Source organism: Saccharopolyspora karakumensis (assembly GCF_004349225.1).
GTDB lineage: Bacteria > Actinomycetota > Actinomycetes > Mycobacteriales > Pseudonocardiaceae > Saccharopolyspora > Saccharopolyspora endophytica.
Genome location: NZ_SMLA01000011.1, coordinates 1 through 57,671, shown reverse-complemented (window position 1 = coordinate 57,671; position 57,671 = coordinate 1). Strand labels below are relative to the sequence as shown.

Here is a 57,671-nt window from a genome sequence, read left to right as displayed (position 1 = left end):
CGAGGTCGGGCGTGTCGCCCGCTCCTCGGCCCTCACAGCGCCCGTTCCGGTCGAAACCGAGGTAGACCCCAGAGGGTTTTCGGAAGAGTTCCACACATCCTCGGCGCTGCCGCGGCCCTCCACTCGGGCGGCCACGTCATGCACGGGCATGCGGATCGACCCGATTGGCGTCGGGTCCGATAAACAAAGATACCCGCCCCGTTCTCAGAGGGTCAAAACGGGGGTCCCCTTGACCTGCTCGATCACCCGGCGCGGGCTCCGCGCCACAGATGAGGTGCGAGCTCTCATCGACTTCTCACAGGATTCTACCCCGTGTGACAAGCCCCTCCCGCCGACCGAGAACGGGGTGTCCGCGCGGACACCCCGTTCTCGGTCGGCGGCTCAGGCTTCGGTCAGCCAGCCCTCTTCGGTCAGGACTTTCAGGGAGTTGGGCAGGACGTAGGCGGTCCCGCCGCCGACCTGACCGTGCTCCGGCTTGGCCACGCCGGTGATGGCGTCGAACGCCTTCACCACCCGGTAACGGCGGTACTGCCCCGGCCGGCGGCCCGGCGGCATGCTGCGCTGCGGGATCGTGGTGCCCGCGACGAACGCGGTGTTGCCGACCGGTTCGCCGAAGCGGTCGAGCTCGTCACCGGGCTGCAGCTGGACCACGAACTTCTGGTCGTAGGACGACAGCGGCGGCTCGTCGGCCATCTCCGGCCACGGGCACTCGAAGTCCAGCAGCGCCTCGTCCGGCTCCCGGAGGTAGCGGTCGCGCTCGACGGTCATCGCGCCGATCAGGAAGAACCCCGCAGTCCACGGGTCCGGGAAGCGGTGCTTGGGATTCGGCCGATCGTCGTGGGCCTCCACCGCCCACCAGCCGTCCGGCTCGGGCCGCATGCTCCAGCCACCGCCGACCGGCTCGTCGAAGCTGTAGAACCGGCTGCTCACACCCTGCGCCGCCAGGTGCGCGCCGACCGCCACGAACGCGTCCTCCGGCCGGTGGGCCAGCATCGAAGCCGGGTCGGTGGCCAGGATCAGCGACTTGGCCTCGGCCGACTTGACGTCGGCGACCGTCGTCGGCGCCTGGTAGCGGGCGCGGCGGATGTGATCGAGGAACTCCGGCGGCGGGGCGATGTCGTGCTCTTCGAGGTAGTAGGCCATCGCCTGCGGCCACACCCACACGCCGTCGGTGTGGAACTGCTTGGGCACCTCGGAGCCGCGCGCCGGGTCGAGCTCGTCGGCATCGGTGGACATCGCGGAGAGCACGATCTCGCCGCCGTTGAGGTAGCTGAACACCTCGCGCTTCTCGATCCACGGCACCGCCGGGCGGAACACCTGCGGCCTGCCCTGCGCGTCGCGGCCGTCGAACACCGGCAGCATCCGCAGCGGGCCGGTCGCCCCGTCCGGGTAGGTGACGGCGTCGACGAAGTGGTCCCAGGCCGGGGCCAGCAGCCACTGCTCGGGGTTGCGGCGCGGGTAGAACCGCAGTTCGTCGAGGTGAGCGCGGCCGTCCTCGGGCGGGTTCTGCCACTGCGGCTCGGCGTGGGAGGTGTGCAGCTCACCTCCGGAGAACACCGCGGAGGTCCAGGCGCCGGTGTCCGGGCGGTAGCCGACGTCGCGGATCCGGCGCAGCAGCTCGAAGACCCCATCGCTCGCTTCGGTCTCGAAGCGGGTCCCCAGCGCGGTGCAGCGGACCTCGGCGGCCCCCACCGCCGCTCGCAGCGCCTGCAGCAGTTCCGCCAGCTGCGCGGTGCGGTCCGGGAACGCGCCGAACGCGGCCGGCGCCGGGAACGGCGGGTGCACCGGGAACGGGTCACCCTGCCTGACGTTGATCAACTGTCCCCCTCAACGGTTTCGGTGCTCGCCACGCCGTCGAGGCGGCGGCGAGGTGCCGGCTTCGGCGACGGGAAACCCCCGGCGTCGGCACCGACGGTCGCCGGTTCGGCCGACCACTGCGGCCGCACCGGGTAGCGCTCGTTCCAGTCCTGGTCGGACGGCGGGTCGATGGCGGCGCGGCCGGGCTGGAAGCCGCCGCGGCCGAACTCGGCGACGCAGTCCAGCGCCATCTGCTCGATGACGTCGCGCAGCTCCAGCTCGGCCAGCCAGTCCAGCGGCAGCGCGCCCACGCCCTGCAGCGCGCCGACGATGTTGCCGCAGATCGCGCCGGTGGAGTCGCTGTCGCCGTCGTGGTGCACGGCGATCTTCAGCGCCAGCTCCACGTCCTCACCGGCCACCAGCGCCGCGCACACCGCGATCGCCACGGCCTGCTCGCCGACCCAGCCACCTCCGAGGACCTCGGCGATGCGCTCCGGCGTCGGCACGCCCTCGGCGGCCAGGTCCACGGCTGCCTTGATCGCGGCGGTGGTCTCCTCGTGGTCGTCCCAGGTCTCCAGCACCTGCAGGGCCAGCCACACGCCGTCGTCGAGGCTGCGGCCCAGCAGCGCCTGCTGCACGATCACCGCCAGCGCGCCCGCGGAGTGGTAACCGGCCGGGTGGCCGTGGGTGAGCGTGGCGGTGCGCGCCGCGAGCTCGAACACCTCGGCAGGATCGGTCGAGGTCAGCGCGACCGGTGCCGCCCGCATCGGGCCACCGCAGCCCTTGGAGTCGTTGACCTTCTCGGTCAGCGAACCGGCCCGGTGCCCGTCGCCGAACGCCGTCAGCGCCCGGAAGATGGTCTTGCCCGGGGCTCGGGTGTGGAACAGGCCCGCGACCTCGACCAGCCAGCCGTCCGGCACCGGGTGGTCGGCGAAGAACTCGCCGGCCGCCGCGTCCCACTCGACGCCCTGGGTGTGCAGCCAGCGCTGGTAGGCCAGCTGCACCTCGGGCAGCGGATCCGCGGCGCCGAGGGTGCGCGCGGCGACGCTGCCCCGGATCAGGCCCTCCGCGGTGAACAGCGTCATCTGCGTGTCATCGGTGATCGCCCCGTGCACGCCGTACGCCTCGCGCAGGCCGCTGGGACCGGTCGCGCCGAAGCGCTCGGTGATCTGCGCGGCGGTGATGAACTCCAGGTCCGCTCCCAGCGCGTCGCCGAGAGCGCCTCCGAGGAAGCAGCCGAGGACCCGCTCGGTCAGCGACGGCGCGGCGTCGCCCGGCCCCTCGCTCTTGCCGTGAACGCGTCGGCCGACCGAGATCGGGAGGGCATCGACCACCTGCGGTTCCGGCTCGGCGGGGACGTCCTCACCGGCGTCGGACGCGGTGTCTTCGGGATCGGCCGCGGCGTCGTCCTCCGCGTCTGCGGCGGTGTCCTCAGTGGTGGGAGCGAGGTCCGCCTCTGGTTCGTCGACGGGGGTGCGAGCGACGTCCTCCTCTCGCTCCTCGACGAGGGGTGCCGACTCGACTTGCTCCGGCTCGTCGGTGGAGGCGAACTCGTCCCGCTCGGCTTCGTCCGGCTCGGTCTCGTCCCGCTCGGGTTCGTCCCGCTCGGGTTCCTGTTCGGGTTCGCCCAGCTCATTTTCGCGCTGTTCGACTTCCTGCCGTTCTTCCGTCGCCTCGTTCTCAACTTCCTCGGCGACCTCGGCCTCGTCCTCCGACGCGGTGTCGTCGACCTCGGAGTCTTCGGCCTCGGTGGTCTCGGACTCGGCGAACTCGCCCCAGATGCCCTCCGGCTCGACCTCGGCCTCGGTGACCTCCGGCTCGCTGGCCTCGGCTTCGGCGTCCTCCGGCTCCGCGGTGACTTCGTCCGCCGCCTCCGCGACGACTTCGACTTCCGCGTCGGCCTGTTCGGGTTCCGGCTGGATCGACGAGAGCTTCGCGAGAGCCGGGACCACGTCGGGGCTGACGTCGGGGTCCGGCCTCATGTCGATCGGCGACGGTTCCGGCTCGGGGTCGGCGAAGCGGAGTTCGGGATCGGAGTCGCGGGTGAAGCGGGCGTCGGGTTCGGGCTCGTTGTCGTCGCGCGTGGGGACGGCGATCAGGTCGAAGGGCGAACCGATGCCGCTCACGTCCACCACGGTGGAGCCTGCGGGCTCACCGGAGTCCGACACGACCTCGACGACCTGCGTCGTTTCGGTCTCCGACTCGGGTTTCGGCTCGGGTTCGAGGTCGACCAAGGGCGTTTCGGGGATCGGCGCGGGTTCGGCGATCTCCGGTTCGGGCTCGTCGGCTTCGCCCGGGTCGAGGTCGATGGGCGCGCGGGGACGCGGTTCGAGGTCGACGGGGGTCCGATCGGGTTCCTGCACGGGCTGGGAGCCGATGGCCGCGAAGACCGCGGTGGTCTCGGTCTCCCGCTCGGGTTCAGGCGCGGGCGCGGAAGCCGGGAACGTCGGAGCGCCGATCTGGCCGGTGCTCCGCGCCTCGAACCGCGGAACCTCCTCCCGCGCAGGCGGTTCTGGCTCGACGATCGGTTCGGGCGCGATCGGGTGCTGCGGCGCGACGGGCCGCTGAGCGACCGGCGGCTGCGGCGAGGCGGGCTGGGCGGCGGGCGGCGGGGTGTCGGCCGTGATCGCCGGCATCACCATGGTCTGCTCGGCGGAGCCCTCGACGGTCTTCGCCGGACCGGCGGGGATCTGGCGGGGTCCGGTCTGCTGTGTTCCGCGCGTGTAGCGCTGCGCCCACTGCGGCGGTGGCGGCGGCGCGAACGCCTCGGTCGCATCGCCGCACAGGGTCTCGATGACCTGCCGGAGTTCGAGTTCGTCCAGCCACTGCGCGGGAATCGCGGCGGGGCCGTGCAGCGCACCGGCGAGCTGTCCGGCGAGCGCACCGGTGACGGCGCTGTCGGCGGAGTTGTTCACCGCGACCTGCACGGCGTCGGCGAAGGTGCGGGTGCTGCCGACCGCGGCGAGCGCGATGCCGAGCTCACCGGGCTTGTCGACGACGTCGAACTCGATGTCGATGTCCAGCGGGCCGGGGGTTCCGCCGCGTTGACCGGTGAACATGGCCGCGTGCACGGTCCGCCGCACGTCGGCGGGCACCCCGGCCACCCGGTAGGCGGCGTTGAGCCTGCGCTGGTCGGAGCTGGTCACGGCGTCCCACAGCGGGATGCCGCGGATGAGCTGCGCCAGCACGTCGGCGTGCACACCGGCTGCGGCGACGGAGTTGGCGCCGGAGGTGTAGAGGTTCGCGATGCCCGCGCCCGCGGCGTACACGCCTTCGGGCACGTTGGACCACACCATCGCCGGGGCCGCCAGCACCGGGTAGTCGGCGGAACCGTCGACGTCGACCGGCGGGTGCAGGCGACCGTCGGGTCCCAGCGGCGACCGCGCCGCCATGCGTCCGAGCAGTCCGAGGGCGTTGCCGGCCGGGTTGCGGGTGGAGTACAGCTCGCGGCGTTCCAGCAGCCAGCTGGTGGGCGCGGGTTCGGTCGCCGCGAACGCCGACATCGCGTACTCCCACGGCACGCCTTGGGTGTGCAGCCAGCGCAAGTGGTTCGCGAAGACGAACTCGGTGGGTAAGCCGGTGCAGCCCTCGGCCTTGGCGCGCAGCAGGCCTTCGAGGGTGAACACGGTGAGCTGCGTCAGATCGGTGACGGCACCGCGCCTCCCGTAGACGGGGAGGTAGTCGACGACGCCGCGCGGACCGAACCACTGCTGTATCTCGGCGGTCGAGGTGTGCCGGACGCCGGCGCCGAGGGCATCGCCCACGGCGCCGCCGAGCAGCGCACCTCGGAAACGATCGGCCCAGCTCAGCTGTCGTTGCGGGTCGGTCATCGCCTTCTCCTCGTTGCTCACCAGGCGGGGTAGCGCTGCGCCCACCCCGGGTCCGCCGGTGGTCCCGGGCTGAACTCCGCCAGCGCGTCCTCGGCCACGGTTTCGACCAGTCCGCGCAGTTCGAGGGTCCCCAACCAGTCCGCTGGAACGGCCCGGGCCCCGTAGAGCGCCCCGCCAATGTTGCCGCACACCATCCCGGTGGAGTCCGAGTCCCCCGAGTGGTTCACCGAAAGAAGCAGTGCAGCGCGCAGGTCGTCGGTGGCCAGCACCGCGTAGAGCCCGATCGCCAGAGCCACCTCGCCGACCCAGCCACCACCCAGCTCCTGAGCGATCTCCTCCGGCGAAACGACTCCCCGCTCGGCCAGCGCGACCGCCTTGCCGAGAACCCGCAGCTGCTCCTCGTGCTCCCGCCACCGCGTCAGCAGTTCCCGAGCCAACCGCACGGCCTCGCGCAGCGGAACCTCCCGGATCAGTGATGCACGATCACCGCCAACACCCCGGCGGACAAGAACCCGCTGGGATGGCTGTGCGTCAGCGCCGCGGTCCCGACGGCCGCGTAGAACACCTCCGCAGGATCGTTCGACCACACCGCCACCGGCGCAGCCCGCATGACCCCACCGCACCCCTTGGAGTCGTTGATCCGACGCCGCGGAGCAGCAGAAACCCCGGTCTGCGCGAAGTTGGCCAACGCCGACATGCACGTGCTGCCCGGAGCCCGACTCGCGAACAGCTCCCAGTTGGTGATCAACCACCCGTCAGGCCGCTGCAGGTGCTGCGCGTGAGGCCCACCGGCAGTGCGCCACTCCGGCCCCTGCGCGTGGAACCACCGCTGGTACGCGTGCTGCACCTCGGGAACCGGATCGTTGCCGGTCGGCTTCATCCGCCGAGCCACATGCGCCCGAATCAACCCTTCGAGCGTGAACAGCATCATCTGCGTGTCATCCGAGACCTGCGCAACCCCATCCCACCTGATCCCACACCGCGCGGCCGCGTCCTTGATCGTCCTGTCGTATCGCACTTTCCGGCAGAACTCGTCACTGCGGCGCCCGAAGACCCGCCGCACGCGCTGCACATCGCAGTACCGCATGGCGGCCTGGCCCTCGCGCCAAATGCGGTCGTCCCCCGCTTCCAGCCGACCACGGGGCTCCACCCGCGCTTGCTCGTCGAGCGTCAGCGCTTCAGCGATGTTGCCCTGGGCCCCGCCAGACCGGTGCGTGACTTCCTCCGGAGCCTCGCTCGACATCGGGTGAATCCGCTCGTCCCTCATCGGGCGTCCCCCGCTCGCGCTAAACGAACACCCCGCAACCACCGCGTGGCGTCGACGTGCACGGGCGTCACCAGGCGGGATAGCGCTGGGTCCAGGACGGATCGGTCGGGGGTCCAGGGCTGAATTCCGCGAGCGCGTCCCTGGTGATTGTTTCGATCACCTCGCGCAGCTCCAGGTGCTGCAGCCACTCCTGCGGAATTCCCCTCGTCCCGTACACCGCACCACCGATGTTGCCGCAGACGATCCCCGTCGAATCCGAGTCACCGGAGTGGTTCACCGAGAGCAACAGCGCATCACGCAGGTTGTCCGCGGCCAGCACGGCGTAAAGGCCGATGGCGAGCGCTTCTTCGCCCACCCAGCCCTCGCCGAGCTCGGCCTTCAACTCCTCCGGCGACACACGACCACGCTCGGCCAACGCCACCGCGCGATCGAGAACCCGCAACTGCTCCTCGTGCTCCGGCCACCGCGTCAGCAACTCCCGAGCCAACCGCACGGCCTCGCGCAGTGGAACCTCGCGGATCAGCTGATGCACGATCACCGCCAGCACCCCGGCCGACAAGAACCCGCTCGGGTGGCTGTGCGTCAGCGCTGCGGTCCGCACCGCCACGAGGAACACTTCGCTGGGATCGTTGGACCACGCCGCCACCGGCGCAGCCCGCATGACCCCACCACAGCCCTTGGAGTTGTTGATCCGGTGCTGCGGTGTCGCGAAAACACCGGTCTGCGCGAAGTTCGCCAACGCCGCCATGCAGGTGCTGCCCGGAGCCCTATTCGCGAACAGCGCCCAGTTCGTGATCAACCACCCGTCAGGCCGCTGCAGCTGACGCGCGTACGGCCCACCGGCCACCTCCCACGCCTGGTTCTGGGTGTGGAACCAGCGCTGATACGCGTGCTGCACCTCAGGAATCGGGTCGTTGTCCCGCGGTTCCACCCGCCGAGCCACATGCGCCCGGACCAACCCCTCCAGCGTGAACAACATCATCTGCGTGTCATCGGAGATCTGCACGACCCCATCCCGGAGCACGGGTTCGGTGAGCCCGTTTTCGCCGTGGTGGTGACGAATCATCCCGATGTCGCTGAACTCGATCGCATACCCCAGCGCATCCCCCATCGCCCCACCGAGCATCGACCCGAGGAACCGCTCGTGGGCGTCGATGGGTTTCTCAGGCACGGCAGCAGGCTGCGGGTTCTCCCCAGCGGCGCGGCGCTTCTCGAGCTCCTGCTTGAGCACCGAACCTTCGATGAACGCCTGGTGCCTCGTGGCGATGTCGAGCACGAGGCCGGCTTCGTCCAGGAACGGCTCGATCGAGGCCAGGTTGGCCTTGTGGGCCCCCTTCGCGAAATCCGGGACGTACTTGACCGCCGAGGCACCAAACAGGACCTTCCTGCCACCGAGCGGGAAGATCGGGGCGACCCCGTCCTCCTCGACCACCAATGCGAAGTCACTGTCCGCGAGGACGGTCACGAGAGCGCCTGTCGAGACATATCCGGCGGTGTGCAGGTGCAGGACCTTCTCCAACATGCTCACCGGCTCCGGGAACCCCAGTGTCAGCGGAGACGGCTTGTACTTCGAGCTCGGCCGGTACTGACCAGTCACCGCGCCGGATTCGTCCACCCAGTACTCGCCGACGAAGGCGTACTCGGGGACCTTGTCGCGCGGCTGCCCCTGGTACATGCGGTCTGGCACACCGATCCAGGTTCCCGGCTGCTGCTGCCCCACGGCTCGCACATCGTCGGTGATCTCGGGTGCCGAGTGCAGAATCGCCCGCGACCCGATCAGCATCACGTCCTGGGCGTCAGGAGAGGTCGCGACGTGCACGTTCACCTCGGGCAACATCGGCAGCAGCTGGTACCCGTTCACGACGGTCGTGCCCGGAGCGAAGTCAGGCACGGCCTCCTTGTTCGTGCACACCCAGACCTGCTGCTTCTCTTGGCCTTCGACGCTGACCATGACCGGGGCCAACGAGTCCTCAGACGTGACCAGGAGCAACTTGGCGACCAGGAACTCCCGGTACACCTGGTCGATTGCCTCGGGGTCGCTCGCGTACCGCTCGATGGCCTGCTCAAGCGCGGTCGTCGACCCTTGCTGACTCATCCCGCTTCTCCGTCCTCGGCTGCATCCTCCGCGTCGCGCCTGCGCTTGGCGGGGAAAGGCTTGAAGTTGTCATCCAGCCCGATAGGGAAATTGTCCCCCGGCTTAGGAGTCGACCGACGCCCACTGCGATGCAACTTGCGCATCCACTCCCGATTCGCATCGGTCTTGGCCCTCACCTCTGGCGACAACTCGGAGACGTCGTCGTACTTTCGCAAGAGCTCCTCATGGCTCAGCGGTGTGACGCCCCGGTCCCGAAGGTGGACGACCCACCTCCCCAGCTCGTCGCTGAACTCCTTGCTCAGAACCTCGAAGCGACTCCGCGGCGACCAAATGGTTTCATCCGACACCGCCTTCACCTCCCCAGGTCCGTCAAATGGATGGTCCACTTCTCGGTCGCACTGTCGTACTCACGCCTGTCCACCCTGAAGCGATTCCCAGGGGGCCACGCCACCTCACTCATGCCCGAGTACGGCCTTAGGAACTCAAGGTCTTTACCTTCACGAGCTTCGATCACAAATTCGACATTTCCCGGGAACGGGTCCGCCTTCGAAGAACTAGTGAAAGCATTTTCCGTGACCTCTTCCCCCTCCAAGTACCGATCCAGGAAGTTGTCCATGTCCCAGGCATCGATCTGGATACCGCGATGGACTGTCGCCGGGGTCCAGTCAGGGAGTTTGTTCATTCCCGAGACAGCGTTCCGGATCAGGGTCTCGTACTTGCGCACCTCTTCGACATCGGCACCGCGAAGCGCCTCATTCCAGTACTGGTGCTCAATACCGGTGTAGACGTACATCGCCGAGATCTCTTCGTCGGTGATGTGATCGATATCCGGCCTGCGCGTACGGATCTCCTGAAGTTCGGCATCGCTGAGCACCTTGCCGAGTTGCCGGAGCGCCGAGTGGTCATCGGCTGTTGCACGGAAGTCCTTGTCACCGAAGAAGTCGAACTCGTCGAGCGGATTGCGGTCGCCGAGTTCAGGCGCATCAGTCTTCGGAGCATCCGGGACCAACGCTCCCTGTGCGAAACCGTTGTCACGCAGGAAGTCTTCGAAGGAGCGGACCGAAGGGGTCACATCTGGCGGAGGTGGGAAGCTCGGCGAACCTCCGCCTTGGACATGTGGAGAACCTGCTGAAGGCACCGGTTGAGAGGCACCGTGCGGAGAGTTCGGCTGGCCAGTGCCCCCGGCGGAGGATTGGTTCTGGCCGGGCGCAGCTGGGCGGTGGAAATCCTCGTTCGCGCCCGCCGAGCTCGAACGGGTCGAGTCCTGTGAACGCGGAGCCTCAGGTGTCGTCGAACCGCGCGGAACGTTGGACCACGGCGCCTGCTGCTGCGGCGCGCCCTTCGGCGCGAAGTCGTCTTCGACCTTGTTCGGGGTGTGCGGTGCCTCGTGGCGGACGGGACCCGGGTCGAAATCGTCCAGGACTGGCTTCGACGTCGAGGGGGTCGCGTGCGAACTGGACGCAATGGGCGCGGGCTTCGAACTTCCCGCTGGCCCGAAGTCGGATTTCCAGGAAGAACCCGCCGGAGCACCCGCCGTGGACGGCGTGGCGGGCTGCGCCGGGGTGAAGTCGTCGAGCACAGGTTTCGACGGTGTCGCCGCAGCCGGCCCGTTCGGAGCGGCTGGGCCAGCGCCGTCCAGCTGACGCGATGCGCCCCCGCCCGGGGGCGCGGCAGGTTGGTGGCCCGCCGGGGGCCCGGCTTGCTGCAGCCTCGGGTTCGGAGCGGCTGGTTGCTGCGATGCCGACGGGCGCTGGGGAGTCGCGTTGTTCCGCGGCGTTTGCGGGTGACCGGACGCGCCCGGCGTGGGCGGGTTCGAATTCGGCGCAGCAGAGTTCGGCGCATGCCCGTGGGGCTGTTGAGGCTGTGCCCCCGGCCCATGCCCTCCCTGAACAGGAGTCGGGGTGTTCCGGGCCCCATGCCACGGCTGTGCCGGATTGCTGGACGGGAAGGCGTTCGGTCGCCCGCCCTGCGGTGGGAAGCCCTGCTGCTGCGGTGAACTCGGCCGAGGCTGCGCGTGCGCGGGCTGCTGCGGAGGTACGTACCCACCCTGAGGATGCTGAGGTGGGTGGTAGGCACCTTGTTGCGGAGGTTGCGGGTGCGGTGAGTACCCACCCTGCTGCGAGACGTGCTGCGGCTGTTGCGGGTAGCCACCGCTGCTCTGCTGCGGGTGATTTTGCGGAGCGCTGTGCTGCGGATACCCCTGCGTCGAATTCGGCTGCGGGTAGCCCTGGTACGGCTGGTTCGAGTAGTGCGGGGGCGCACTCGGTTGCGGGTGTGGCTGTGCCGGTCCGGCCTGTGGATAGCCCTGATGCGGGTGGGTCTGCGGCTGGTAGCCCTGCTGGGGGTACCCCTGCTGCGGGTAGCCCTGGTGCTGCGGTTGCTGGTAGCCCTGCGGGTGGTAGCCGTGGTTCTGCGGTGGCGGGCCGAACTGTCCCTGTGGGGGTGCGTTGCTGTAGTTGTGGCCTGTGACCGGGTCGATGGAGAAGTCTTCGTCCTTGCGACGGCCGAAGATGCCTCGGATTTGGGCGCGTTCGGCTTGGACGCCGTGGCGGACCCATTCCGGTTGGTGGCCTGGGGGGTAGGGGCTGCTGTGGACGGCTTTGGTGCCGTCGGGGCGGAAGGCCGTCCACTCGCCCGGGGAGTCGAGGCGGGGTTTCGGGGAGCCTGACTCGTCCTCGTCGAACTTGGCGCTGGATTCGCTGGCGTAGATGTTGCCGTGGTTGTCGACCCACGCGTTGGTGTTCGGGGCCAGGACCTCGACGCCCAGCTCTTCGGAGAGCTGCTGGGCGAAGTTCTTGGAGCCGTCGGGCACGTCGGCGCCGGTCTCGCAGGAGACCAGGCGGATCGGCGTGCCTTCCTTGTAGCCCGAGGAGCCCCTGATGATCTCCGCGAGTTCCTTCGCGTCGAGATCGATGTGCTTGAACTTCACGCCGTTCGGACCGCCGTGCATCTCGACCGTGAACCGGTTCGGGTCGACCGAGCACCTGGGCCGCTTGTGCGCCCATTCGGCCCGGCCGAAGTAGTCCTTCACCGGGGGCTTGGTGAACGACAGGCCTGCGCCGGTGGCTTCGATGTCGCGCCGGAACGGTCCGAGCTTGTCCCGGAGCTCGGGCGAGATGTTGAGGCGAGGGGTGTGGTCGACCATGTGGTGCCCGGCCTGCCACTGGTCCTTCGGCGGGGTCTCGGCCGCCATCGACTCCGCCGTCGAAACCCTCGGCTCATCGGGTTTTGGCTGCTCAGCAGGGCTGTTCGGCGTTTCCGGGGCGCGCTGGGCCGGGATCGGCGTGCGGGGCGAATCCGCGGTGCGCAGGTGAGGCGATCGGGGCGGGGCGCTCTGCGGTCGCTGCACCGGGGTTCCCCGCCGGACCGGAGCGGCGGGCGCGCCGGACCGGACGGGCCGCATCGGCGCGGGCGCGTGCGGGGCCTGGCGGGGCGGCATCGGGCCCCTGGGCGCGTGCGCGGGAGCGTCCGGGCGCGGGCCCGCGGGGTGGCTCGGCGAGCGCGGGGTCCGGGGCGCGTTGCCGGGGAGGTCGCGGACGGCACCCGGATGTCCCGAGGTGCCCGTCCAGCCACCCGGGCCCTGGCGTCCACCGCGCGGTGACGGCGTGGCGCCGCCGGGGGCCGACGGGCTCGCCGGGGCGCCCGGGCCACCGGCCGGGGCGTTGCCCGACGGCTGGTCCGGTCGCGGAGCCGCGGGGGCCGACTGCGGCGCGGCCGCGTCCGGCCTCGCCGGGGCGTCGACGGCGGCCGCCGAGGTGCTGGCGGGGGCTCGCGGAACGTCGGAGGTGTGCGCACCGGACGTCGAACCACCCGAGCCGGCGTTGCTCGATCCCGTGTCGGCTCGGGGCGATCCACCCGCGTCCGCGTGCGGCTGGGAGCTCGTCCCCGAATCGGGGCGAGCCTGCGGTCCGCCGGAGTCCGCGTGCGGCTGAGAACTCGGGCTGGAATCGGCCTGCGATTGCGAGCCCGAACCGGAGTCGGATCGCGTCGAACCGCCCGAGTTCGGGGCATCCTGCGTCCCGGTACCGGAGTCGGTGCGGTTCGATCCCGCCGGGCCCGAACCGTCTTGCGACTGAGAACCGGTGTCGGACCGAGCCGAACCTCCGGAGTTCGAGACGTCCTGCGTCCCCGAACCGGCATCGGTGCGCGTCGATCCACCCGAATCGGCGTTCGATCGCGAATCCGGGGACACGTCGCCGCGGCCGCCGGCGGACTCGCCGGAACCTGCACCGTCCGGAGTGGACTCAGAACGCGGAGAGCCGGTCTCCCCGGTGGATTCCGATCGTGCCGAAGACGGCGAATCGCCCTGCCCCGGGGCACCGCTCGACGACCGAGGGCCGGACTCCCCAGCACCGGAACCCGTAGACGACTCGCCGTCCCCCGAGCCCGGCGCATCCCGGCCGCCGAACTTGGCGTTGTGCTTGCCGACGACGTCGGTGCCGAAGGTGTCGTCGACCTTCTTCCACGTCTTCTCCGCCAACCGCTCGGCGACGTCGAGCTTCTCGGCGACCTTCCCGATCGCCCCGGCACCGGCCTTGCCCTTGTCGCCTAGGGTTTCCATGATGTCGCCGAAGACCTCGGCGAGCTTGGCGAGCTTCGGGGAGACGTTGCTGATCGTCCTGGTCAACTTGCCGACGATGTCGGCGATCTTGGTGACCGTCTTGGAGATGAACGCGATCGCCTGCGGGATCACCCAGGCCAGCGAGGCGATCGGCGGCAGCAGGGCTTCCAGCGCGTAGGTGATCAGCCGCGAGATGCAGTCGGCGACCAGGTCGCGGACGAACTCGCGGACGAACGAGACGACCTCGCCCATGATCGTCACGACCGAGCTGATGGTCCCGGCGAGCTTCGCCGCTCCGGCGAGGGCTTCGCCCTTCTCGGCGGCGGTCCTGCGGTAGGCGTCGCCGGCGGCACCGGTCCAGCTCGCGGTGTCGGCCTTGACGGCGTCCTCGTACTGACTCGCGGCCTCCTCGACGGCCTTGGACACGTTCTCCCAGGTCTTGCCGTAGGCGGCGACGCCGTCGGGGTCTCCGCCGAACCAGTCGAGGGCTTCCTTGAGCGGATGGACGTGCTCGATCAGCCAGGACAGCCCGTAGGAGAGCAGGGTGCCGATGGGGTCGACGGCGAGGCTGATGCCCTCCATCGCGAGACCGCCGTAGGCGAGTCCGGACTCGACCCAGCTCGAACCTTCGTTGAGGCTGGAGACGTCGTTGACGGATTCGGCGATGCCGATGCCGCTCGTCCACCCCGCGTCACCGCTGCCCTGGGTGATGAAGCCGTCGTTGCTCTCCGGCTGCTTCTCGACGAGCGGGTTCGTCACGGCTGCACTCCGCGGATCAGCGCGCTGTTGGAGTCGTCGACCTGCTGGTAGTCCTCGGCGGTGGCGCGCACGTCGTCGGCGATCTTCCGCATCGACGCCACGGCCTCGCGCAGCGCGTCGACGCCGTTCTGCTCGACCGGGTCGATCATCCACGCGAAGGGGCGGCACAGGATGCCGTAGGCGTCGTTGGTCAGCGAAACCTGCTGCGAGGCGTCGACGGCCGTGCTCAGCTGATCCACCACACCGTCCACTTTGGATGCGTGGGTGCGCAGGTTCTCGATGGCGACGTTCATCTCGTCAGGCATGTGCAGTCCCCAGGTCAGCGCAGGAAGGAGCCGTTGCCGGAGTCGTCGTCGAAGTCGTCGGGCCTGCGGCGGCCGGGCGACTGCCGGCGTTGCGGCGGCTGGTAGTCGTCCTCGTCGGCCGGGCGGATCTCGTTCGGCCGGGTGCCGCGCGGCGGCTCCTCCTCGGGCGGGGGCTCCGGGAAGTGCTTGCGGGCCTGGTCGAGCACGTGCTGGGCGGCCGAGTCGGCGAGCCCGACGGTGCCCTCGACGGCCTCCTGCATCTGGTCGGGGATCTTGGCCTGCGCCTGCTGCACCAGTCGCATGATCTCCGCGCCGAGCCTGGGCATCGGCCGGTTGTTGGCGTTGTCGGCGAGCTGCAGGTCCTGCAGCATCCCGGTGGACGCCACGGTCACCCGAATCGCGCCATCGCGGGAGGATTCGGTCACCGAGATCTGCTCGACCTGCTGCTGCAGGCGGTTGAACTTCTCGGCCTTCTGCGCCGCCCGGTCCTGCCACTCGCGAACCATCCGCTCGGCGGCACCGATGTCCCTGCCGAAATCCTCCGCCACGACACTCCCCGTCGATCAACTCTCCAGCGGCTGAGCACGTTATCAACCGATCGTGCACCGGCAGGGCCGATCGGATTTTTCCCACCGAGGCGATAATCACGACCGCCCACCAGGCACCGCTGCGCGGACCGAGCGGCGCTCCAGGTACTAAGGTCTGGACCGTGACGGTGGGATGGTTCGCTGGGCTGGTTCACCCGGACAGCAGGCAGCTGACCGAGGCCCTCAGGTCCGCCGTCCGGGACGGGTCGCTGGCGGCCGGCAGCCGGGTGCCCTCGACGCGGTCGCTCGCCCAGGAGCTCGGGATCGCGCGCGGCACCGTCACCCGCGCCTACGACCAGCTCGTCGCCGAGGGGTTCCTGGTGGCGCGGCAGGGCGCTCCCACGGTCGTCGCCGAACTGCTCGCGACCCCCGCGCAGCCCGACGCGCCCGAACCCGCGCCACCGGACGTGGCGCGCTGGGACTTCCGCTCGGGTCGGCCGAACCTGAGCTCCTTCCCGCGCCGGGACTGGCTGGCGGCCAGCCGCCGCGCGCTGCGCGACGTGCCCACCGACGACCTCGACTACGGCGATCCGCAGGGGCATCCGCGGCTGCGCGAGGCGCTCGCCGGCTACCTCGCGCGCGAGCGGGCGGTGGCCACCACACCGGCCAACATCATCGTCTGCAACGGCTACACGCAGGCGTTGTCGCTGCTCAGCAATGCCCTTGCCGATCAGGGCGAGTCCTCCGTCGACTTCGAGGACCCGTCGGCACCGCACCTGTGGGACATCCCCGCCGGGTTCGGGATGGCGGTGCACGGCATCCCGGTCGACGACGAGGGCCTCGACGTGTCGCTGCTGCGCAGCCGAGCGGTGGTGGTCACCCCGGCCCACCAGTTCCCGCTCGGCGTCAGCATGAGCTCCGCGCGTCGGGCGGAGCTGGCCCGACGCGCCAAGGACGAGGACCTGCTGGTCATCGACGACGACTACGACGGCGAGTTCCGCTTCGACCGGCAGCCGATGGGCTCGCTGCAGGGGATGGCGCCGGACAACGTCGTCTACGCCGGGACGGCGAGCAAGACCCTGGCGCCCGCGCTGCGTTTGGCCTGGTTGGCACTGCCGTCGCGGCTGGTGGGGCCGGTTCGGGAGCTCAAGCGGCACAGCGGATTGCACGCTCCGCTGTTCGAACAGCTGGCCATGGCGGAGTTGATCTTGTCGGGGGCCTACGATCAGCACGTCCGCCGATCGCGCGCCACCTACCGGCAGCGCCGCGAGCAGCTCGGTGAAGCGCTGCGCGGGATGCGTGCGAACCACCGGCCTCACCCGGCCGGGATCTCGGCGGGACTGCACGTGACCTTGCAGCTGGATCCGGAAGGACCCACGGAACTCGAAGTCCTCGACAGGGCGCGGCGGCGGTCGGTGGAGCTCCAGGTGCTGGGGCCGCACTGGCTCAGCCCCGGATCGCACCCACCCGGCGTGATCGTCGGGTACGCGGCGCCCTCCGACCGCGCGTTCCGTCCCGCACTGCAAGCCCTGGTCACCGTCCTCGAACGGTGACCCGATCAGGCGACACTGCGCGTCGTCGGCGTGTCCACTGCAACAGCTGGGGAACACCTGTTCTATTCTGGTGTCCCCTCCCGCGATAAACAGGAGCACAGAGTTGACCGAAGAGCAGACCACTCCGGCCGAGACCACCGGCGCGGACAGCACGGCGCCCTCCGCTGTCGCGACCGAGGCCCCCTCGTCCGAAACCCCGGCTCCGGCGGCCACCGAGACCTCCGAGGCTCCGGCTGAGGCGCCCAAGAAGCGCCAGACCCGCAAGAGCACCGCGAAGAAGACCCGCACCGTCGAGCTCACCCTCACCGTCACCGGCACCGCCGACGGCGAGTGGCAGGCCGACCTGCTGCACCAGGGCAAGCGCGTCGTGCAGGCCCTACCGGTCGCGGCCGCCGCGGTGTCCAAGGCCGCCGCCGAGCTCAACCCGGAGATCTCCGAGACAATCGAGGGCGTCATCAACGAAGCCCGCCAGCAGCACGAGGCCAAGCTCGCCGAGCTCGAAGCCGAGGTCGAGCGAGTCCGCAAGGCCCTCGCCGAGCTCGAAGGCTGACCCGAGGACTCCCGGGGCGCCGTGGTCCCCTCCCAGGCATGGCCCCCTGGACATGAAAAAGCCCCTGCCCAGCAGGGGCTTTTTCATGCTCGAAAGTCAACGAAATGATCAACAGCGGTTCCGCATGACCATGGATCTGCACTAACTTCCGTCGCATGAGTCCAGCCCCCGCTGAACAGACGCTCCCCATGCCCAAGATCGAGGCGGAAGCCCTCGCCGACCACTACGACGCGCAGTCCTCGCCCGCGGACACCACCGCGGACGAACCCCAGCGCTAGTAATAGCGCGCAACAACAGCCACGACGAACATAGGTTGAAGCGAAGAAAGCGCCCCCTGCCCGGAGGAGTCGGGCAGGGGGCGCCTGGTTACTTCGGACTTCAGCGGTAGTCGCGGCCGAAGTCGTAGTCGTCCAGCGGGACGGCCGCACCGGTGCCGGCGCCGAACACATCCGGGGTGTAGTAGCTGTCGTCGTAGGACGGGATCGCGTAAGCCGCGGCCCGTGCCTCCTCGGTCGGCTGCACCTGGATGTTGCGGTACCGGTTGATGCCCGTACCGGCCGGGATCAACTTACCGATGATCACGTTCTCCTTCAGGCCGACCAGCTTGTCACTCGCGCCCTCGATAGCGGCGTTGGTGAGGATGCGGGTCGTCTCCTGGAAGGACGCCGCCGACAGCCACGACTCGGTGGCCAGCGACGCCTTGGTGATGCCCATCAGCACCGGACGGCCGGAAGCCGGGTCCCCGCCTTCGGCGACGACGCGGCGGTTCTCCGCCTCGAACTGCGAGCGCTCGACCGGCGAACCGGGCAGGAACTCGGTGGCACCCGAGTCGATGATGATGACCCGGCGCAGCATCTGGCGGACGATGACCTCGACGTGCTTGTCGTGGATGCCCACACCCTGCGACCGGTACACCTCCTGCACCTCGTTCACCAGGTGCAGCTGGGCCTCGCGCGGGCCCATCACGCGCAGCACCTCGTGCGGGTCGACCGCACCTTCGAGCAGCTGCTGACCGACCTCGACGTGGTCGCCGTCGGAGATCTGCCGCTCGGTGCCGTCCACCGAGATCGCCGCGAGCCGCTGACGCTTGGACAGCTTGTCGTAGACGATCTCCTCGCCGCCGTCGTCCGGAATGATCGTGATCTTCCAGTAGCGGTCGTTGTCCTCCAGCCGGATGCGGCCGGAGGTGTCGGCGATCGGGGCCTTGCCCTTCGGGACGCGGGCCTCGAACAGCTCCTGCACACGCGGCAGACCGGTGGTGATGTCGTCACCGGCGACACCGCCCTGGTGGAAGGTGCGCATCGTCAGCTGCGTGCCGGGCTCACCGATGGACTGGGCGGCGACGATGCCGACGGCCTCGCCGACGTCGACCAGCTTGCCGGTGGCCATCGAACGGCCGTAGCAGACCGAGCAGACGCCGACCGCGGACTCACAGGTCAGGACGCTGCGGACCTTGACCTTCGTGATCTTCGCCGCGACCAGCTTCTCGATCGCCGGGTCGCCCAGGTCGGACCCGCGAGCCAGCACGATGTTGCCGTCGGCGTCGGTGACGTCCTCGGCGGTCGTGCGGGCGTAGACGCTGGTCTCGACGTGCTGGTCGCGCAGCAGCTTGCCGTCCGGCAACAGCTCCGCGATCGGCATCTTGACGCCGCGCTCGGTGCTGCAGTCGGTCTCGCGGACGATGACGTCCTGCGAGACGTCGACCAGACGACGGGTCAGGTAACCCGAGTCGGCCGTACGCAGCGCCGTGTCGGCCAGACCCTTACGAGCACCGTGGTTGGAGATGAAGTACTCCAGCACGGACAGGCCCTCGCGGAAGTTCGCCTTGATCGGGCGCGGGATGTACTCACCCTTGGGGTTCGACACCAGACCACGCATACCGGCCAGCTGAACGACCTGGGTCATGTTACCGGCCGCCCCGGACTTCACGATCGTGCTGATCGAGTTGTCCTCGGGGAAGTTGGTCTCCATGGCCTCGGCGACCTCGTCCTTGGCCGCGGTCCAGACCTTGACCAGCTCCGCGTTGCGCTCCTGGTAGGAGAGCGCACCGCGGCGGTACCGCTTCTCGACCTGGTCGGCCTTGGCCTCGTAGCCGTCGAGGATCTCGGTCTTGTTCGGCGGCACGACCACGTCGGTGATCGACACGGTCACACCGGAACGGGTGGCCCAGTGGAAACCGGCGTCCTTCAGCTTGTCCAGCGTCTGGGCGACGGTGACCATCGGGTACCGCTCGGCGAGGTCGTTGACGATCGCGGCCTGCTTCTTCTTCGGCAGCAGGTCGTCGACGAACGGGTAGTCCTCGGGCAGCAGCTCGTTGAACCAGACCCGGCCCAGCGTGGTCTCGGCGATCCACGGCTGACCCGGCTCCCAGCCCTCCGGCATCTGCTGCGCGTTCGGGACCAGGTCCCGCAGGCGGATCTTGACCTTGGCCTGCAGGTCCAGCACGCCGCGGTCGAAGGACATGATCGCCTCGCCGACCGACGAGAACGCCAGACCTTCGCCCTTGGCCCCCTCGACCAGGCGGGTCAGGTGGTACAGGCCCGTGACCATGTCCAGACGCGGCATCGCCAGCGGCCGACCGGAGGCCGGCGACAGGATGTTGTTGCTGGACAGCATCAGGACTCGGGCCTCGGCCTGCGCCTCGGCCGACAGCGGCAGGTGGACCGCCATCTGGTCACCGTCGAAGTCCGCGTTGAACGCCTCGCAGACCAGCGGGTGCAGCTGGATGGCCTTGCCCTCCACCAGCTGCGGCTCGAACGCCTGGATGCCCAGGCGGTGCAGCGTGGGAGCACGGTTGAGCAGCACGGGGTGCTCGGCGATGACCTCCTCCAGCACGTCCCACACCTGCGGGCGCTGGCGCTCCACCATCCGCTTGGCGGACTTGATGTTCTGCGCGTGGTTGAGGTCGACCAGCCGCTTCATGACGAAGGGCTTGAACAGCTCGACGGCCATTTCCTTCGGCAGACCGCACTGGTGCAGCTTCAGCTGCGGGCCGACGACGATGACCGAACGGCCCGAGTAGTCGACTCGCTTGCCCAGCAGGTTCTGGCGGAAACGACCCTGCTTGCCCTTGAGCAGGTCGGACAGCGACTTCAGCGGCCGGTTGCCCGGGCCGGTGACCGGACGCCCGCGACGGCCGTTGTCGAACAGCGCGTCCACGGACTCCTGCAGCATCCGCTTCTCGTTGTTGACGATGATCTCGGGCGCGCCGAGGTCGATCAGTCGCTTGAGGCGGTTGTTGCGGTTGATCACGCGGCGGTACAGGTCGTTGAGGTCGGAGGTCGCGAAGCGACCACCGTCGAGCTGCACCATCGGACGCAAGTCCGGCGGGATGACCGGCACGCAGTTGAGCACCATGCCGCTCGGGTCGTTGCCGGTGGCCTGGAAGGCCGCCACGACCTTGAGCCGCTTGAGGGCGCGCAGCTTCTTCTGGCCCTTGCCGCTGCGGATGGTCTCGCGCAGCGACTCGGCCTCGGCGCCGATGTCGAAGTTCGACAGCAGGGTCTGGATCGCCTCCGCGCCCATGCCACCGGTGAAGTACTCGCCGTACCGGTCGTAGAGCTCGCGGTAGAGGACCTCGTCGGCGATGAGCTGACGGGGCTCCAGCTTGGTGAAGGTGTCCCAGATCTCGTCGAGCTTGTCGAGCTCGCGCTGCGCGCGGTCGCGCAGCTGCTTCATCTCGCGCTCGGCGCCTTCCTTGACCTTGCGGCGCTGGTCGCTCTTGGCGCCCTCGGCCTCGAGCGCGGCCAGGTCGGTCTCGAGCTTCTGGGCCCGGGCCTCCAGGTCGGCGTCGCGCTGGTCAGCGGTCCGCTTGCGCTCGACGCTGATCTCGCTCTCGAGCGTCGACAGGTCGTTGTGCCGCAGCTCGGTGTTCACACCGGTGATCACGTAGGCCGCGAAGTAGATGATCTTCTCGAGATCCTTCGGGGCCAGGTCGAGCAGGTAGCCCAGCCGCGACGGAACGCCCTTGAAGTACCAGATGTGCGTAACCGCGGCGGCCAGCTCGATGTGGCCCATCCGCTCACGACGCACCTTGGCGCGGGTGACCTCGACGCCGCAGCGCTCGCAGATGATGCCCTTGAAGCGGACCCGCTTGTACTTACCGCAGTAGCACTCCCAGTCCCGGGTCGGACCGAAGATCTTCTCGCAGAAGAGCCCGTCCTTCTCCGGCTTCAGGGTTCGGTAGTTGATGGTCTCGGGCTTCTTGACCTCGCCGTACGACCACTGGCGGATGTCGTCGGCCGTGGCGAGGCCGATGCGGAGTTCATCGAAGAAGTTGACGTCAAGCACGTCGGGTCTTCTCCCTTGGTCGAATGGTGCCTCTCCCGGTGCCACCGGGTGAAGCAAGTGCCAGGTTGGGTCGGTTCGCCGGCCCGCGGGACTAGGCCCGCGGGCCGGCGGCGAGGGTCAGTGCGCGATGTCGTCGACCGACGGGTTCTCGTTGCGGGACAGGTTGATGCCGAGGTTGGCAGCGGCACGCTCCAGGTCCTCGTCCTCGGTGTCGCGCATCTCGATCGCGGCACCGTCGCTGGAGAGCACCTCGACGTTCAGGCACAGCGACTGAAGCTCCTTCAGCAGCACCTTGAACGACTCCGGAATACCCGGCTCGGGGATGTTCTCGCCCTTGACGATCGCTTCGTAGACCTTGACGCGGCCCACCACGTCATCGGACTTGATCGTCAGCAGTTCCTGCAGCGTGTACGCGGCACCGTAGGCCTGCATGGCCCAGCACTCCATCTCACCGAAGCGCTGACCACCGAACTGCGCCTTACCACCCAGCGGCTGCTGGGTGATCATCGAGTACGGGCCGGTGGAACGGGCGTGGATCTTGTCGTCCACCAGGTGCGACAGCTTGAGGATGTACATGTAGCCGACCGCGGTCGGGTACGGGTACGGCTCACCGCTGCGGCCGTCGAACAGCTGCGCCTTGCCGTCTCCGCCGACCATCCGGTCGCCGTCGCGGTTCGGCTTGGTCGAGCCGAGCAGACCGGTGATCTCCTCCTCCCGCACACCGTCGAAGACGGGGCTGGCGGTGTTGGTACCGGGCTCGACGTCGAGCAGCTCCTCCGGCAGGCGCTTGGCCCACTCGGCGTCGGGGTCGATCGTCCAACCGCGCGAGGCGATCCAGCCGAGGTGCGTCTCCAGCACCTGGCCGATGTTCATCCGTCGCGGAACACCGTGGGTGTTCAGGATGATGTCGACCGGGGTGCCGTCGGACAGGAACGGCATGTCCTCGGCGGGCAGGATCTTGCCGATGACGCCCTTGTTGCCGTGGCGGCCGGCGAGCTTGTCGCCGTCCTGGATCTTGCGCTTCTGGGCGACGTAGACCCGCACCAGCTGGTTGACGCCCGGGGGCAGCTCGTCGTCGTCCTCGCGGTTGAACACGCGGACGCCGATGACCTTGCCGGTCTCGCCGTGCGGCACCTTCAGGGAGGTGTCGCGGACCTCGCGGGCCTTCTCGCCGAAGATGGCGCGCAGCAGCCGCTCCTCCGGGGTCAGCTCGGTCTCGCCCTTCGGGGTGACCTTGCCGACCAGGATGTCGCCGCCCTGGACCTCGGCACCGATGCGGATGATGCCGCGCTCGTCGAGGTCGGCCAGCACGTCGTCGGAGACGTTCGGGATGTCCCGGGTGATCTCCTCGGCACCGAGCTTGGTGTCGCGAGCGTCGACCTCGTGCTCCTCGATGTGGATCGAGGTGAGCACGTCGTCCTGCACCAGGCGCTGGCTCAGGATGATCGCGTCCTCGTAGTTGTGCCCCTCCCACGGCATGATCGCCACGAGCAGGTTCTTGCCCAGGGCCATCTCGCCGTTCTCGGTGCACGGTCCGTCCGCGATGACCTGCCCGGCCTCGATCCGGTCGCCCTCGTTGACGATCGGCTTCTGGTTGATGCAGGTGCCGTGGTTGGACCGGGAGAACTTCTCCATCCGGTACGAGCGGCGGGTGCCGTCGTCGGCCATGATCGTGACGAAGTCGGCGGTCAGCTCCTCGACCACACCGGCCTTGTCGGCGGTGATCACGTCACCGGCGTCGACCGCGGCGCGCAGCTCCATGCCGGTGCCGACCAGCGGGGACTCGCTGCGCAGCAGCGGCACCGCCTGACGCTGCATGTTCGCACCCATCAGGGCGCGGTTGGCGTCGTCGTGCTCCAGGAACGGAATCATCGCGGTCGCGGCGGAGACCATCTGCCGCGGCGAGACGTCCATGTAGTCGATCTCGGTGGGGGCGAGCAGCTCGACCTCACCGCCCTTGCGTCGACCCAGGACGCGATCGTCGACGAAGTTGCCGTCGTCGTCGATCACCGCGTTGGCCTGCGCCTTGACGTAGCGGTCCTCTTCGTCGGCCGTCAGGTAGTCGATCTGGTCGGTGACCCGGCCGTCGACGACCTTGCGGTACGGCGTCTCGATGAAGCCGAACGGGTTGACCCGCGCGAACGTGGCCAGCGAGCCGATCAGACCGATGTTCGGGCCTTCCGGCGTCTCGATCGGACACATGCGGCCGTAGTGCGAGGGGTGCACGTCTCGGACTTCCATGCCCGCGCGCTCACGGGACAGACCGCCCGGACCGAGCGCGGAGAGACGACGCTTGTGCGTCAGGCCCGCGATCGGGTTGGTCTGGTCCATGAACTGCGAGAGCTGGGAGGTGCCGAAGAACTCCCGGATCGCCGCCGTGATCGGGCGGATGTTGATCAGGGTCTGCGGCGTGATCGCCTCGACGTCCTGGGTGGTCATCCGCTCGCGGACGACCCGCTCCATGCGCGACAGGCCGACGCGGACCTGGTTCTGGATCAGTTCGCCGACGGTGCGCAGGCGGCGGTTGCCGAAGTGGTCGATGTCGTCGACCTCGACCGGGATGTTGTCGCCGGCGTCCTCACCGCGAGCGGGCATCTCGACCTCGCCTGCGTGCAGGCGGACCAGGTACTCGATCGTGGTGACGATGTCCTCTTCGGTCAGCACGCCGGTCTCGTAGGACTGCGAGAGACCGATTTTCTTGTTGACCTTGTAGCGGCCGACGCGAGCCAGGTCGTAGCGCTTCTCCTTGAAGAACAGGTTCTCCAGGAGCGTCTGCGCGCTCTCCTTGGTCGGCGGCTCGCCCGGGCGCAGCTTGCGGTAGATGTCCAGCAGCGCCTCGTCGGTGCCGCCGGTGTGGTCCTTCTCCAGGGTCGCCATCAGCGTCTCGGAGAAGCCGAAGCGCTCGCGGATGGCCTCGGTGGACCAGCCCAGCGCCTTGAGCAGCACGGTGACCGGCTGACGGCGCTTGCGGTCGATGCGGACACCGACGGTGTCGCGCTTGTCGACGTCGAACTCGAGCCACGCACCGCGGCTCGGGATGATCTTGACGCTGAAGACGTCCTTGTCAGTGGTCTTGTCGACCGACTGGTCGAAGTAGACACCGGGGGAACGCACGAGCTGGGAGACCACGACCCGCTCGGTTCCGTTGATGATGAAGGTGCCCTTGTCGGTCATCATCGGGAAGTCACCCATGAACACCGTCTGGCTCTTGATCTCGCCAGTCGAGTGGTTGGTGAATTCAGCGGTGACGAACAGGGGCGCCGCGTAGGTCATGTCCTTGTCCGTGCACTCCCCGACGGAGGCCTTGACCTCGTCGAAGCGCGGATCGGAGAAAGACAGCGACATCGATCCGGAGAAGTCCTCGATCGGGGAGATCTCGCTGAGGACCTCCTCAAGACCACCAACCGGATTGTCCTCGCCGGCGTCGACCCGGCGCTGGAACCAGGCCTCGTTACCGACAAGCCATTCGAAGGACTGGATCTGCAGGTCTAGCAGGTTCGGCACGTTCAGCGGTTCGCGGATGTTCGCGAACGAGACCCGCTTGGGTGCCCCAGGGATCCCCGACGTGTAGTTGGAAGCTGCAGAGACCTTGGTCGCGCGGGAGACTGCCAAGATGCGTCCTTCCGGGACTCTGAACTGGCTACAGCCATGCTCACGGCGAAAAGCGCGCGTCAGGCAAGCGCGCAGATCACTAGCACAGCTGTCAAGGGTGCAATGGCGCCGACCATCCTACGGTCCAGTGCGGGCAGACCTATAGGAGGGCAGCGCAAAGTAGCAGTCTAGCCGGAAGGACGCCAGCTGTCGAGGGGGCCCACCGATGGCGGCCCAGCCCCGCGTTGAGGACCAGAGTGAACCCGCGCGCGCTTTCAGTCAAGAGATCACCGATCGATCACTCTCGTGGCGGAAAACACGATCACCTCGCGTGACCGCTGAGGGACCCTTTTAACCTGGTCAGGCCCTTTTGATCAGCACATGAGGCAGTTCCTTCACGCCCTCGGCGAACCCCCTCCGATCGGCTCTTGACAACCCTTCAGAAACCCCTTCCGGACCACAGAGGAGGGACCCGGAACACACCTCCGGCCCGCCCTCGGTCGCCGCGAGACCGCCCGGGACCACCTCGACGCGGGCGACCTCCACCTGAAAGTGGTCATTCTCGGTCCGCGCGCCCCTTCCGCGACGCACGCCACACAATTCCCACGGGCACCACGAGCCCCATTTCGCACGGGCCCCGAGTGGATTCACCTCCAGAACTCGTGCGCGAATTTCAGAGGGCCCGCTTGTGCGATCTTGAAAGGATTGGCCCAGACCATTTCGCGGGACCACCCGAGACCACTCGCGGGATCGGAAATCTGGAAACGCCCGTTCATGAATAACTACGGTGAGTGGCGGCATGCGGCGTGACCTGGACAGCCGCCACCCGAACGTCGTAACGCTCCGAGGCTCCACATCAACTCCGGGCGACCGTCAGCGTGCCTTGACCACATCGAGACCCCAAGATGCCGCAAACCTTCCCCTATGGGGCTGATGCCGTCGCGCAGAGCTAGTAGTTTCACCAACCGAAGCTCAGCAATTGCATCCAACGGGGGGACGCGTCACCTCTGTGGCGATCCCACCTAGTAACACATGGGCTACTCGACAAATACCTCCGCCGGTAACGTGAGATGACCACCGGCTTCCCCGACCGGTGCCCGGCAGGCCACAGGAGAAACGACCGATGACAGACGATGCAAGCCGCGCGAGCGAGCGGTTCCGCGGGCTGCAGCGTTGGACCGGAGGCAAGGACCAGAGCGGCCCTCAACCCCCTCAATCCAGTTGGTTCGCGCCGGAGGACGACGGCGACGCCACCGCGGACAGCCCCGACGCACGACCCGGCGGCCCGCACACCGGCACCAACCCCGGCGCCGGCACCAACCCCGGTTTCGGGACCAATCCCGGCTTCGGCGGCGGACCCGGTGGCGGCGGCCCGGCCACCGGAGGGCACAGCGCGGTCGGCGCCAGGCCCGGGGGCACCGAGCGTCGCAGCGCCGAGCAGCGCTACGCGGACGCGATCGCGGCGATGAACCAGATCGTCACCACGCTCGACTTCAGCAACCTGCAGTGGGTCACCGAGGTCTTCCGCACCACCGCGGGCGTGCTGCGCGAGGACGACCCCGCCCGAGCCGGCGTGCTCAACAACCTCGGCAGCGCCGTCCAGCTGACCTACGTGCGCAGCCGCGAGCTCGCCGACCTCGAAGACGCCATCGGCTACTACCGCGCGGCGACGAACTCCGCGCACTCCGGCGACCGGGACCGCATCCTCTACTACTGCAACCTCGCGCTGGCCCTGACCGACCTCGCGGGCAAGACCGGTCAGGCCCAGTTCGCGGCCGACAGCGCGCAGGTCGCGCGCGAAGCCGTCGAGAAGACGCCCAAGCGCGACCAGCGGCGCCCCATGGTGCTGCTGCGGCTGGCCAACGCGTTGAAGCTGCACGCCCAGCTCGCGGACTCGGCGGAATCCGACGAGGAATCCATCTCGGTGTTCCGGGAAGCCGCGCGGATCTCCCCGGCCAGCGACGCCACCACCTCCGAGCTGCTGATCAACCTCGGGGCCGCGCTGATGCGCCGCTACCAGCGCAACGGCGACCAGGACGACCTCGACGAGGCGATCAAGCACCTGTCAGCCGGATCGGGAGCACTGCCCGACGGCACAGCCCGCCGCGGCGGGCTGTGCCGGTACGCCGAGGCACTGCGGCTGCGGTTCCAGCGCAACGGCGATCTCACCGACCTCAACTCCGCGATCAACGAGCTGATCGGTGTCCTCGGCGTGCTCGAAGCCGGGAACCCGCAGCTCGGCCTGGCCGTCTGGCAGCTGTCCGCCGCCACCGCCGAGCACGTCGACGCCACCGGCGAGGCCGGCCAGCTGCGCCGCGTGCTGCGCCCGATCACACCGGCGGTGCGGGCGCTGGCCACCGAGGACACCCACCGGGCGCTGGCGCTGGGCGGCTACGCGATCCTGCTGCGCAGGCACTTCATGCACGGGGGCGAGGCCAAGGCGCTGGACACCGCGGTCACCGCGGGCGAAGCGTCGGTCGAGGCCGCCGCTCCCTCCCAGCGCGCCCGGATGATCACCGCGCTCAACACGAGCCTGCTGGTGCGCTACGAGCACGTCGAGAACCGCGACGACCTGGACCGCGCGGGCGAACTGGCCCGCGAGGCGGCGAAGTCCTCGGACTCCCGGACCCAGCACATCGCGTGGGTGCAGCTGGGCGCGGTGCTGGCGCACCGGTTCCAGCGGGCCGGGCGCGCGCAGGACGTCGAGACCGCGATCGAGCTGTTCGACCAGGCGCTCATCGGCATGCCGGACACCACTCCCGGGCGGGCGGCGGTGTCCATCCAGCTCGGCCGGGCGCTGCAGGCGCTGCACCAGCGCACCGGTCGCCGCCGGTACCACCGCTGGGCGCGCAAGGTGCTCACCGAGGCCGCCACCCAGATCAACGCGCCCGCCGAGCAGCGGCTTCGGGCAGCCGCGCTCGCCGGACGCATCAGCGCTCAGGAGCAGCGCTGGTCGGAGGCGCTGGAGTCGTTCACCACCGCCGTCGAGCTGCTGCCGCTGATGACGCGCGGCAAGCGGGTCGTGGCGTCACCGAGCGCGCAGCAGCGCTGGGCCTCGATCGTGGCCGATGCGGCGGCCAGCGCCATCGAGGCCGGCGAGCCGGACAAGGCCGTGGAGCTCGTCGAGCACGGCAGGTCGGCGATCCTGGCGGACTTCCTGCCCAGCGGCGGCGAGCTCGGCACGCTGCACCGCGAGCACCCGGGCCTCGCCGACGAGATCGTGCGGCTGCGGCGGTTGCTGGACCGCCCGGCCGAGGACCCCGACCTGGGCGACGCCGACGACCGGATGCGGCTGGCCGAGGCCTGGACGGCGCTGATCGACGAGGTCCGCGAGGTCCAGCGGACGCACCTGCGGGTCCGGCCGTTCTCCGAGCTCAGCGGTGTCGGCGGCGACGGATCGGTGGCGATCGTCAACCTCAGCCGGTACCGCTCGGACGTGCTGGTGATCTTCGGCGGCCGGGTGCTGACGGTGCCGATCCCGCACTCCACCCCGGAAAAGGCCGGCGAGCAGGCCCTCGCGCTGCTGACCGCAGCGCAGCAGGACGACCACGCGTCGATGGCCGAGGTGCTGGACTGGACGTGGGTGCGACTGGTGCGCCCGGTGCTGGACCGGATGGGATACCTCAACACCCCGGCGGCCGGTGCGCGCTGGCCCCGGGTCTGGTGGAGCGCTTTCGGCGCTGCGGCCTACCTGCCGCTGCACTCCGCGACGGCGCACGCCGGTGCCTCGGCGCTGGACCGAGTCGTGTCGTCGCACACGCCGACGCTGGGCTGCCTGCTGCGCGCCCGCACCCGGCCGGTGCCGGAGGGCGAAGCGCTGGTGGCGGCCGGATCGGCCGAGCAGGTCTCGCGCGAGCTGCCGCCGCAGAACCAGGTGCTGGCCCAGCACTGGCCGAGCGCGGAGATCATCTCGACCGAGAGCGCCAGCGCCACCGACGTGCTGCGGATGCTGCCGAACTACCCGTGGGTGCACATCTGCGAGCCGAGCTCGCAGTTCCCCGCCCAGCCCGCCGCCGGGATGCTGCTGGACCGCGACGGCCAGCGGCCGCTGGGCCTGGTCGAGCTGGGGCAGGTCGCGCTGGACAAGGCGGAGTTCTGCTACCTGGGTCAGGTCGCGACGGCGGCCGATCACCCGTGCGCGGCTGCGCTGTCGCTGGCCTCGGCGCTGGGGTTCGCCGGGTTCACGCACGTCGTCGGCACCCTGTGGGAGGTCGACGTGAACAGCGCGATCGAGGCGCACGCGGACTTCTACTCGGAGGTGTTCGGGCAGACCGGGTACGGCACCGACGGTGCCGCCTACGCGCTGCACAACGCGGCCCGGGAGCTCCGCAACGCGCGTCCGAACGACCACGCGACCTGGAGCGCCCACATCCACGTCGGGCCCTGACCTGCTGACGCACGAAGCCCCCTCCACCACCGGGGATCCGGTGACGGAGGGGGCTTGTTCGGTGTCTGGACCCGGAGCCGGAAGGCGTGCCAGGTTCCGCCACCCGCACCGCTGCGCCGAACAAGACCTCAGCGCAGCGTGAGCTGGGTGATCTTCCACTTGTCGCCCTGCTTCTCGGCGCTGACCGAGAGCTGAGCGGGGCCGATGTTGGACTCCCCGGTGTTGGCGCGCATCGCGTGCTGGTCGACGAAGACCAGGACCTCGGCCCGGTCGCCTTCCAGGCGCGTCACCGCGCTGTTCTTCACCGTGGTGGTGACGATCAGCTGCTGCTGCGGGGCCTGCTGCTTGACCAGGGCGAACAGCTCGTCGTACTTCTGCACGGCCGGGCCGACCAGGAGGTCCTTGGCGGCGTTCTCGGTCTTGGCCGTGTCGTTGAAGTCGTAGGAGAAGAGCTTCTCGATGCCGTCGCTGACCTGGCCGTTGACCTCGCTGGTCGCGCCCGCCGAGGTCAGCGCCTCGTTCGCGGCGGGGCCGGTGTTGTAGGTCGTGTAGGTCGAGGCGCCGAAGAAGATCGCCAGCGCGAACAGCAGCGCCGTCAGGCCCCACAGCACCCACGGCTTGCCGGGCTCGCCGGACTCCGCGACGTCGGACTTCGAGCTCTCCGGCTCGGCGGCCTCGGCCTCGGACTTCTCCGGCTCGGCGGCCGACGACGGCTCATCGGCCGCAACGGCCTCGCTGACCTGCGATTCCTGCTCGGCGGTCTCGCTCTTGGCGGCCTCCGGCTCGGCGGCTGCGGGTTCGCTCTCGGCGGCCTCCGGCTCGGCGGTCGCAGGTTCCGCGGCCTCGGGCTTCGCGGCCTCCGGCCGCTCGGTCACCGCAGTGCCGTTGACCTGGTCCTCTTCCTCCGTCTTCGCGGTCTCCTCGGAGGAGGCGGGCGAAGTGGGGCGCTTGCGCAGGCCGGCCACCTTCGGCCGACGGGCCGCTGGCTGCCGGTTCGTGCCGGAACGGCGGTTGGTAGGCACTGGCTGTACTCCTCGAATCGCTTTCGGGTCTCGCCGTTCAGCCGACCGGGACGGTGCCCAGTCCGCTGATCTTCCAGACGTCGCCCTCACGCGTGAGTTCTGCCTGGTAGCGATCTTGCTTGGTGGCCGGGGGCTGGCCCTCCACGGTGACCGTGATCTGCACGACCGCGATCATCCGGGCCTTGCCCGCGCTCTCGTCGAGCTCGACGATGCCCGCGTCCAGCACGCGGGCGGTGGTGCTGCTCTTGGCCTGCTGGATCCGGGTGGCGTAGTCCTTGCGACCCTTCCGGACCTCGTCCCGCAGCGGACCGGTGGAGTTGTCCTCCCACCGCTGCAGACCGCGGTCGATGTCCTTGTGGTCCAGGGTGTTGAAGTTGACGATCGCTTCTTGACCCTGCTGCAGCGCCTCATCACGCGTCCCGGCGTAGGCCACCGAGGAGTTGTTGATGGCCAGCACCCACAGCACCCCGAGGACCAGGGCGCACACCAGGCTCACGACGAACAGCACCAGCGACAGCTTGGGCCGCCGGCGAGCGGTGTCGGCTTGAACGGTCACGTGTTGCCTCTCTTACTGCCCGGGTGCGTTCTGCGCGCCGCGCACTGAGGTCGGACTGCCCGGAGGCTCCGCGCAGTGCGCGTCCTTGTTGAGCGGTGCCGGCGACATGTCGGTGCCGGTCCGCTCCGGTGTTCCCTCGTACCCCTTGGTACACGGCATCGGGTCGAACAGGTTGAGAACCAGTCCGAAGTGAGCGGTGCCATCTCCGGGTACGACGGTGTTGGAGACCGCGACCTGAGCCGGGTAGCTGATGAACAGCTGCTCCATGCCGTCGGTGTGCGACGACAGCAGCTTCGCGGTCGTGGTCAGGTTCGCCAGCAGCGGCCCGAGCCTGGGGTTGTCCTTGATCAGGCCGGACAGCTGCACCGCGGCGGGCGGCGCCTTCTGGATGACGCCGCGCAGGTCGCCGTCGGAGCGCTCCAGCGACTGCGACAGCAGGTTCAGGTCCTTGCTGAAGGACTTGATCGCCGAGCCCTGGTCGTTCTGCGTCGCCAGCACGGTCTTGCCGTCCTCCAGCAGCTGCACCGTCTGCGGCAGGTGGTTCTGCGCCTGCGTGGTGAACTCGCGCGAGGTGTCCAAGATGGTCTGCAGGTGACCGCCGTTGTCGCGGAAGGCGGTTCCCAGCTCGCTGACGACGGTGCGCAGCGAGTCCTGCGGCACCGAGTTGGCGAACGAGTCCAGGTTCATCATCAGGTCCTGGACCGGCAGCGGCGTGGTGGTGCGGGATTCGGCGATGACCGAACCCTCCTCGAGGTACGGGCCACCGTTCTTCTTGGGACGCAGGTCCACGTACTGCTCACCGACCGCGGACCGGTTGGTGACCACGGCTTCCACGTCGGCCGGGATGGCCGGGGCGCTCTCCTCGATGTCCAGCGGGACCTGGACGCCGTCGTCGGTGAGCTTGAGCTCGCCGACCCGGCCGATCGGCACGCCCCGGTAGGTGACCTCCGCGTTCTCGAAGACACCGCCGGTGCTGGCCAGGTTGAGCGCCACCTCGTAGCCGCGGTTGCCGAACAGCCGGTCCAGGCCCGCGTACTTGAACCCTGCGTAGCTGCAACCGATCAGCGCGATCAGCACGAAGCCGATGATCTGGAATCGGGCTCGACGGGTGAGCATCAGTTGCCACCTCCGAACAGCCTGCCCAGCAGTCCGCCACCGGATTCCTCTTCCGGTTTCGGCTGGGGCGGTGCGGGTTGCTGGGGCTGCTGCGTCTGTCCGTTCAGCGGCAGCGGGAGCCCGTCGGGCGCCGGCAGCAGCGGCTGGCGGGAGCGCCCGAGGTTCTCCACGATCGAGCTCAGGTTCAGGTCGACCTTGAGGTACAGGTTGTTGTAGTCGCTGCCCCCGATGCCGTTCACCGCGTTGTCCGGGAACGGGAAGGTGACCAGCGTTTCCAGCGATTTCGGCAGCGAGTCACCGGCGGCGGCGAGCTGGTGCAGCGTCGGCGCCAGCTGGTTGAGGTCGTGCACCAGGTCGTCGTGCGACTTGTCGACGACGTTGGTCGCCACGCCCGAGAGCCGGTCCAGCGACTGCAACATGGTCACCAGCTGTCCGCGCTGCTCGTTGAGCACCTGCAGACCGGGGCCGAGGTCGCGCAGCGCGGTGTCGATGCTGCCGCGCTGCTCGTTGAGCTTGGCCGAGAGCCGGTTGATGCTGTCCAGCGCGCGCACGATGTCGTTGCGCTGCGCGTCGAGCCCGGAGACGAGCTCGTCGAGGTTGTTCAGCAGGCCGCGGATGTCGGACTCGCGGCCGCTCATCGCCTTGTTGAGCTCCTTGGTGATGTCCTGCAGCTGCGCGACACCACCACCGTTGAGCAGCAGCGACAGCGCACCGAGGACCTCTTCCACCTCGGGGTTGCGGTTGGAGCGGTTGAGCCCGATGGTCGCGCCGTCGGTCAGCCGCCCGGAGGCCGCCTGCGGCGGAGCGGCCAGCTCGACGTACTTCTCACCGAGCAGGCTGGACTGGCGCAGCCGGGCGATGGCGTTGGCCGGCAGCTTCACGTCGCCGTTGACGGTGACGGTCACCTCGGCCTCCCACGTCCCCGGAGCGAGGGCGATGTTGGAGACCCGGCCGACCGCGACGTCGTTGACCCGGACGCCCGCGTTGGGCACCAGGTCCAGCACGTCGGCGAAGCGGACCTTCACGTCGTAGGGGCGGCTGCCGACGTCGGCGCCGCCCGGCAGCGGCATGTCGTAGACGCCGCGGGAGGAACAACCCGACAGCGCCAGCAGGCCGACCGTCGCGACCGCGCCGACCTTGACGGCCGAGGAGCGGGTGAAGACGGATCGCACCAGACGAGTCAAACCGGACCGCATCACCGGCCACCTCCAGCGGGCTGAAGTCCGTTGGTCAGCGGCAGCGGCAACGGCGGCAGCTTGCCGTTCTGCACCGAGTTGACCGTTTCGGCCAGCGTCGGCAGCTTCTCGCCGCCGGCCAGCACCGGGCGCAGGGCGTCGCAGGCGCTGCTGACCTCGAGCGGAACCTGCTGCGGCGTGGACTGGTCGAGCAGCTTGCACACGGCCACCAGCGGCGGCTGGTTGAGCTCGTTGAACATCGCGCGCTGGTCCAGCGTTCCGGAAGCGCCGTTGTAGGAGTTGTTCAGGTTGCTCATCGCCAGCGGCGCGGTGGTCAGCGACTCGTTGAGCGCTGCCTTCTGCTTGACCAGCACGGCGGCCACGTCGTGGAGCTGGCTGACGTTGGACTGCACTTGTGAGCGGTTGTCCCGCACGAAGGACTCCACCTTGCCCAGCGCCACGGACAGCTCGGCCAGGGCCGCGCTCATGTCGTTGCGCTCTCCGGCGAGGTTGCTGCTGACCTCTTGCATCTGCGTGTTGAACCGGCGCATCTGGCCGTCGTTCTCGGCCAGCATCCCGGTGAAGCGCTGCAGGTTGTCGACCGTCTTGAACAGCTCTTCGCTGTTGCCCGACAGCGTCGTCCCCGCCTCGCCGAGGTTGCGCAGCGTTTCCGACAGCGCCTTGCCGTTGCCCTCCAGGTTGGCGGCACCGGTGTTGAGCAGGTCGGTCAGCGCGCCGTTCTTGTTGGCCCCGTCGGGTCCCAGCGCCTTGGTGAGGTCGTTGAGGCTGCGGTAGATGTTGTCCAGCTCGACGGGCGTCGCGGTGCGCTCGGCGGGGATCACCGCGTCGTCGCCCAGCTTCGGGCCTCCCTTGTAGACCGGGGCGAACTGCACGTACCGGTCGGAGACGATGCTGGGAGAGACCGCGACCAGGCTCGCGTTGGCCGGGATCGCGGTGTCGCGGTCCACGCTCAGCGTGACCTTGACCTGCTTGCCCTGCGGCGTCACCTCGTCGATGGTGCCGATCGGGACGCCGAGGACGCGCACGTCACCGCCCGGGTACAGGCCGACAGCGGCGTCGAAGTAGGCGGTGACCTTGCGCTCCGCCGCTCCGTAGAACAGCCACCAGCCGCCGACCGCGCCGAGCAGCACGACGACGACCCCGATGGTGAGGATCTTGGCCAGGTTCGAGCTCTTCGAGGGTGCGCTCGTCATTGCTTGCAACCCTCCTGGTTGATCGGCCCCACGGCGGGCGGCAGCATGCCGCAGATGTAGGTGTCGAACCAGCGCCCGTTGCCGAGGACGTTGGAGAACAACCTGGTGAACGGCGCGAAGGTGTTCAGACTCCGGTCCAGGTTCTGCTGGTTGCGCTGCAGCATCTTGGTCACCTTGTCCAGCTGTTGCAGCGTCGGCCCGAGCTGCGCCTGGTTGTCGTCGACCAGCCCGGTCAGCTGCTGCGACAGCTCCTGGGTCCCGGTCAGCAGCGACGAGATCGAGTCGCGGCGGGCCCGCAGCTCCTGCAGCAGCAGGTTGCCGTCGGAGAGCAGCTTCTCGAAGTCCTCGTTGCGGTCGGCGAGCTGCTGGGAGACCTGCGTGGTGTTGTTCAGCAGGTGCTCGATCTGCTCGTCGCGCGAGGAGATGGTCTTGGAGAGCTGCGAAAGCCCGTTGAGGGCCCCGCTGACCTCGCCCGGGGTGTCCTTGAACGTGCTCGACAGCGTCTCGAAGCTCTTCGCGAGCTGCGCGGTGTCGATCTGGTCGACGTTCTTGGACAGGTCGCTGAACGCCTCGATGACGTCGTAGGGCGACATGGTCCGGTTCAGCGGGATCGGCTGGTCGTTGTCGAGCTCCTTGGACCCCTGCGGGTCCAGCGCCAGGTACTTCTGGCCGAGCAGGGTCTTGACCTTGATCGCCGCGGTGGTGTGGTCACCGAGCTCGGTGTCGGAGACCCGGAAGCTGACCAGCACGTGGTCGCCTTCGAGCTCGACGTCGGACACGGTGCCGACCTTGACCCCGGCGACCCGGACCTCGTTGTCCTCGCGCAGTCCCGCGGCCTCGGTGAACTGCGCGGTGTAGGTGGTGCCGCTGATCAGCGGCAGCCGCTCGTAGTTGGCCACCAGCAGGAACGCGAGCACCAGCACCAGGATGCCGGCGACGCCGATCTTGAGCGGGTCGCGCTGGGAGAAGGAAGTCATGGCTGGCACCTCGGCTGGGTCACCGGCATCAGCGGCAGCGGCAGGTTGATGTCGCCGACGCCGACGTTGCCGGAGGTCTTGCACAGGAAGAAGTTGAACCACGACCCGTGCGAGGCGGTCCGGGTCAAGCTCTCCAGCTTGTTCGGCATGTTGCGCAGCACCTGGTCCACCACCTGCTCGTGGTCGTTGAGGTTCTTCGACACCTCGCCGAGACCGGCGATGTCCTGCTGCAACCCTGGCCTGGCGTCCTGCAGGAGCCCGGCGGTGGTGTTGGTCAGACCGTCCATCGCGGTGATCGCGCTGCCGATGGACTCGCGGTCCTCGGCGAGCCCGGACACCACCTGCCGCAGCTGGCCGACCAGCTCGGAGAGCCGCTGGTCACGCGTGTTCACGGTGTCCAGCACGCCGTTGAGGTTGTTGATGACCTCGCCGATCACCTGGTCGCGCGAGGCGATGGTGGTCGTCAGCGAAGCCGTGTGCGACAGCAGGCTTTCCACCGTGCCGCCCTCACCCTGCAGCACCTGGATGATCTGGTACGACAGCTTGTTGACGTCCTCCGGCGACAGCGCCTGGAACAGCGGCTTGAAGCCGCCCAGCAGCACGGTCAGGTCCAGCGCCGGCTTGGTGCGCTCCAGCGGGATCGTGCCGCCCACCGGCAGGTATCCACCTTGGACGGTGCGGCCGGAGGCCCCGCCGGAGCCGGTGGTCGGCGTGGCGCCCTGCTCCAGCGCCATGTAGCGCTGCCCCACCAGGTTCCGGTACTTGATCGTCGCGGTCACCGAGGACGGCAGCCGCCGATCGGCGACGTTGAACCTGACCTCGGCGACCTTGTTGTCGACGAGCTCGATGTTCTCGACCTCACCGACCTTCACACCGGAGATGCGCACCTCGTCGCCCTCGTTGAGGGCGGTGACGTCGGTGAACCGCGCGGTGTAGGAGCTCGCCGAGCGCAGGTCCTGGTTGGCGATCGTCATGATCAGCAGGCCGGTGGCCAGCGAGGTGATCACCACGAAGACCAGGAACTTGACCAGTGGCCCGCGAATGCTGATCCCGTTCATCGGTAGCTCACCTCCGCACCTCGCAGGACCGGTCCGACCAGCAGGCTGCCCCAGCCGGGAACCTCCGAGGAGGGACGGCCCAGAGCAGGAGCCAGCACGGTGGCGACCATGTCGCGCTCAGCGGGCGAGTTGACCCACTGGGCCGCGGTGCCCGCCGGTGCCGACTGGGGAGTGCTGCCCGCCGGCGGGTTCAGGCCGCCGTTGGCCGGGCGCGATGCGGGCGGGGGAACCGAACCGTCCTTGAACGGCCCGTCCGGCGGGTACTCCGGCATCGGGTCGAGGTGCTCCATGAAGTTGTAGCAACGCGGTCCGCGCTTGTCGGCGAACTCCGGCTCGTCCTGGTTCGGGCGGTACTTGCCGCGGTGCGGCGCGATTTCCAGCGTCACGTGCAGACCGGGCTCGTTGGTGCCCTCGCCGAACGCCTTGCGGATGCGCGGGACGTACTCCTCCATCTCGCCGAGGAAGCACGGGTAGGACGGCGAGTACTTGGCCAGCACGTCGAGCGTCGGGCGCTGGGCGTCGGCGAGCTGGATGATGTTCTGGCCGTTGGCGTCGAGGAACGTCGTCAGGTCACCGGAGGTGGTGGTGAGCTGCCCGGTCATCTCCTGCAGGTTCTGCTTCTGGTCCACCAGGGTTCGCGCCGTGGTGGAGAAGTTGTCCAGCGCGGAGATGATGTCCGGCGCGGCCTGCTCGTAGGTCTGCGCGACGCCGACCAGTTCCCGCAGGTTGTCCCGCAGGTCCGGCACCGACGGGTTGAGCCCGTCCAGGTAGGTGTTGAGCTGGCTCAGCGTTTCGCCGACCTGCTCGCCGCGGCCCGACAGCGCCTGGTCCAGCGCGTTGAGCGTGGCCGACAGGTCGTCGGGGTTCACCGCCTGCAGCACCGGCATGGTGTCCGCCAGCACGGTTTCCAGCTCCAGGCCCGCGCGGGTGCGGTCCTGCTCGATCACGCCGCCGGAGGCCAGCGTCTTCGACGAGGGTTCCTCCGGCAGGTCCAGCGACACGTAGCGCTCGCCGAACAAGGTGCGCGGCAGCAGCTGCGCGGAGACGTTGGCCGGGATCTTCTCGGCCATGTCCGGCTGCAGCGCCAGGTGCAGCTCGGCGCCCTTGCCGTCGGACTTCACCTCGACGACCCGGCCCACGATCATCCCGCGCACCTTGACGTCGGAGTCCGGCAGCAGCTGGTTGCCCGTGGAGGCCGCCTTGAGGATGACGTCCGAGGACGCCGTGAACGCCTTGTTGTAGAACGCCAGGCACAGCACGACGAACATGACCATGCTCATCAGCAGCGCCAGACCCATCACCCTGCGCTTGACCGTGGTGACCGCTCCCCGCGCGCTCATCCGGTGATCCGAACGGTCGTCGTGGTGCCCCAGATCGCGAGGCTGAGGAAGAAGTCCAGCAGGGCGGTGGTCACGATCGCGGTCCGCACCGCGCGTCCCACCGCGACGCCGACCCCGGCGGGGCCGCCGCTGGCGCGGTATCCGTAGTAGCAGTGCGTCATGATCACCACCACGCTGAAGATCAGGACCTTCCCGAAGGACCACAGCACGTCCTCGGGAGGCAGGAACAGGTTGAAGTAGTGGTCGTAGGTGCCCGCCGACTGGCCGTAGAGGTGGACCGTGACGCCCCGGGCCGCGACGTAGGACGTCAGCAGGCCCAGCACGTACAGCGGGATGACCGCGACGAAGCCCGCCATCACGCGGGTGGTCACCAGGTACGGCAGGCTCGGTACGCCCATGACCTCGAGCGCGTCGATCTCGTCGGAGATCCGCATCGCGCCGAGCTGGGCGGTGAACCCGGAACCGACCGTCGCCGACAGGGCCAGACCGGCCACCAGCGGCGCGATCTCACGCGTGTTGAAGTAGGCCGAGATGAAGCCGGCGAAGGCGGAGGTGCCCAGCTGGTCGAGAGCCGCGAAGCCCTGCATGCCGACGACCGTTCCGGTGAACAGCGTCAGACCGATCATCACGCCGACCGTGCCGCCGATGACCGCCAGGGCGCCGCTGCCGAAGCTGACCTCGGCCAGCAGGCGCAGCGTTTCCTTGGCGTAGTGCGGGATCGCCCGCGGGATCCATGCCAGCGATCGGATGTAGAACGACATCTGGTCACCCAGGTCGTCCAGCATCTCCACCGGCCGTCGGGCCGCGCGCTTGGCGCGCTGCGAGATCGTCACCATGTTCCCATTCCCCTGGCGGCCATCACATTCCCTTCGGCGGGACCAGCTGCATGTACAGCGTCGTGAGGATGAAGTTCACCGCGAACAGCAGCAGGAAGGTGATCACCACCGACTGGTTCACGGCGTCCCCGACGCCCTTCGGGCCCGGTGGCGGGTTCAAACCCCGGAAGGCCGCCACCACGCCTGCCAAGAAGCCGAAGATCAGGGCCTTGAGCTCGCTGATCCACAGGTCCGGCAGCTGCGCCAGCGCGTTGAAGCTGGCCATGTAGGCACCCGGCGTACCGTCCTGCATGATCACGTTGAAGGTGTAGCCGCCGACCACGCCGACGACGCTGACCATGCCGTTGAGCAGCACGGCGACCAGCATCGCGGCCAGCACCCGGGGCACCACGAGGCGCTGGATCGGCGAGACGCCGAGCACCTCCATCGCGTCGATCTCGTCTCGGATCTTGCGCGATCCCAGGTCGGCGCAGATCGCCGAACCACCGGCACCGGCGATCAGCAGCGCCGTCACGATCGGGCTGGCCTGCTGGATGATCGCCAGCACGCTGGCGGCACCGGTGAACGACTGCGCACCGATCTGCCTGGTCAGCGACCCCAGCTGGAGCGCGATGACCGCGCCGAAGGGAATCGAGACCAGCGCCGTCGGCAGGATCGTGACGCTGGCGATGAACCAGCACTGCTGGATGAACTCGCGGATCTGGAACGGTCGCGCGGGCATCGCCCGCACGATGTCCATCCCCAGCGCGAACAGGCGGCCCGTCTGGCGCAGCCCACCGGCACCGGGGAATTGCGCCCGGGACGCGCTCACTGCTCACCTCGCTTGCGGCCGAACCAACGGCGACGAGAACCCGCCGTCTCCTCCTCGGCCTGCAACCCACCGGGCCAGGCCGGCTCCTCCTCGGGCTGGCGCGGATGCGGCGAGGGCCGCATCTGCTGCTGCGGCTGAGCAGGAGCGGGCTGCTGCGCGGGGGCGGGCTGCGGCGGCGGGAACTGCTGCGGCGGCGCCTGCGGAGCGGGAGCCTGCGGGGCGGCCTGCTGCTGCGGCCAGGAGCCGGTCGCGGGCGAGGCGAACCCGTACAGGGCCAGCTCGTCCGGCGTCAGGCTCTTGAGGATCTCCTCCTGCGCGGAGGGGTTGAGCGAGCGCAGCTGGCGCAGCACGCGGTCCTTGCGGCGGTGCACGGCGGTGCGGTCCGGCAGACCCGGGCTGACCTCCAGCTGCGGCATCATCGGCGGCACCTGGGGCCGGCCGTGCTTGGCCAGCTCCGCCTCCACCAGCGCGGTGTCCTTCTCCTCGCTCATGCCGATCGGGCCGTCGGGACGGCCGTTGAGGAACTGCACCACCACGGGCTCGTCGGAGGTCAGCAGCACCTCGCGCGGGCCGAACATCACCAGGTTGCGGCGGTAGAGCATGCCGATGTTGTCCGGCACGGTCCGCGCGGTGTTGATGTCGTGGGTGACGATCAGGAACGTCGCGTCGATCTGCGCGTTGAGGTCGACGATCAGCTGGTTCTGCACCGCGGTCCGGACGGGGTCCAGACCGGAGTCGGGCTCGTCGAACAGGAGGATCTCCGGGTCGAGCACGAGGGCGCGGGCCAGACCGGCGCGCTTCTTCATGCCGCCCGAGATCTCACCGGGGAGCTTGTCCTCCGCGCCGATGAGACCGACCATCTCCATCTTCTCGAGCACGACGTTGCGGATCTCGGACTCGCTCTTGCGCGTGTGCTCGCGGAGCGGGAAGGCGATGTTGTCGTAGAGGTTCATCGAACCGAACAGCGCGCCGTCCTGGAACAGCACGCCGAAAAGCTTGCGGACCTCGTAGAGATCCTTTTCCGAGCAAGTGCAGATGTCCGTCCCGTTGATGACGACCTTGCCCTCGTCCGGCTTGAGCAGACCCACCAGCGACTTCAGGAACACCGACTTACCGGTGCCGGAAGGCCCGAGCAGCACGCTGATCTCGCCCTGGGGCAGATTCAGCGAGACGTCCCGCCAGATGGTCTGCGGGCCGAAGGACTTCGAGAGCCCGTCGACAACCACCTCGACGCCCATCGGAACCTCCGCGTCCTCGATTACACCGATTTCGGGGAGGCAATCCATCCCCGAAGAAGCACCCTTGCACACGTGACGCGCCTAACGAAGGTAGTTGGCGTCACACCTATGCAACGAGCTCGACGCAGCAGGGTTACTCATGAGTTCACTACAAATCAAGGAGCCATCTCGGATTCGTCCGAAAAAAGGCCCTTGTTTCCGCGCAAAGGAAAAGAGAACGGGCACCCGCAACAGCGAGTGCCCGTTCTCTTACCGTGAGTCAGAGACCCAGAACCAGTTCCCAACCCGGTGCAAGCGGCGGAGCCGCGAGCGCGGGGACCACCTGAGCGGTCCGCGCCGCCGCGGGTTCCGACACGTCGTCTGGCGAGGACGCCGCGACGACGTGTATTGGCATACACGAGGAGTGGCGCCCGGAGTCCAGACGGCGTGTCAGGTTCCGCCAACGGCACCGCCACGCAGCGGGAGAACCGGATCAGGAAGACAGGGTCACTTGACGGAGACGGAGGCGCCGGCTTCTTCCAGCTTGCCCTTGGCCTCTTCGGCCTTCTCCTTGTCGACCTTCTCCAGGATGGCCTTCGGGGTGCCCTCGACGAGCTCCTTGGCCTCCTTCAGGCCCAGGCCGGAGACGATCTCGCGGACGACCTTAATGACCTGGATCTTCTTGTCGCCGGCGCCCTCGAGGACGACGTCGAACTCGTCCTGCTCCTCAGCGGCGGCGGCCTCGCCACCGGCGGCCGGGGCAACGGCGACCGCGGCCGGGGCGGCGGCGGTGACGTCGAAGGTCTCCTCGAACTGCTTCACGAACTCCGACAGCTCCAGGAGGGTCATCTCCTTGAAGACGTCCAGCAGCTCGTCGTTGCTCAGCTTCGCCATGTCGGCGTTCCTTTCTGCTCAAAGCCCGGATGCCGTCGGCATCCCGGTGGGGGTTGTCGCGCGAAAGACGGTCCGCGGACCCGCGTCGACGGCGCGCTCTCACGCACCGTCCACTGCGGACTGCGGAGAGTCTTACTCGCCCTTCTTCTCCTGAAGGGCGGCGGCCATGCGAGCGACCTGCGAAGCAGGTGCGACGAACAGCGCTGCGGCCTGGTTCATCTTGGCCTTCATGGCACCGGCCAGCTTGCCCAGCGTGACTTCGCGCGAGTCGAGGTCGGCGATGCTGTCGACCTCGGACACGGACAGCGCGCGGCCGTCCATGTACCCGCCCTTGACCACCAGGTTCTGGTTGCCCTTGGCGAATTCCTTGATCGCCTTGGCTGCGTCGACCGGCTCGCCCTCGACGAAGGCGATCGCGGTCGGGCCGACGAACAGGTCGTCGAGACCCTCGACGCCCGACTGCTCGGCGGCACGCTTGACCAGCGTGTTCTTCGCGACACGGTAGCTCACGTTCGAACCGAGCGCGCGGCGCAGCTCAGACAGCTGAGCCATCGAGAGCCCGCGGTACTCGGTCACAACGGCAGCGGTGGAGTTGTTGAACTTCTCCGAGATCTCGCTGACCGCATCGACCTTGTCGGACTTCGCCATGTCGCCTCCTCTCTGTTTCCGACTGTGGCTGACCCATCCAGTCGGTCCTGAGACGACAAAACGCCCCGGCGCAGGGCAGCACGGGGCGTCACAATCGGTGCGCGCGCGACAAGACACGCGCGACCAGCCTCGTCCCTCCTGCGCGGGCCGCCCGCATCTCACGGGACCTTCGTTCCTTCCCGCTCGTTGCCGAGCCGGGAGGAAGACCAGCGGTCTTGGGTGGAACCTCGACAAGAGTACTCGACTCGGGACGGGCGCTTCCACCGGCCCCCCGTCGCCCGGCATCATGTGTGCGTGGCTGATCAGCGGGAACCGCGCTCCGACAACCTGCCCGAGATCGTCGACGCCGATGTCGTCGAGGTCGCCGAGTACGACCGGCCCCCGGAACCGGCTCCGCGCGGCGACGCCGCGAAGGCGGCCGACGACCCGGAGTACCGGGAGTTCCTGGAGTTCAAGCGGTTCAAGGAGCGGCAGGCGTGCCAGGGCGGCGGCACGACCACCCCGGCGCCCGAGAAGCCTTGGTGGAAGAAGGCTCTCGGCCTGCTGCGCCACAAGTGGGTGCGGCGGATCATCTACGTCCTCGTCGCGCTGCTCCTGCTGAACCTGGCCTACGACCACTACTTCGGCGGCAGCGACGGCTCGTCGAGCGGCAACGGCTCCGGAGGGAGCGCGCCGGTCGACTCGGTGCCGATGACCGCGCAGAACCCGCAGCAGGCCATTCGCAGCGTCTTCAACTACCTGCGGGCCGAACCACCGGAGCAGGCGTGCGCGCTGTTCGACGACCAGGGCAAGGCCGACTTCGCCGCCGCCTACGGCGCTCCTGACTGCGCTGGCGCGGCGCGCGCGGTGCACGGCCGGATCACCGACCTCAACGCTTACGCGAATCCGAAATTCGCCCACGACGCCATCGTGGAAGCGGGACCGGAAGCGCAGGTGCCGGGTTGCCGGATCCGGGTCAGCGGCGGACCGGGGCTCGGGACTTTCAAACTCACCCGCACGCCACAAGGCGGGTGGACCATCTCCGCTTATGCCCTGACGAGTTCCGCGTGCCCCTGACCGCGCAATTCCGGAACAGTCGCAATCGTCGTTCCGGAGTAATGGCCTCGACACTCCCCGTCACCATTTCGCCGAAGCGGGTCGGTTTTGCTCAAAACCGTCCGAGCAAATGGGATATCGAGCATCCGGGTACGACAAGAATCGTTCTGGAATGCGAAAGAGGGCGAGCGCTCGTGGAGCGCTCGCCCTCTTTCGAAGGGATATCGGATCAGGCGGAAGCCGACACGCGCGTGGCGGTCGGGTCCACCGGGATGCCCGGGCCCATCGTGGTCGTGAAGGTGACCTTCTTCAGGTACCGGCCCTTCGACGCCGACGGCTTGGCGCGCAGGATCTCGTCCAGCGCCGCCGCGTAGTTCTCCACCAGCTTCTCGGTGTCGAACGACGCCTTGCCGATGATGAAGTGCAGGTTGGCCTGCTTGTCGACGCGGAAGTTGATCTTACCGCCCTTGATGTCCGCGACCGCCTTGGTGACGTTCGGGGTGACGGTGCCGGTCTTCGGGTTCGGCATCAGGCCGCGCGGGCCGAGAACCCGAGCGATCTTGCCGACCTTGGCCATCTGGTCCGGGGTGGCGATCGCCGCGTCGAAATCGAGCCAGCCGCCCTGAATGCGCTCGATCAGGTCCTCGGAACCAACCGCGTCCGCGCCGGCGGCCTCGGCCTCAGCGGCCTTGTCGCCGGTGGCGAACACGATGACGCGGGCAGTCTTACCAGTGCCGTGCGGCAGGTTCACGGTGCCGCGGACCATCTGGTCTGCCTTGCGGGGGTCGACGCCCAGCCGCAGAGCGACCTCGACGGTGGCGTCGTACTTGACCTTGGTGGTCTTCTTCGCCAGCTCGGCGGCTTCCGACGGGGTGTAGAGACGCTCCCGGTCGACGAGCTCGGCCGCCTGCTGGTATGCCTTGCTGCGCTGTGCCATTTCTGTCCTAAGAGTCAGTGGATCAGTTGTGGTTGGTCGGGCTGCGCATGAGCCCTCCCACTACCCGTGCGCGCCGGTGGAACCGGCAGCGGCTCAGGCTTCGACCGTCAGGCCCATCGAACGAGCAGTACCGGCGATGATCTTCGCGGCCTGGTCGATGTCGTTGGCGTTGAGGTCTTCCATCTTGGTCTGCGCGATCTCCTTGACCTGCTCCATGGAGACCTTGCCGACCTTGGACTTGTGCGGCTCGCCGGAGCCCTTCTGCACACCAGCGGCCTTGAGCAGCAGCTTCGCGGCCGGCGGAGTCTTCAGCTTGAAGTCGAAGGACCGGTCTTCGTACACGGAGATCTCAACCGGCACGACGTTGCCACGCTGAGCCTCGGTGGCCGCGTTGTACGCCTTGCAGAACTCCATGATGTTGACGCCGTGCTGACCCAGCGCCGGACCGACCGGCGGAGCCGGGTTGGCTTGGCCGGCCTGGATCTGCAGCTTGATGATCCCTGCCAGCTTCTTCTTCTTGGGCGGCATGTTTGCTTCCTGTGTCTTCGCTATCCGGTTGCTCGATCCCGCCGGAAGGCGGCACCGAATCTGGCGAGACCACGAGACGGTGGAATCGCCCCTGCTGCGCGGGTCCTGCCAGATCCACGCGCAGCCCGCCGCGCTCCCGCAGACGGGAGAGCGGTCAGAGCTTGGAGACCTGGTCGAACGAGAGCTCGACCGGGGTCTCGCGGCCGAAGATCGACACCAGCACCTTGAGCTTCTGGGCGTCGGCGTTGACCTCGTTGATGGTGGCCGGCAGCGTCGCGAACGGGCCATCCATCACGGTGACGGACTCGCCGACCTCGAAGTCGACCTCGACCGCGGTCTTGGTCGCGGCGGCGGTCTGACCCGCGCCGGTCTTCTTGCCCGCTTCCGGCTTCTTCTCCTCGACCTGCGGCGCGAGGAACTTCAGCACGTCGTCAATGGTCAGCGGCGAAGGCTTGGAGGTCGCACCGACGAATCCGGTCACACCCGGCGTGTTGCGCACGGCGCTCCACGACTGGTCGTTGAGATCCATCCGAACCAGGATGTAGCCGGGCAGCACCTTGCGCTGCACCATCTTACGCTGGCCGTTCTTGATCTCGGTGACCTCTTCGGTCGGCACCTCGACCTGGAAGATGTAGTCCTCGACGTCGAGCGTCTGAGCACGGGTCTCGAGGTTGGTCTTGACCTTGTTCTCGTAGCCCGCGTAGGAGTGGATCACGTACCAATCGCCGGGCGCGCGGCGCAGCGCGGCGCGCAGCTCCTCGACCGGGTCCACCTCTTCGGCTTCCACCTCTTCGGCGTCGGCTTCTTCGGCGTCGGTCTCGTCGGCTTCCGCGTCCTCGGACGCGGTCTCTTCACCGTCAGCGGCCTCGGTCTCGTCGGCCGCGGCGTCGTCGGCCTCTTCGGCGGAGTCGGTTTCCGAGGAATCGACTGCGCCGGCCGCGTCAGCCTCGACGGACACGGCCCCGGCTTCGGCAGCCTCGGGCTGCACCTGCTCGTCGGTGAGGCCGGTGGCTTCCTTGGAGGTCTCCTCGTGCGAGGTCACAGTCGGTCTCGCTTCCTCTCGTGCGTTGCGTGCCGGGTCGTTGTTTCGCCGCCGGCACCACTTAGGCGGGCCCGGAGGTTCAGCCAGTGCCGAACAGCCAGCCCACGCCCTTCGCGAAGAGCACGTCCACGCCCGCGACGAACGCCACCATGATGCTGACGAACACCAGCACCACAAGCGTGTAGGTCATCAGCGCCTTGCGTGTCGGCCAGATGACCTTGCGCAGCTCGGCGACGACCTCGCGCAGGAAGCGTCCGATCTTCCGGAACAGCGAAACCCGACCCTGCCGGCCATCCCGCGAGGGAGTGGGCCGACCCTTCGACTCAGTTGTGCGCGCCGGACCGGAGCCCGACTGGGAACGGGCGGAGGCACGACGTTCGCGCCGCGCCGCGGCGCTGGACGGACGTGCGCCCTCGCGCGCTCCGTCCTGGCCCTGCTCGCGGTCCTCGCTCACGACCATCCTCCGCTCACCGTCGCATCGACGCAGGGGTGACAGGACTTGAACCTGCAACCTGCGGTTTTGGAGACCGCTGCTCTGCCAATTGAGCTACACCCCTCTGCGGCCTGTGAAGCCCGACCGCAAAGTCGGGACGCCCTTCACCAGCCCTGAAACTGTGGTTCCAAGGTGCTCAGGCATCCCAGGTTCGAAAGTGTACGGCACGTGGAGAACGCTTCTCCAACGGCACCCCCCGTGTTGGCGAGAAGACGACTTCGCCGCTGGTGAGCGCAGTGCGTCACGCGGGGATGCGGACCGTGGCCGAAGCGCCGCCCAGCACGCCCTGCTCGGCGGACTTCGCGGTGATGTTGACCTTGATCGTGCCGTCGTCGTTGATCTTCGCGACCTTGCCGCCGAGCTCCACCACGGCGCCGCTGCCGTCGTCCGGGACGACCACGGGCCGGGTGAAGCGCACGCCGTAGCGCACGATCGCGCCCGGGTCACCCGTCCAGCTGCTCACCAGCCGCCCGGCCAGCGCCATGGTCAGCATCCCGTGGGCGATCACGTCCGGGAGGCCGACCTCCTTGGCGAACCGCTCGTTCCAGTGAATCGGGTTGAAGTCGCCCGAGGCGCCCGCGTAGCGGACCAGATCGGACCGCTCCAGCGGCACGCTCAGCGGTGGCAGCTCGTCCCCGACGTTGATCTCCGACAGCTTCACGCCTCAGGCCCCCTCACGACCAACATCGACGTGGCGGTGCAGACCTGCTCCCCGTCGGTGGTGGTGATCTCCGCGCGGACGGTCAGGAAGTCGTTGCCCGCCCGGGTCTTGATGTCGTCGACGTGCGCGACCGTCAGCAGTCGGTCACCGGCGCGGATCGGCCGGTGGTGGACGAAGTCCTGCTGGCCGTGCACCACGCGGCTGTAGTCCAGGCCGAGCTGGTCGTCCTCGACGATCTGGTCCTGCGCGGCCATCGAGAGGATCACCGCGAAGGTCGGCGGCGCGATCACGTCTGGGTAGCCGGCGGACTCGGCGGCCTCGACGTCGTGGTGCAGCGGGGAGTCGTCCTTGATCGCGCGGGCGAACTCGCGGATCTTCTCCCGACCCACCTCGTAGGGCTCGGTGGGCGGGTATTCACGTCCGATGAATGACTGGTCGAGCGGCACGCGGGAAGGCTACTAGGTCTGATCCGGATCGGCGGACCCGCTTTGACCTTCCGAGCAGCCCGCGCCCCGGACGACGAGAAGAGCCCGCCCCCGGATCAACCGGGGACGGGCTCTCGAAGGCGTTCCGAAGGAACCGCCGGGATCAGCGGGTCTCCTTGTGGAGCTTGTGCGTGCCGCAGTTCATGCAGAACTTCTTCATCTCCAAGCGGTCCGGGTTGTTGCGCCGGTTCTTGTTGGTGATGTAGTTGCGGTTCTTGCACTCCTCGCACGCCAGCGTGATCTTGGGTCGAACGTCGGTGGCGGCCACGGGGGTGCCTTTCTCTCGGTCGTAACGGGTCGGTTCGCTGGAGAGATCCTTGCGAACCCGTGACTGGTAGCGGTGGCCGGACTTGAACCGGCGACACAGCGATTATGAGCCGCTTGCTCTACCGACTGAGCTACACCGCCATGCCGAGGCCGCGGTGTGCACCGGTTGCCTCAAGCGACGCAGGATATCCCACGCAAAACAGCCACAGCACCCAGTTTACCGAGCACCGCGGCTGCCTTTCGAGCCCCAATACGGAATCGAACCGTAGACCTTCGCCTTACCATGGCGACGCTCTGCCGACTGAGCTATTGGGGCGTGCCCTTGCGGAGCGATTAGAACTTTACACACCTGCGGGCCCCCTCGAAACAGGGGGGTACCTTTTTGCGAAAACGCAGGTCATGGCCGCCTTTTCACGGCGCACCCCACCGGATCGGGCGAATTCGGACATCAGTGCAGGAGTGTGAGCACGGTCTCCTCGCGGCTGCCCCGATCGCGCTTGGTGCGGGCCTGCAGCCACGCCTCGAAGCGCTCCTCGGACAGCGGGCGGGAGATCAGGTAGCCCTGAGCCACGTCGCAGCCCATGCCCACCAGCTGATCGCGCGCGGCGTCGTCCTCGACGCCCTCCGCGACCACCGCGAGGTCCAGCGAGTGGCCGAGCTCGACGATCGTGCGGACCACCGCCAGGTCGCTGAGATCGGTTCCCATGCCCAGCACGAAGCTCTTGTCGATCTTGACCTCGTCCACCGGCAGCTGCCGCAGGTAGGCCAGCGACGAGTAGCCGGTGCCGAAGTCGTCCACCGCGAGCACCACGCCCATCGCGTGCAGGCGCCGCAGGACCGGCAGCGACCGCTCCTTGTCGGCCATCACGCTGGACTCCGTCAGCTCCAGCGTGAGCAGCTCCGGCGGGATGTCGTGGCGTTCGAGCGCCTCGGCGACCCGCTCGGGGAAGGTCTCGTCGGCGAGGTTGCGCACCGACAGGTTCACCGCCACCGACATCCGCAGCCCGCGGTCGAGCCACTGCCGGATCTTGACCAGCGCGCACTCCAGGACGAACGCGGTGAGCGCGTCGACCAGCCCGGTGGCCTCCACCAGCGGCACGAACTCGTCCGGATCCAGCCGCCCGTACTCGGGGTGCGACCAGCGCACCAGGGCCTCGGCGCCGACGACCTGACGTTCCGGCAGCGCCACCTTCGGCTGGTAGTGCACCTCGACCTGACCGGTGTCCAGCGCCTGCCGGAACTGGGTGACCAGCTGGAAGCGGCGCAGGAACACCTGGCCCATGGCCGGCGCGTAGCAGCGCACTCCGTCCTCGCCGTTGCGCGCGGCCCGCACCGCCACATCGGCGTGCTGGAGCAGCGTGTCGACGTCGGTCTCGGCCTCGCCGTCGGCGGGTGCCGAGGAGGCGTAACCGGCGACGCCGGCGGCCTCCACCACTATCCGGTCCAGCGGGTAGGACATGGCGATCACGTCGCACAGCCGCAGCGCCACCTGGTGCGCCTGCTCCTCGGTGTGGTCGAGCAGCAGCACGGCGAAGGAGTTGGCCTCCAAGCGCGCCAGCGGAGCATCACCGAGGGCTTCGCGCATCCGCTGCCCGGCGGCGACCACCATCCGGTCGCCCCAGGTGTACCCGAGGGCTTCGCTGACCGTGGTGAGCAGGTCCAGGTCCACCCGCAGCACGACGGCGGCGCGGCCCGCGCGGAGCTCGTCACCGGAGATCTCGCGGAAGCCGGTGCGGTTGAGCAGCCCGGTCAGCGGATCGTGGTAGGCGTCGTGCCGCAGCCTGGCCAGCAACCTGCGGTTGTCCATCGCGGTGGCCAGGTGGCTGGCCAGGGTGTGCAGCAGTCGCACGTCGGCGCGGCCGAACCCGCGCCAGCGGCTGACCCGGTCGTGAACCTCCACGGCGCCCAGCAGCTGGCTGGCGCCTCGCAGCGGGACCACGAGCGCCTCGTAGGCGCCGCGCTGCCGCAGCGCGCGGCGGACCTCCTCCGGCGCTTCGAGGGTCCGGAAGGAGCGCACGTGGCTGCCGGGGAGTTGCAGCAGCGGGTCGTCGCGCAGCGCGTCCGGCGCCGCCTGGACCGCGGCGTCCGGCATCGCCTCACCGGCGACCAGCGTGGTGACCTCACCGCGCGGGTCCAGCCGCAGCCGCAGCACGACCCGGGTGGCGTTGAGCTGCTCGCGGATCCGCTCGGCGACGGGTTCCCACTCGCCGACCGGCACGGCCTGCTCGCCGACGGGGTCGGGCGAGGTCTGCGCGCCCTGCCCGGAGCGGGCCACGCTGAGGCTGACGTCGCTGAGCGCCTCCAGGTCGCGCTGCTCGCGCAGCAGGTCGGAGTAGGCGCGGTAGAGGCCGATCACGGCAACGGCGACGAGCCCGACCAGCAGCCAGCCCCACGGCGTGCCGATGGCGACCTCGTACCCGATGAGACCGACGGAGGTGTTGAGCAGGCCGACGGCCAGCGTGCGCCCGGCCAGCCGCGCACCCGCGGCGACCTTCATCGCACCGCCCAGCACGGTCAGCGCGGCCAGCGCGAACCCGCAGCTGATCAGCGGCGAGGTCAGCGTGCCGACGACGGGACCGAACCAGTCGGGGGCGACGCCGATGAGGGCCTGGTTGACCAGGTTGGCGACCGCGAACGGCACCGCGATCTCCAGGCACAGCACGCCGGCGTTGTAGACGACGTGGGTGGCCGCGCGCCTGCCCACCTGAGCACCGAGCCCCGCCAGCAGGTTCGCCGCGAGCACCACTTCGAACGGCGCGGTGAGCAGACCGAGCAGCAGCGGGATCTCGGTGAAGGAGATGGTCCAGCCGACGCGCTTGACGTCGACGTCGATGGTCAGCTGCTCGGCGAGCAGGAACCCGACGGCCAGCAGCGGACCGATGAACAGCAGTTCAGGGGTGTAGCGCGATTCGAGGCCGCCGGCGGTGAGCAGGGAGACCCCCACGCCCGCGGCGAGCACCACGAAGGAGAAGGTCGCGAACATCCGGCGGCGCACCGGATCGACTTCGGCTCTGACCGGTGGCCTGGATGGTTCCAGACCGGAATGCGGACCGAGGGAGCGGTGACGCTCGATCATCCACGCTCCTCCCGCTGGCGATACGGCCGTACCACAGATGTCCGTCCGCCGATCGTGACGCACGTGAGCACGGATGGCCAGGGTCGAATGGCCCTCCCGACACACTCCGGATGCACGCATCAGATGAGTTCAACCGGCGGGTGGCGCGGTAGCGCTTTCTTTCAAGGCCACTCTGACCTGCGGGAATTTCGCCGAGCGCGGTGGAGCGCAAGAAGTCCTTGGGCTTCGCGCGGCTCACTCACAACTTTGTGAGGATCACCGCAACAACATCAGATCGAGGTAACGGTACGTATTCGGTCTGACCACAAGTGGTCATCCTTGTAGATCGAACTCGTCCAGGAAGTCACGCACAGCACGGTCGAGATCGGCCAGCCCGGACTCCTCGACGGGCAGATGACCCGACCCGCGCAGCGCGGTCGTGCGGGTCGGACCGGCGATGCGGTCGAAGAACTCCTCCGACAGCAGCGGCGGCGTCCAGCGGTCCTCGTCGGGGTGCGCGAGCAGCAGCGGCGTCCCGGCGAAGCGCTCGGGTGGCAGGACCGGTGCGGTGGCCAGGCAGCTGCGGGCGAAGCGCAGCGAGATCCAGCCACCACCGGCGAGCTCGTCGGCCCAGGCGAGGTTGGCGTACTGGGTCTGGTTGGACACCGCGGCGATGTTGACCAGCCAGTGCACGGGCACCCGCACCGCCGACAGCGGTTCGCGCACGAGCGAGAGCAGACCGGCCCAGCGCGCCATCTCAGGTCGCGCGGCCAGCACCCGCCGGACCTCGTCGCGGCACGGGTCGGCCAGGCACGTGGTGACGACGCCGCCGACGTCCGTGCTCGCGGCGACGTCGTAGGCGAGCCGGCCACCGGTGCTCACGCCCAGCAGGATGACGGGACGCGAATCGCGCGCCTTCTCGCGCTCGACCAGGTCGCGGGCGCAGTTCAGCCAGTCCGAGTAGGTCGCGCCGAGCAGCGGTGTCCCGGTCAGCCCGAATCCGGGCAGGTCGGGGGCGATGAAGTCGAGGTCGGCCAGCGCGGGCAGCCTGCCGTAGGGGGCGAGCATCCGCCCGTAGGTGCCGACGCCGTGCAACGCGATGACCTTGGCGGGAGCGCCAGCGCGCTCGACGCGGTCCACGTGCACCTTCAGCCCGCGCCACTGCCACCACTGCTCGTCGGGTGCGTTGTCGGCGCTCAGGCGCAGCGCGCCGGGGAAGAACGCCTGGTAACGCTGCCAGTGCAGGTGGCCGAAGTAGCCGGGGCCGACATCGGTGGCAGACCCTGGGGTGGATGGAGCGCTCGAGGGCACACTTCGAACATACGGAGTCGGGCCGACCGCGCGCATCAGCCGTGCGCTGGTCTAGGCCGAATCCGAGGGCTTGAGCCGCACCACGTTGGAGTCCAGGTCGAGCGGACCGGCACCGGACTCCCGCTCGTCCTCCTTCGCCACCTCGACCCAGGCGAGGTGGTCGAGCTGGTGCTTGACCCCGACGTTGAACAGCCCTTCGACCTCCATCGCCGCGCTCCCCGCGCTGGAGCGCTCCGGTACGGGTGCGGGCGCGGCGGCCCGCAACTCCTCGCGCCGCTTCGCGCGTCCCGCGCGGTCGATGGCCATGCCTCCACGCTAACCCGGCGAAGCCGCTGAGCAGCACCGCCGACGTCGATGCGCCACCAGTAGGGTCGTGCGCGTGCTCGATCCGTACTTCGTCCAGGTCGCAACGTCGGAACTCGCGGATCTCACGCGAGCGCTGGAACTCCTCGACCGCGCGGACCTCAACCACCGCTACCGCAAGATGCTCGACGAGTCCCGCCAGCTGCTGACCGCCGACCAGATCCGCCTCACCCAAGCCCGCGGCCTGGCGAAACGCCTCATGGTCCTGATCAAGGCGGCGGGCCCGGACTTCCCCGCCACCCTCGACGACGAGGCCCGCGAGATCCTGCGCGCAGGCGAGGCCAAGGCCGACGACCTGGTCTTCCGCCCAGAGGAAGCCTGAGGCCCACCCCCGCTGAGGAACCGCGACGGCTGGTCTGTATTCTTTTCTCGCAAGCCAGCGCGCTGGCGAGCACGCCGGGTTGCCCGAGCGGCCAAAGGGAGCTGACTGTAAATCAGCCGGCATTGCCTTCGGAGGTTCGAATCCTCCACCCGGCACCCAGGAGGAACGGCCCCCTGACCAGCACTTAAGCGGTCAGGGGGCCGTTTCGCGTTGTACGGCTGTGTACGGCCACTACCGGCTCAGTACGACTGGCGGTGGTCAACCAGTGGTCAGTTGATCAAGGGCCTCCACTCTCGCGCGGGCGATCTCTTCCTGCCTCCAGGACCGAGTACACGGCCACGTCCATTGAGGTCTCTGAAAGCCTGTATGTCCGCAGGCTGCCCTTCTGCAGCACGGTGCTCGCCACGTCGTACCTCCAGGCCAACGAGGTCGAGCAGGCGGTCACCGCCCGCCCGCGAGATCGTCGACACCGCCGCTGGCCTGAATTGCTACCGCGTCAACTCCTGCCTCGATGAGCTCCGCCAGCGTCTACGACAGCTCCGACTCGGCGACCGTCGCGGAATCGGGGGGTAGGCCAGTACACGGGAGCTGGGTGTTGCGCGAGTGCTCTTCTAGACGTTGGGCTCGAGCGGCTGCTGGCCGACGCCCGTCAGCAGTGTGTCCACGACGAGCGTTGCCAGTTCATCCACGTCTCGGGCGTCGGTGAGCTGGGTCTGTGCGGCTTCGTGGATCAGCGCGTAATACGTGCGCCTAGCCCAGGTCAGGTCGGTGTCGGGCCGTAGGGCACCTGTGTGCTGCAACCGCCGGAAGAGGCGGTCGCACTGGTCAAGCACGTCCGCATGTACGCGTGCAGCCTCGGAATCCTCAGGCTTGATGGCGTTCATGGCGAACCCCCAACCGATCTTGACCCGGAGCACATTTGCGGTCACCTGATAGAGCGCGACCAGTGGCGGAGCGGTCTCGGGCCGGGCGCTGGTGACGGCGTCGTGGAACTGCTGAGTGGCCCAGGCTGTCATGGCATCGACGAGGTCCTCGCGGCTGGTGAACCGGCGATGCACGGTCGTCCGGGCAACGCCCGCAGCCTCCGCGATCTGTTCCATGGTGGCTGCAGGATTGGCGCTCAGCACGCGTTCCGCGGCCTCGAGAATCGCATTCGCTGTCCGCTCGGCGTCTGCACGCATAGGCCGCACTCGCCTCTCCTGCTCCATATGGGCCCCTCCTCATGATCCTCTCCATGCTACGAGGTAGTCGCCACTCGCACTCAACTTGCGACACGCCTGTTGCATCTCTTACGTTAGTCGCATCACTGGTGACGCTAATTGGACGTGGAGGCCTCACATGGATCTGCAGCTGGACGGCAAGGTCGCTGTCGTGACCGGCGCAAGCCGAGGAATCGGGTTGGCCACGGTTTCGACCTTGATCGGCGAAGGAATGCGGGTGCTGGCAGCAGCACGGACGATCACACCCGAACTCCAGGCCACGGGGGCGCTCGGTGTGTCCGTTGACCTGTCCACTCCCGACGGCCCTGCTCAGCTCATCGAACGGGCGGAGGCAGAGCTTGGGCGTCTCGATGTGCTGGTCAACAACGTGGGGGGTGGTGACGGCGGTGGTCAGACCGGCGGGTTCCTCGCCTTCACCGATCAGCAGTGGAGCAGCGCGTTCGACTTGAACTTCCTGGCGGCAGTCCGCACCACGCGGGCCGCACTGCCTCATCTTCTGGAGAGCCGGGGCGCGATCGTCAACATCTCGTCCAACGGTGCCCGAATCCCGCATGCCGGCCCGATCACCTACACCACCGCCAAGGCTGCGCTCACCGCCTTCGGGAAGGCGGTAGCGGAAGAGTTCGGACCGCAAGGAGTGCGCATCAACACAGTCTCACCTGGCCCTGTCCGGACTCACATGTGGGAATCATCGGACGGCTATGGAGCTGAGCTCGCCGAGTCCCTCGGCCTGAGTCGGGAGCAGCTGATGAACAACCTCCCCGCCACCATGGGGATGGTCACCGGCAGGCTCGTGAATCCTGCGGAGGTCGCTGACCTTGTTGCATACCTAGCTTCACCGCTCGCAGGCAGCACCACCGGGGCGGACCACATCATCGACGGGGGCGCGATCAAGTCTGTGTGACGCACAGCCACCGGGACGCGCGACGTTCTGCTCTTCCTGGCATGCGTCTCCCGCAGATGACCTCGCCGACGCTTCCGCCGGCGCGAGACGCCCCTCTGACCAGCACGTAAGCGGACAGGGGGCCGTTTCGCGTTGTCCGGCTGTGCGCTGCCAACCAGGCGAGCCGCAGGAGAAAGACCCCGTGACCAGCACCAAAGCGGTCACGGGGTCTTTGCTTTGCAGTCCCGCTGTGTCCGGCGCCGTCCGGCCGTGTACGACGTTCCACGGTAAAGACACGGTAAAAGAGATCAGGTCGTGCTCAGCGCCTGTTCCACTCGCCGGCGGGCTTCCTGCTCGCCGCCGTCCAGGCACTTCGCGTAGACGCGAAGCAGGACGCCCACTCTGTGACCGGCCCACTCCGCGACGCGAGTCGCTTCGACTCCACCGTTGAGCCACGTGGACACCAGCATGGCGGCAAGTCATGCGTACGCTTGCCCCCTGTGCTTCGGCGAGAGCTTGGGCTGTCTGCCGCGCAGCTTGCCCTTCCTTCAATGGCGCACGGCGTCCGCGGCTATGGCGGTCTGGACTGCGCCGCTCGAACTTGGGGCTGGTACGTACCAGAAGCCGAGGAAGCAGCTCTTGCGATGAGTTACCCCGTCACCGCGAGTCTGCATCTGGCGGAGACGCCTGCCACCGAAGGAGGACATCGTGGGCGATGCTGTCTGGTCGATCGTGCACGCGGAGCGTGCGGCGCTGATCGACGACCTCGAGAACCTCAACGACGAACGGTGGGACGAGGCGTCGCTGTGCGAGGACTGGAGCGTGCACGACGTGGCCGCCCATCTGGTCAGCTCAGCCCGGACGACGCGGCTCGGTTTCGTGGTTGACCTCGCTCGGGCGCGATTCGACTTTCACCGCCAGAACGCCCGCGGTGTCGAACGTGAGCGCGGTGCCTCACCGCAGGAGACGCTGGAGCGGCTTCGTCAGGTGGCATCGCGGAGGTCGACCCCGCCCGGGCCCGTCGACAGCCGGCTTGTCGAACAGGTCGTGCACGGCGAGGACATTCGCCGACCTCTGGGGCTCACCCGCTTCTACCCGAAGGAGGCCGTCGTCAGATCACTGCGCCTGCAGGCTCGCACCCCAGCCTTCTTCGGCGGCGCCAAGGAACTCGTGGCCCGCGCACGGCTGACAGCAACGGACGCCGACGTGTCATGCGGCGATGGTCCGGAGGTGAGAGGTCCCACGCTGCCACTTCTCCTGGCCATTTCCGGGCGGCGGGTGGCATTGGACTACCTCGACGGGCCGGGACTCGACGAGCTAGCCGCCGTGATCTGACAATCCGCGCCGGCCACACCGCCCGGAGCGGGACTGCGCGCGCTACGACATGTCCCGTTGGGTAGCGAGCGTCATCCGGTCGAGACGATGGTTCACAGACATCAGGCTCCAAAACAGCAGTCCGATCCCAAGCTGGTACCAGCCTGACCAGCTGCGGGGGGTGCACAGTAGATCACCGACGATCAGGCTCGCCCCTGCCAACAGCAGGGCTAGGGTCAATGCCTGGCCTGGCATTCGCTTCACGAGTTCTCCCAACGTCGAGCTACTCCACTTAGCGGCAGGAACAGGCTGGCGAGCGGGCATGATTCAAAGCTGAATTGGCGATGAGAGCGTCTTCAGACGCTGATCGAACGGTCCGGCGCATCCCCGCGAAGTACGTGTGCGCAGGCCGCGCGGTCGGCCCGGGAGACGCAGAGCCCGGCTGCCGCGCCCGAGTCGGACAGCCACCGCGACCCGCGCCCTCACCACCCGTGAGCTCGATGCGTTCTGGTTGCTGACGCGCGTGAATCTGTACCGGCCGTAGCTCTGGGCGATCTTCAGCCGGTGTTGAGGTGCAGCAGGAGGCGGTCGTCGAACTCGACGTCGTGCGGCAGGTGTTCCAGCTCGGACGCGCTCACGGAAACGCCCTGGCGGAGGGCTGCCGATGCCAGGTGGGCCCAGTGCTCGGCCTCCGCTTCGGCTGGGGACTGGCCGTCCACCGGTTCGTCGGGTCCCACCACCACGCGTGCCGTTTTGCGCACGGCTTTCTCCGATGTCCGTTCCCAGCCCGCTGACGAGGCCCATCCTCCGTCGTCCAGCAGCAGCACGCGCCGTCCACCGACGAGTTCCAACTCGTGCTTGGCCGACACCCCCACGTTCTCGCCTGCTGCTCGTTCGTCGACGTCGACCGAAGTCACCGGACGCGCCCCAGCTCGCATCTGCACCTCGCAGTTCACCGGAACCTCGTTGGCACCAACAGGTCCGCCTCGACAACCGCGCATCGGCACAACAGCTGCAGGAGACGTCCGCACCCGGAATACGGCCGTATTCCGGGGTCTGATCACTGCGGTATTCCGGCACTCCCTGAGGGAGGGGCGGTTGGCAGGTCTGTCAGTCCCATGGGGCCTGTTGGCGGGAGGATGGGTTGGTGCGGATCTCTTTGGTTTCTCTTGTGGTGGATGACTACGACCGGGCTATCGCGTTCTTCGTGGGTGTGCTGGGGTTCGAGCTGGTGGAGGACTCGCCTTCGTTGACCAACGACGGGCGGGAGAAGCGGTGGGTCGTCGTGCGGCCGCCGGCGGCGGGCACGGGCCTTCTGCTGGCCGAGGCGGACGGGGAGCGGCAGGTGGCGGCCGTGGGGAACCAGACCGGGGGTCGGG

The 57,671-nt window shown here is 68.6% G+C and carries 44 protein-coding genes, 4 tRNA genes and 1 pseudogene; 10 read left to right on the top strand and 39 right to left on the bottom strand.

What is annotated here, in order from left to right; genetic code table 11:
* Positions 1-381: 381 nt before the first annotated feature.
* The 8 genes and pseudogenes from E1202_RS10400 to E1202_RS10365 all read right to left on the bottom strand — a co-directional run bounded on the left by E1202_RS10400 (position 382) and on the right by E1202_RS10365 (position 15,162).
* Positions 382-1,818, bottom strand: coding sequence for a TNT domain-containing protein (locus E1202_RS10400; protein WP_132682560.1), 1,437 nt, complete (start codon positions 1,816-1,818; stop codon positions 382-384).
* Positions 1,815-5,627, bottom strand: a complete 3,813-nt coding sequence (locus tag E1202_RS10395) for an ADP-ribosylglycohydrolase family protein (protein WP_207918549.1) — start codon at positions 5,625-5,627, stop codon at positions 1,815-1,817. The genes E1202_RS10400 and E1202_RS10395 overlap by 4 nt, the downstream gene beginning before the upstream one ends.
* A 17-nt stretch (positions 5,628-5,644) precedes the next feature.
* Positions 5,645-6,555 (bottom strand): annotated as a pseudogene (locus tag E1202_RS31745) (ADP-ribosylglycohydrolase family protein).
* A gap of 406 nt (positions 6,556-6,961) precedes the next feature.
* Positions 6,962-8,989 (bottom strand): ADP-ribosylglycohydrolase family protein, encoded by a 2,028-nt coding sequence (locus E1202_RS10385; RefSeq protein WP_132682555.1) that lies wholly within the window; start codon positions 8,987-8,989, stop codon positions 6,962-6,964.
* A complete protein-coding gene (locus tag E1202_RS10380; protein WP_132682554.1) occupies positions 8,986-9,336 on the bottom strand; it encodes a hypothetical protein in 351 nt (116 codons plus the stop codon). Before E1202_RS10380 ends, E1202_RS10385 begins: the two co-directional genes overlap by 4 nt.
* A 5-nt stretch (positions 9,337-9,341) precedes the next feature.
* On the bottom strand, positions 9,342-14,309 hold the full coding sequence (locus E1202_RS10375; RefSeq protein WP_132682552.1) for a WXG100-like domain-containing protein: 4,968 nt from the start codon (positions 14,307-14,309) through the stop codon (positions 9,342-9,344).
* Positions 14,306-14,614 carry an ESX-1 secretion-associated protein gene (locus E1202_RS10370; protein WP_132682551.1) on the bottom strand — a complete coding sequence of 103 codons (309 nt, stop codon included), beginning with the start codon at positions 14,612-14,614 and terminating at the stop codon, positions 14,306-14,308. The genes E1202_RS10375 and E1202_RS10370 overlap by 4 nt, the downstream gene beginning before the upstream one ends.
* A 14-nt stretch (positions 14,615-14,628) precedes the next feature.
* Positions 14,629-15,162 carry a YbaB/EbfC family nucleoid-associated protein gene (locus E1202_RS10365; protein ID WP_207918548.1) on the bottom strand — a complete coding sequence of 178 codons (534 nt, stop codon included), beginning with the start codon at positions 15,160-15,162 and terminating at the stop codon, positions 14,629-14,631.
* 167 nt (positions 15,163-15,329) lie between these two features.
* On the opposite strand from E1202_RS10365, the gene pdxR reads away from it, so the two are divergent.
* The 3 genes from pdxR (at position 15,330) to E1202_RS32570 (ending at position 17,522) form a co-directional block, all read left to right on the top strand.
* Entirely contained in the window at positions 15,330-16,694 is a 1,365-nt protein-coding gene (gene pdxR / locus E1202_RS10360) for a MocR-like pyridoxine biosynthesis transcription factor PdxR (RefSeq protein ID WP_235878007.1), read from the top strand.
* 103 nt (positions 16,695-16,797) lie between these two features.
* Positions 16,798-17,244 carry a DUF6319 family protein gene (locus E1202_RS10355; RefSeq protein WP_132682548.1) on the top strand — a complete coding sequence of 149 codons (447 nt, stop codon included), beginning with the start codon at positions 16,798-16,800 and terminating at the stop codon, positions 17,242-17,244.
* Positions 17,245-17,399: 155 nt separating this feature from the next.
* The gene (locus E1202_RS32570; protein WP_268952312.1) at positions 17,400-17,522 is read left to right on the top strand and encodes a hypothetical protein; all 123 of its coding nucleotides are present in this window, start codon (positions 17,400-17,402) and stop codon (positions 17,520-17,522) included.
* Positions 17,523-17,622: 100 nt separating this feature from the next.
* On the opposite strand, the gene E1202_RS10350 is transcribed toward E1202_RS32570, so the two are convergent.
* A complete protein-coding gene (locus E1202_RS10350) occupies positions 17,623-21,534 on the bottom strand; it encodes a DNA-directed RNA polymerase subunit beta' (protein WP_132682546.1) in 3,912 nt (1,303 codons plus the stop codon).
* 117 nt (positions 21,535-21,651) lie between these two features.
* On the bottom strand, positions 21,652-25,146 hold the full coding sequence (gene rpoB / locus E1202_RS10345; protein WP_132682544.1) for a DNA-directed RNA polymerase subunit beta: 3,495 nt from the start codon (positions 25,144-25,146) through the stop codon (positions 21,652-21,654).
* Positions 25,147-26,248: 1,102 nt separating this feature from the next.
* Here rpoB and E1202_RS32565 point away from each other — a divergent pair.
* On the top strand, positions 26,249-29,512 hold the full coding sequence (locus tag E1202_RS32565; protein WP_132682541.1) for a CHAT domain-containing protein: 3,264 nt from the start codon (positions 26,249-26,251) through the stop codon (positions 29,510-29,512).
* Between the two features lie 128 nt (positions 29,513-29,640).
* Here E1202_RS32565 and E1202_RS10330 read toward each other — a convergent pair whose 3' ends face one another.
* The 13 genes from E1202_RS10330 to rplJ all read right to left on the bottom strand — a co-directional run bounded on the left by E1202_RS10330 (position 29,641) and on the right by rplJ (position 42,376).
* The gene (locus E1202_RS10330; RefSeq protein WP_132682540.1) at positions 29,641-30,534 is read right to left on the bottom strand and encodes a hypothetical protein; all 894 of its coding nucleotides are present in this window, start codon (positions 30,532-30,534) and stop codon (positions 29,641-29,643) included.
* A 37-nt stretch (positions 30,535-30,571) separates the two neighbouring features.
* Entirely contained in the window at positions 30,572-31,090 is a 519-nt protein-coding gene (locus E1202_RS10325) for a nuclear transport factor 2 family protein (protein WP_235878005.1), read from the bottom strand.
* 12 nt (positions 31,091-31,102) lie between these two features.
* Positions 31,103-32,206, bottom strand: coding sequence for an MlaD family protein (locus E1202_RS10320; protein WP_132682538.1), 1,104 nt, complete (start codon positions 32,204-32,206; stop codon positions 31,103-31,105).
* A complete protein-coding gene (locus tag E1202_RS10315; RefSeq protein ID WP_132682537.1) occupies positions 32,206-33,402 on the bottom strand; it encodes an MCE family protein in 1,197 nt (398 codons plus the stop codon). The genes E1202_RS10320 and E1202_RS10315 overlap by 1 nt, the downstream gene beginning before the upstream one ends.
* Positions 33,402-34,595, bottom strand: a complete 1,194-nt coding sequence (locus tag E1202_RS10310) for an MCE family protein (protein WP_132682535.1) — start codon at positions 34,593-34,595, stop codon at positions 33,402-33,404. Before E1202_RS10310 ends, E1202_RS10315 begins: the two co-directional genes overlap by 1 nt.
* Positions 34,592-35,572 carry an MCE family protein gene (locus E1202_RS10305; RefSeq protein WP_132682533.1) on the bottom strand — a complete coding sequence of 327 codons (981 nt, stop codon included), beginning with the start codon at positions 35,570-35,572 and terminating at the stop codon, positions 34,592-34,594. The genes E1202_RS10310 and E1202_RS10305 overlap by 4 nt, the downstream gene beginning before the upstream one ends.
* Positions 35,569-36,630: an MCE family protein gene (locus E1202_RS10300; protein WP_132682532.1), complete on the bottom strand. Its 1,062-nt coding sequence runs from the start codon at positions 36,628-36,630 to the stop codon at positions 35,569-35,571. The genes E1202_RS10305 and E1202_RS10300 overlap by 4 nt, the downstream gene beginning before the upstream one ends.
* On the bottom strand, positions 36,627-37,970 hold the full coding sequence (locus E1202_RS10295) for an MCE family protein (RefSeq protein ID WP_132682530.1): 1,344 nt from the start codon (positions 37,968-37,970) through the stop codon (positions 36,627-36,629). The genes E1202_RS10300 and E1202_RS10295 overlap by 4 nt, the downstream gene beginning before the upstream one ends.
* Complete coding sequence (locus E1202_RS10290) at positions 37,967-38,806, bottom strand: MlaE family ABC transporter permease (RefSeq protein WP_132682528.1); 840 nt, start codon at positions 38,804-38,806, stop codon at positions 37,967-37,969. The genes E1202_RS10295 and E1202_RS10290 overlap by 4 nt, the downstream gene beginning before the upstream one ends.
* 22 nt (positions 38,807-38,828) lie before the next feature.
* Positions 38,829-39,617: an MlaE family ABC transporter permease gene (locus tag E1202_RS10285; protein ID WP_132682526.1), complete on the bottom strand. Its 789-nt coding sequence runs from the start codon at positions 39,615-39,617 to the stop codon at positions 38,829-38,831.
* Positions 39,614-40,855 (bottom strand): ABC transporter ATP-binding protein, encoded by a 1,242-nt coding sequence (locus E1202_RS10280; protein ID WP_132682525.1) that lies wholly within the window; start codon positions 40,853-40,855, stop codon positions 39,614-39,616. Before E1202_RS10280 ends, E1202_RS10285 begins: the two co-directional genes overlap by 4 nt.
* A gap of 486 nt (positions 40,856-41,341) precedes the next feature.
* On the bottom strand, positions 41,342-41,728 hold the full coding sequence (gene rplL, locus E1202_RS10275; RefSeq protein WP_132673914.1) for a 50S ribosomal protein L7/L12: 387 nt from the start codon (positions 41,726-41,728) through the stop codon (positions 41,342-41,344).
* Positions 41,729-41,860: 132 nt separating this feature from the next.
* Positions 41,861-42,376 (bottom strand): 50S ribosomal protein L10, encoded by a 516-nt coding sequence (gene rplJ / locus E1202_RS10270; protein WP_132682523.1) that lies wholly within the window; start codon positions 42,374-42,376, stop codon positions 41,861-41,863.
* Positions 42,377-42,670: 294 nt separating this feature from the next.
* Here rplJ and E1202_RS10265 point away from each other — a divergent pair, with 294 nt between their 5' ends.
* Positions 42,671-43,432 (top strand): hypothetical protein, encoded by a 762-nt coding sequence (locus tag E1202_RS10265; RefSeq protein ID WP_132682521.1) that lies wholly within the window; start codon positions 42,671-42,673, stop codon positions 43,430-43,432.
* A gap of 208 nt (positions 43,433-43,640) precedes the next feature.
* On the opposite strand, the gene rplA is transcribed toward E1202_RS10265, so the two are convergent.
* The 13 genes from rplA to E1202_RS10200 all read right to left on the bottom strand — a co-directional run bounded on the left by rplA (position 43,641) and on the right by E1202_RS10200 (position 52,496).
* Positions 43,641-44,348 carry a 50S ribosomal protein L1 gene (rplA, locus tag E1202_RS10260; protein ID WP_132682519.1) on the bottom strand — a complete coding sequence of 236 codons (708 nt, stop codon included), beginning with the start codon at positions 44,346-44,348 and terminating at the stop codon, positions 43,641-43,643.
* A 93-nt stretch (positions 44,349-44,441) separates the two neighbouring features.
* Positions 44,442-44,876 (bottom strand): 50S ribosomal protein L11, encoded by a 435-nt coding sequence (gene rplK / locus E1202_RS10255; protein WP_132621571.1) that lies wholly within the window; start codon positions 44,874-44,876, stop codon positions 44,442-44,444.
* 154 nt (positions 44,877-45,030) lie between these two features.
* On the bottom strand, positions 45,031-45,918 hold the full coding sequence (gene nusG / locus E1202_RS10250) for a transcription termination/antitermination protein NusG (protein WP_132682517.1): 888 nt from the start codon (positions 45,916-45,918) through the stop codon (positions 45,031-45,033).
* A 79-nt stretch (positions 45,919-45,997) separates the two neighbouring features.
* The gene (secE, locus tag E1202_RS10245) at positions 45,998-46,372 is read right to left on the bottom strand and encodes a preprotein translocase subunit SecE (protein WP_132673909.1); all 375 of its coding nucleotides are present in this window, start codon (positions 46,370-46,372) and stop codon (positions 45,998-46,000) included.
* A 30-nt stretch (positions 46,373-46,402) separates the two neighbouring features.
* Positions 46,403-46,475: transfer RNA gene (locus E1202_RS10240), tRNA-Trp, on the bottom strand.
* 177 nt (positions 46,476-46,652) lie between these two features.
* A complete protein-coding gene (locus tag E1202_RS10235) occupies positions 46,653-47,072 on the bottom strand; it encodes a MaoC family dehydratase (protein ID WP_132682516.1) in 420 nt (139 codons plus the stop codon).
* Entirely contained in the window at positions 47,069-47,518 is a 450-nt protein-coding gene (locus E1202_RS10230; protein WP_132682514.1) for a MaoC family dehydratase N-terminal domain-containing protein, read from the bottom strand. The genes E1202_RS10235 and E1202_RS10230 overlap by 4 nt, the downstream gene beginning before the upstream one ends.
* 142 nt (positions 47,519-47,660) lie before the next feature.
* A complete protein-coding gene (gene rpmG / locus E1202_RS10225) occupies positions 47,661-47,825 on the bottom strand; it encodes a 50S ribosomal protein L33 (RefSeq protein ID WP_132621563.1) in 165 nt (54 codons plus the stop codon).
* 64 nt (positions 47,826-47,889) lie between these two features.
* Positions 47,890-47,965 (bottom strand) — tRNA-Met (locus E1202_RS10220).
* Between the two features lie 102 nt (positions 47,966-48,067).
* Positions 48,068-48,140 (bottom strand) — tRNA-Thr (locus E1202_RS10215).
* Positions 48,141-48,272: 132 nt separating this feature from the next.
* On the bottom strand, positions 48,273-50,900 hold the full coding sequence (locus tag E1202_RS10210) for a putative bifunctional diguanylate cyclase/phosphodiesterase (protein WP_132682512.1): 2,628 nt from the start codon (positions 50,898-50,900) through the stop codon (positions 48,273-48,275).
* 312 nt (positions 50,901-51,212) lie between these two features.
* On the bottom strand, positions 51,213-52,190 hold the full coding sequence (locus E1202_RS10205) for an alpha/beta fold hydrolase (protein WP_235878002.1): 978 nt from the start codon (positions 52,188-52,190) through the stop codon (positions 51,213-51,215).
* 51 nt (positions 52,191-52,241) lie between these two features.
* Positions 52,242-52,496, bottom strand: coding sequence for a hypothetical protein (locus E1202_RS10200; RefSeq protein WP_132682509.1), 255 nt, complete (start codon positions 52,494-52,496; stop codon positions 52,242-52,244).
* Positions 52,497-52,569: 73 nt separating this feature from the next.
* Here E1202_RS10200 and E1202_RS10195 point away from each other — a divergent pair, with 73 nt between their 5' ends.
* Both E1202_RS10195 and E1202_RS10190 read left to right on the top strand, forming a co-directional pair.
* Positions 52,570-52,875, top strand: a complete 306-nt coding sequence (locus tag E1202_RS10195; RefSeq protein ID WP_235877999.1) for a hypothetical protein — start codon at positions 52,570-52,572, stop codon at positions 52,873-52,875.
* A gap of 73 nt (positions 52,876-52,948) precedes the next feature.
* A tRNA-Tyr gene (locus tag E1202_RS10190) sits at positions 52,949-53,030 on the top strand.
* A 456-nt stretch (positions 53,031-53,486) separates the two neighbouring features.
* On the opposite strand, the gene E1202_RS10185 is transcribed toward E1202_RS10190, so the two are convergent.
* Positions 53,487-54,083 carry a TetR/AcrR family transcriptional regulator gene (locus tag E1202_RS10185; protein WP_132682506.1) on the bottom strand — a complete coding sequence of 199 codons (597 nt, stop codon included), beginning with the start codon at positions 54,081-54,083 and terminating at the stop codon, positions 53,487-53,489.
* Positions 54,084-54,213: 130 nt separating this feature from the next.
* Between E1202_RS10185 and E1202_RS10180 the strand changes: the two genes are divergently transcribed.
* Positions 54,214-54,999 carry an oxidoreductase gene (locus E1202_RS10180; RefSeq protein ID WP_132682505.1) on the top strand — a complete coding sequence of 262 codons (786 nt, stop codon included), beginning with the start codon at positions 54,214-54,216 and terminating at the stop codon, positions 54,997-54,999.
* A 287-nt stretch (positions 55,000-55,286) separates the two neighbouring features.
* Here the strand turns inward: E1202_RS10180 and E1202_RS10175 are convergent, their stop codons facing one another.
* On the bottom strand, positions 55,287-55,448 hold the full coding sequence (locus tag E1202_RS10175) for a hypothetical protein (protein WP_235877996.1): 162 nt from the start codon (positions 55,446-55,448) through the stop codon (positions 55,287-55,289).
* 238 nt (positions 55,449-55,686) lie between these two features.
* Here E1202_RS10175 and E1202_RS10170 point away from each other — a divergent pair, with 238 nt between their 5' ends.
* Complete coding sequence (locus tag E1202_RS10170) at positions 55,687-56,313, top strand: maleylpyruvate isomerase family mycothiol-dependent enzyme (RefSeq protein ID WP_132682503.1); 627 nt, start codon at positions 55,687-55,689, stop codon at positions 56,311-56,313.
* A 536-nt stretch (positions 56,314-56,849) separates the two neighbouring features.
* On the opposite strand, the gene E1202_RS10165 is transcribed toward E1202_RS10170, so the two are convergent.
* On the bottom strand, positions 56,850-57,209 hold the full coding sequence (locus tag E1202_RS10165; RefSeq protein WP_132682501.1) for a hypothetical protein: 360 nt from the start codon (positions 57,207-57,209) through the stop codon (positions 56,850-56,852).
* A 230-nt stretch (positions 57,210-57,439) separates the two neighbouring features.
* On the opposite strand from E1202_RS10165, the gene E1202_RS10160 reads away from it, so the two are divergent.
* On the top strand, positions 57,440-57,671 hold a 232-nt coding region (locus E1202_RS10160), incomplete at its 3' end, for a VOC family protein (protein ID WP_207918547.1).

Bases quoted from the DNA above. Each gene is read 5' to 3' on its own strand.
- E1202_RS10290 (WP_132682528.1), bottom strand. From the start codon at position 38,806: ATGGTGACGATCTCGCAGCGCGCCAAGCGCGCGGCCCGACGGCCGGTG.
- E1202_RS10185 (WP_132682506.1), bottom strand. From the start codon at position 54,083: ATGGAGCAGGAGAGGCGAGTGCGGCCTATGCGTGCAGACGCCGAGCGG.
- E1202_RS10370 (WP_132682551.1), bottom strand. From the start codon at position 14,614: ATGCCTGACGAGATGAACGTCGCCATCGAGAACCTGCGCACCCACGCA.
- rplA (WP_132682519.1), bottom strand. From the start codon at position 44,348: ATGGCACAGCGCAGCAAGGCATACCAGCAGGCGGCCGAGCTCGTCGAC.
- E1202_RS10315 (WP_132682537.1), bottom strand. From the start codon at position 33,402: ATGCGGTCCGGTTTGACTCGTCTGGTGCGATCCGTCTTCACCCGCTCC.
- E1202_RS10320 (WP_132682538.1), bottom strand. From the start codon at position 32,206: ATGCTCACCCGTCGAGCCCGATTCCAGATCATCGGCTTCGTGCTGATC.
- E1202_RS10210 (WP_132682512.1), bottom strand. From the start codon at position 50,900: ATGATCGAGCGTCACCGCTCCCTCGGTCCGCATTCCGGTCTGGAACCA.
- E1202_RS10175 (WP_235877996.1), bottom strand. From the start codon at position 55,448: ATGCTGGTGTCCACGTGGCTCAACGGTGGAGTCGAAGCGACTCGCGTC.
- E1202_RS10280 (WP_132682525.1), bottom strand. From the start codon at position 40,855: ATGGGCGTCGAGGTGGTTGTCGACGGGCTCTCGAAGTCCTTCGGCCCG.
- rplJ (WP_132682523.1), bottom strand. From the start codon at position 42,376: ATGGCGAAGTCCGACAAGGTCGATGCGGTCAGCGAGATCTCGGAGAAG.
- E1202_RS10180 (WP_132682505.1), top strand. From the start codon at position 54,214: ATGGATCTGCAGCTGGACGGCAAGGTCGCTGTCGTGACCGGCGCAAGC.
- E1202_RS10385 (WP_132682555.1), bottom strand. From the start codon at position 8,989: ATGAGTCAGCAAGGGTCGACGACCGCGCTTGAGCAGGCCATCGAGCGG.
- E1202_RS10300 (WP_132682532.1), bottom strand. From the start codon at position 36,630: ATGAACGGGATCAGCATTCGCGGGCCACTGGTCAAGTTCCTGGTCTTC.
- E1202_RS32570 (WP_268952312.1), top strand. From the start codon at position 17,400: ATGAGTCCAGCCCCCGCTGAACAGACGCTCCCCATGCCCAAGATCGAG.
- rplL (WP_132673914.1), bottom strand. From the start codon at position 41,728: ATGGCGAAGCTGAGCAACGACGAGCTGCTGGACGTCTTCAAGGAGATG.
- rplK (WP_132621571.1), bottom strand. From the start codon at position 44,876: ATGCCGCCCAAGAAGAAGAAGCTGGCAGGGATCATCAAGCTGCAGATC.
- E1202_RS10310 (WP_132682535.1), bottom strand. From the start codon at position 34,595: ATGACGAGCGCACCCTCGAAGAGCTCGAACCTGGCCAAGATCCTCACC.
- E1202_RS10305 (WP_132682533.1), bottom strand. From the start codon at position 35,572: ATGACTTCCTTCTCCCAGCGCGACCCGCTCAAGATCGGCGTCGCCGGC.
- E1202_RS32565 (WP_132682541.1), top strand. From the start codon at position 26,249: ATGACAGACGATGCAAGCCGCGCGAGCGAGCGGTTCCGCGGGCTGCAG.
- E1202_RS10200 (WP_132682509.1), bottom strand. From the start codon at position 52,496: ATGGCCATCGACCGCGCGGGACGCGCGAAGCGGCGCGAGGAGTTGCGG.
- E1202_RS10395 (WP_207918549.1), bottom strand. From the start codon at position 5,627: ATGACCGACCCGCAACGACAGCTGAGCTGGGCCGATCGTTTCCGAGGT.
- E1202_RS10295 (WP_132682530.1), bottom strand. From the start codon at position 37,970: ATGAGCGCGCGGGGAGCGGTCACCACGGTCAAGCGCAGGGTGATGGGT.